Origin of the sequence: Hoylesella timonensis 4401737 = DSM 22865 = JCM 15640, assembly GCF_000455445.1 — a bacterium.
In the GTDB taxonomy this organism is placed as follows: domain Bacteria; phylum Bacteroidota; class Bacteroidia; order Bacteroidales; family Bacteroidaceae; genus Prevotella; species Prevotella timonensis.
Map to the genome: position 1 here is coordinate 146502 of NZ_HG417093.1, position 57671 is coordinate 204172.

Below are 57671 nucleotides of genomic sequence, written 5' to 3' on the forward strand. Positions count from 1 at the left end.
CTGATTTTAGGCATCATTCCTGTCTGTTTTGCTGATTCTTTGACGGGTGTAGTGAAAGATAAGTCGACAGGTGAGACGCTCATTGGTACCGTAGTTCAAGTGAAAGGTGAGAAACATCATGCCACCTCAACAGGCTTGGACGGTTCTTTTGTGTTGAAAGATCTGCCCAATCAAGGCACCATTACGCTGATAGCCAGCTATATAGGTTATCAATCCAAGGAGGTTCAGGTGGATATGTCCGCAGGAAAGTTTGTCCATCTGGAGCTGGAACCCGAACTACAAGAACTAAAAGAGGTGGTTGTCAAGGGATTTCGTACAAAAGACACTGATGTAAGCGCCTATGCGATGGTGAAAAATTCGTCGCAAGTACTCAACGTGATGAGTGCACAAGCCATTCAGGTGTCACCCGATGTCAATGTGGCAACAGTGCTGCAGCGTGTCTCTGGCGTAACAATGCAGCACGATGCGTCGGGTGAAGCCTCGTATGCCATTCTAAGAGGAATGGACAAAAGGTACAATTATACCTTGGTTAACGGCGTGAAAATACCCAGTCCTGATGACAAAAATCGCTATATTCCCTTGAATATCTTCCCTTCAGATTTGATGGATAGGATTATTGTATCTAAGTCACTCACTGCCGATATGGAAGGCGATGCAGCGGGTGGTGTGGTAGATATGAATATGAAAGATGCTCCAGGCAGTTTCAGACTCCAAGCGAATGTAGCAACAGGGGCAAGCGATTTCTTTTGGCAAGGCGATAAAACACAATCTCCATTCGGACAAATCAATTACGATTTTTTAAGTGCTAAGCGCGGAAGTACCACCTCTACAGCGCCATACGAGCGTTATGGAAGTACCTACGATGCGACCAATGCCGACTTTAAGAATGGTGGAACTCAGCTTTCACGCCATAAAGTACCAATGCCAAATGTCCATGCAGGCATCTCTATCGGCAATCGTTTTTGGGATAAAAAGCTTGGAGTGATATTCGCTACCAACCTGCAGAATACGTATCGTGGTACGGAACGCGAGCTCAATAAGGAGGTGATGGCTAACGGTGAGGAAGCTGCTTATATCAGTTCCATCAAGAAAAGGCTCTATTCCATCCACGATCTCAACCTGGGCGTGCATGGAAAGATTGACTTCACGCTTGACAATCACAAGATAGAGTGGTATAACATGTACGTGCGTCGTCAAGCGGACAATACACGCTACAGCATGGATATCACGACCGACTACGACTTTGACCTTGCAAATGGCAACTGGACACGTGCGGATGAGATGCGTACCTTGACACAAACGCAGAATATCTTTGCATCCAATATCAAGGGAACTCATCATTTCACGCGTAACCTCACGGTAGATTGGGCAGGACTTTTCGCCGATGCCAGAGAGAAAGATCCTGACCGTATCTATACCACTATCAAGAACACGGTGACAGGTGGCAAGGTCACTAAGATATTCCCGGCATCACAGGAGCGTCGTTTCCAGCATAACGACGATAAGGATTGGACGGGCTATGTCAATCTTTCGTGGGCGACTCCTTTCAGAGAAGGACTGAAAGCAGTATGGAAAACAGGTGCTATGTATCGCAACAAGAAGCGTAACAATCGATATTACTCTTACATATCTGTACCCTCAGATAATGGTATCCTACTGTCTTCTAATGATATTGATACGTTTCACAGAATTGACTGGACACTCAAAACACCTCGTTCGCAGGCCTCACAACTCAATTACGACTCTAAAGAGCGAATAGGTGCTATCTACGGTATGGTAACACTTACTTCGCCAATCTATGAACTAGTAGCTGGATTTCGTGCCGAGCATACCAACCAACTATACACAATGTTGCAACGTTTTGAGACAACGGGTTCTCTTGGTGAACAGTCGTATTGGGATTATCTGCCGTCTGTTTCATTTCGCTGGACATTTAAGGACAAGATGAATCTTCGTTTCAGTTATTACAAGAGCATCAATCGTCCAGGATTCTATGAGCTTGTGCCTTATCAGGTGGATGGTGAGGACTACACCGAGAAGGGTAATCCGTTATTAAAATGTGCACGTATTGACAACCTCGACCTGCGTTGGGAGTGGTTACCATCGCAAGATGAACAGGTGCTTTTGGGTGTTTTTTATAAATATCTCAAAGACCCGATTGAGACAACTTTCGATGTAGACCAGCGTCAGGGTAATGCCAGCTACTATATGCCCCAAAACCTTGGCAATGCTAGAAATTATGGTATTGAGCTTGATGTGGTGAAGTATATCCGTCACTTTGGATTGAAAGCCAACTATACTTATACGCATTCAGCTATCACCACGACCAAGAAACGCTATATTGCAAAGAATCAAGTGGAGAATGTTGACCAAACGAGACCACTTATCAATCAGGCACCACATACCGCTAATTTATCTTTGCTTTATAAAGATACGCAACATGGATGGAATGGACAATTGGCAGCAGCTTATACTGGGACACAACTCGTATTGGTATCCCCATATTTTGATTCTGATGAGTGGGAGAAGCACCTCTTTTCGCTTGACCTGAGTGCCGAGAAGCGTTTCAATAATGGCATATCCCTATTTGTTAAAGCCAATAACCTGCTCAACTCTAAGCGCGAACGGTACCTAAAAACCGTTAATGAGTTTAATACCAAGATACCAGGACAACCAAACGACCGTACCATTGTAGGAACCTACAAGTATGGACGCACATTTCTGGTTGGAGTGAGAGTAAATTTGTAATCATCAACTTTAGTAAAATTTAACATGAAGAGATTTTATTTTTTTGTAAGCATATTAGCTGTAACACTTATGGGAGGCATGAGTTCGTGTGAAGACGAAAACATTAATCCATACGATTACGCTGCCAAAACCGATACCATAACCATCAATACAGGTGACGCAAATACAGTGAAGACGACTATAGCCTCTTATCCCACAGGCTCTATCGTTTGGTCACATGACACTACACTCACCTCTTCGTTCAAGATTCCTGCTGGTGCTTCCCTCTATATCGAGCCTGGCGTGAAGGTCACAGTCAGCTCTAAGCCCTTGGAAGATCATCCTATAGAGATTGTGGCATTAGGAAACCTTTACGCTATGGGTACGAAAGAAAAGCCCGTAGTTATCAGCTCGGATACGGGCAAGCCCAACGACTGGGGTGGTATCATCTGTGGATACGATTGTGAAGAGGTGGTGTTAAGTCATACAGAGATAGCCCATGCTGGTGCTACTCCAACGGAAAGTTCCCTTTCTTTTCAAAACAAATTGTTCAAGACCACCATTGATGGTGGGGTACCTGCCTTCCATTTCTGCAATACCAAAGGTCGCTTTGCTGTCGTTAACTGTTTCTTCCATGACAATTACAATGACCAAACTTATTTCACAGGTGGTAATGGAATTATTTATGGGTCCGTGTTTGCCGATAGTGGTAACGAAAGTGATGGCGGTGAAGCTATCAATGTGAAATCGGGATGCATACTCGACATAGCCTACAACCTGATATATAATGCCTGTACCAATGCGTTTAAGCTTTCAGGGTCGGGTGTGGAGAAGAACTTTGCATCGAAGCTTGTCATCTACAATAATACAGCTATTGACTGTGGATGGCGCCGAACGAAGAATAAGAAAGGTGGAAATGTATGGATTGAGAAAGCTATTGCGCCCGTTTTTGTGAATAATTTACTGGTTGACAACCGCTATGGAATCCGTCAACCCAGTAAAAATGGAGCTGATATCGAAAACAGTGTGCTTTCTCCCAATTATTTCTTTGCATCCACAAATACAGGAGTGAAGCAACAAGGTAAAGACTTCAAGATGATTGTTTGGGATGACAACAATCTCACCAGTCATGCTCCAGAGGATTTATCTAAATTATTTATTAAGTTTACTCAAAACGATAAGATGAATATCAACTGTGAGAGCGATGACCCTGCCAATGGGGCTCCCTTGAAATGGAACCCAGCATGGGACTTTCATCTTCAGCTTGGCGTACCCCAACTCACTGGTGCATTTTCGGAAGTGAAGCCTAACTTTCCCAGCGGATTGGCTTTCTTTGGCATGAAGAGGGTTAAATGGGTGAGCAATACTGATGACCAAAATTATTATTTCTCTTCATCCGTGGCCAGTAACTTCTTTGGAGCATTTGGAACAAAATAAACATCAATCAACATGAAAATGAAAAAGTTTTTCAAACAGATACTATTTGTTGTCACCTTACTTTTTTCTTTCATTTCCTCTCAGGCACAAACCCCTGCTGATTGGAAACAAATGAAAGCTGATGTCAACCTGTATTGGGTGAACGATATGGGACGTAATGGTTATTACGACCAGAAAACTATCGCCCAGCTGATGGGTACCATGGCGGAGACTGTTGGACCCGAGGCAGTGATTGCTGTAGGTGATGTTCATCATTTCAACGGCGTGCAAAGCGTTACCGATCCTTTGTGGATGACTAATTATGAACTAATCTATTCTCATCCAGAGCTGATGTGTTTTTGGTATCCAGTTTTGGGTAATCACGAATATCGTGGCAATACCCAAGCTGTACTCGATTATGCTCATGTGAGCCGGCGATGGGCAATGCCAGCTCGATACTACTCCAAAGTATTCGAAGGTGATGGCTGTACGGTGCGAATTGTATTTCTTGACACTACTCCCCTTATCAGTAAATATAGAAAGAATACCGAAACTTATCCTGATGCTCATTTGCAAAACCTTGAACAAGAGCTGGCATGGCTGGACAGTACGTTGACTGCTGCACACGAAGATTGGGTGATTTGTGTGGGTCATCATCCCATCTATGCACAGACTTCGAAGTCGGAAAAAGAACGTGCCGACATGCAGAAATGCCTGTTGCCCGTGCTTCAGCGACATTCCAATGTGGCTGTATATGGCTGTGGTCACATACACAACTTTCAATATATCAAGAAAAAAGGTGACAAAATTAATTATTGGGTCAACTCTGCAGCAGCTCTCTCACGTCCTGTACAGCCAACAGATGGCACACGTTGGTGCGATGGGTCCGCAGGATTTACTGTGATTAGTGCCAACAAAGAGCAACTCACCCTCTATGCCATCAACAAAGAAGGTAAGATACTCTACACCCTGCCAGTGAAAAAGTAGCCACAAGACTCTAAAGCAAACTACGAAGCAGTAATGTTTTCGAATCCACAGCGCTCGCCTTTTGTATCAAGTCATGGTGTAATTACATGGACTCTTTTATAATCCAGTTGGTGGAGGATAAGACGTGCAATGCGTATAATCGTTCGAGATATGTCAACCATATTTGCCCAGTAGCTCTCATGATTGAGCGAAGCTCTTCGCACGAGCTCTTATAGTGAATATTTTTTACAAAATATTAATTTAGATGAATAATGACAATTATTTATCAATAATTTGTTTCTGTATTCGTAATTGTAACAAATTTTTCGTACCTTGCGGATTGTAACAAAAACATTATTAATATGAAATCGAAATTAAAGCTATTCACACTTTTCTTTTTTTCGCTGTTTCTAACAACAGGGTTTGTCGCATGTAGCGACGATACAGACCCTACAGACCAAACCATTTTTGTAGACTCCTATAAGGGTAAGATTACTTATCTCAATATTGAGTCAGGTAAGAAAGTTAGTGCAGACGACGGTAAGGTTATCGTTAGCAAGTTGGGTGACACCTATTCGTTCAGATTTGACAATAGTATCCCTGATTTGACAGGTATCAAGTTTGAGAAAAAAGATGACAATACATTTGTTAGTCTTGGCTCAGATGGTCTAAAAGGTATAAAGATAACTGCTTCCGAGCTTCACATCTTAATGGTGAAAGGTGGTGAAACTTGGACAGCTGATTGCAGGAGATAGACCTTTGAAACGTAGTCTCATGACTACATATTTTATAAGGTTGAGCTTATAGAACTGACCTCAGTGATATAAGAAATACTGACAAACAATATGAAGAGGGGGTGTACAATTCTTAAGTGAATGTGCACCTCTTTTTTGATGCTTATATGAACAAGTGTTGAAAAATGGACTCGCTGTGGCTTAAACGATTGCATTTTGCTCCTATTTGCGACGAAGTTGGGCATTTGATTCCAAAGATGCGAGAATTGGAGGATGGTGTAAAGAGAAGTTCAACTACCAGACATTAGTTTTGTTTCACAATGAGTACGGTTGCATAAGCTGCCATTCCTTCTTGCCTCCCAACAAATCCCATGCGTTCGCTGGTTGTTGCTTTGATAGAGATATTGTCTTCATCGGTATTCATGACTTCTGCCAAACAGGTTTTCATTGCAGGGATGTGCGGGTTTATCTTAGGTTGTTCGGCGCATACAGTGGCGTCTATATTACCCAGTTGATATCCTTTGAACGCAAGGAGCTGCATTGTTTTTTGCAAAATTACTTTGCTATCCATATTTAAGGTTTCGTGGGCTGTGTCGGGAAAGTGATATCCTATATCACGTAGATTTGCTGCACCCAAGAGTGCATCACAAATAGCATGAATCAAAACATCGGCATCGCTGTGCCCCAGCAATCCCTTGTCGTGGCTAATCTTGATGCCACCCAACCAAAGGGCGCGACCTTCTACCAATTGGTGAACGTCATACCCAAAGCCAATGCGAAATGAAGGATAGGACATGGAGTTGAAGTTTATGAGTTTGTGAGTTTTTGAGTTGATGAGTTTTTAAGTTTACGAGTTTACAAGTTTACGAGGTGACGAGTAGACAAGTTTACAAGTTAAGAGGGCGTATCTACTAATAATGAAAGGCTTCCTCCCTTTTTGGTGAGGGGTAGGGGGTGTGATGCTTACCTCTTCAGCAAGTCTTTGATACCGTCCATGTCGAAGCTTAAAGAGAAGCGAAGGGTTTGATCCAACGGATTACTCTTTGCCATGGCAATGACATAACCTGCATCCAATGAGAACACGCTCATCTTGAAACCTGCTCCCACAGTAAAATATTTTAAGTTACCCTTATTCTCCGATTGGTGATGATAGCCTACTCGAAGGGAGAACTGGTCATGATAGACATACTCTGCTCCAACACTCCATTGGATTTCCTGTAACTCCTCTTTTGCACCATTTGGTGCGTCACCGAAGCTCTTAAAGATGCCTCCAATGCTTGAAACATCATAATAGTCTTTCTGCACCCGCTCTTGATAAGCCTCAGTGGATTCGCCTTCATCCTGTTTAGGATAGGTAGGAACCAACAGCTTATTTGCATCTGCCGCTATTGTAAAACGGTTATACTCATCAACTGGCACCATGAGAGAAGCACCCAAACGTAGGTTGGTGGGGATAAACTCACTGTTGTCACTGCCTCCAAAAGTAATTTTACTTCCGATATTAGAGATATTCAACCCAATGCCTAACTGACTTTCACGTGCTCCGAGATTGATATAGTTCTGATAATAGGCAGCAATATCGGCAGCAAAAGCCGAACCGGGAGTGGTTTCTTCCTTAAAATCGTACGTTAAATCTGAATAAATCCAACGAACGGCAGCTCCCAACGAGAAGTGTTCACTCAACATCAAAGAATACGCAATGTCTGCGGACATTTCATATGGATTAATTGTCATTCCACCGTCTTTGGTTTGCCCAACGTACGTGTTTACTTCACCAAGAGAGAAATAACGAAAAGAACCAGAGATTGCACTGTAGTCGCCAATGCGATAATAACCAGCCAAATAAGCCAAGTCGATATCATTCACTAACTGTCTGAGCCACGGAGTGTAGTTCAATGCTACTCCTGCACGACTAATGGTAAATGGATATTTGGCAGGATTCCAGAACTGCGAAACCACATCGGGATCGGTGGCAACACCTACATCACCTAAACCTGCCGCACGTGCATCGGGTGCAATCATCTGTGAGGTGACCGAGTAGTTCACTGGATTAAACATGTTTCGTTTGTCTTGGGCGGATAAGGAGAGCGCCGACAAGATAAATACGAAGAGGACACTTATTTTTGAAAATCTATTCATTCTATTGCGATTCTATGCGATTGGTATTTTCCTAACGAAAATAATAGCTAATTATTGCTTATTACAATGAGTTTCTTTGCCTTGGAAACCTTGGCACTTCCTTCGGAAGAGATGCGGGCACGATATAGATAAACGCCAGTTTGTAGGCGATTTCCATTCTCAACCGTAAGATTCCAGTTGACAGTTTGCGTGTTGGTTGTACTCACACTGCTTTCTTGATGATGCCACAACAGTCTGCCACTCAAGTCAAAAACTTCAATCTCCACATCAACCACTGCTCCTGCACGATCGTGCTCAAGGATAAAGGTGGTGGCTTCGCGAGCAGGATTGTTGGTACAATCGATAGAGAACAACTGCGGTTCCATGCCTCGTACGACATTGAAGGAGAGTTTGGTCGTTGAAGGATTGTTAAGCACATCCCAAGATCGGAAGAGTAATTGATGAGGACCAGGTGCTAATTCGGGCAACTGATAGAAGGTTGAGCCAGCCGTGTAACTGCCAAAATTGTACGTAAAGTTAGCGTTCAAGTTATAACTCTTCGACATATCTCCATCAATGATTAACTGCAAGTCGTGACCGATACCGCTTCCCGATACGTTAATTCCATCGTCATCTTTAATCTCTGCTACGAAATAAGGGGTACTATTGACATTGCCGCCATTGACAAAGGAGGGACTATTGAGATAACAATAAATCGATGGACCAAGCGAGTCAGTCTTCAATTCTGCACCACCTCCCAACGTAAAGGCTTCGCTCACACCGCTTGCTCGCATTTGGTGGTTCTCACTGATGGCATAAAGATTGAGCTTACCAGAGCCTTCGGAGTAATTGATATCACTCGGCACAGCAAACACAAAGCTAAATTTACCATTCTCCACCTTATTTGCTCCATTATACAAGGTCCTTGGACGATCCATAAAGGTGAGTGCCTCCTTGGTTTCTTGTTGATCGTTGCGACGGCACACGATTTTTTCTTCATTATCACGAACGGTAGCAAAAACAAGACCTTGGAAATCGGATACTCCCTCGATGTGTCCCTTCACCGTGACCGTACTTCCTGCCTGTAATGCCACAGTTGGCGTTGAAGCCAATGCTTTATCATTGATAGAATCAACGACAATGTTGTAAGAGGGTTGATGAAGTGCAACAGCAGGGTCGCCTAAAAGTGCATATTGCAACTTGTTGCACGTAAGGTCTTTCTTGCCGGTAATCATTTCGTTCTTCGCCAAACGCTGCGCTTCTCCTATCGTTACAGGCTTGCCATGGGCATCTTTACTCAACACATGTTGCAAAAACGATGTGTTGATACGCGCGTTGTAATGGGCTATCACCGTGCGTGTGGTACCAAAAAACGAGATTGCTCCACCTCGGGGATTCCGAACAGCCACTTCACCAATGGTTGGAGTTTCACCATCAAAAGGCATAATGTCGCAAGACGCTGTGATCCAAAGTGGGAGATGAGGATGTTGGAATGTTTGAAAGTCGTGCAAGTTTAACACTTTTTCGTGCGAAATTTGGGTCGCCATGCCATGTCCACCGTAATCCATGATGAGCGCACCTGCCGCTTGTTGCTGTTTTATGATTCTCGAGACTTCGGGGTAAGTGTTCCCTGAAGATGATGTTTCGCGCTGATACGCATCCCACATAATTTTCTTCACAAGATAACCCGGATATTGACTTGAAATAGCGTTTGCCGTGTCGTCAATATCTTGCATGTGCAAATTGTTATCTCCGTCATCGCCCATAAAGACCAAATTGTTTTGCCATGCACCTGCATCTTTATTCGTAACATAGGCGATTACTTTGTCTACCATTACCTTGGCATCATCTTCGGTCGTTACGGGGAAACGCCCCACGGCAATATCTTGTTGGTCGCTAAAGTCCTTGTTCAGTCCTTCACCATCGTCAAGAGCGCAAAAGAAACCATCGTCTACAAAGCAATCAACCTCGTTAAAAGAGTTCTCACTCTCAAAACAGAGTAAATAATCGTCTGAATGTAACGACTGGCACTGTGCAGTAAGCATACGATTGTCCCACACACAATCACCAAAAAGCAGAAGATACTTAGGCATGTCTGCCGCTGTCGTGGCACGGTCGTACAACATCTTGAGGTACCTACGGTAGGCATTTGCGTCGGGCGTGCCACTCGAAAATTCGTTATACAGCTGGTTTGCAGAAACAATTTGTACACGCAAACCGTCATGCTTCTCGTGAAAAGCCTTGAGACGCTCTGCCTGTGCTTTCAACTTCTGACTGGAAGGAATGATGATGACCATATCTGCAAAGCCGTGAGCGTGCAAGTCTTGATTGGTAATTGCTTGTACAAATTCGGGTACAGGGAAGTTGACTCCTTTGAGATGAGGGGCAGGGAGGGGCTCCTGCCATATAAAAGAAATATAATCCAATCGTGAAGGAGAACCCGACCGAGTGATTAGTTTCACGGTATCGGTCATGGAAGTTCGCTCTATCTGATAAACGCCCGATGTCTCATTACCTTTGTCATACTTGCTTAGAGCAATGGCGAGTTCACCCAACTGCTTTCCGTTGTGCATGACAGATATTCGCGAAGCACTGCCAGCCGACACGTTGACTGCCATTTTCGCCTTTCCTTTGGATGCCAAAGAGGGGATGGTGTAAGTAGCACTTTCCGCTACATCTATCGCTTTTGGATGAAAGAGATTGCGCCCACCATGGTACCATGAATAGCCGTCAACTTCATATAAGGTGTGATAATAGTCGGGAGAGGGATAAAAAGAGTGGATAAAAGCGGTGGAATCAAGGACAACAGGCGCATCTTCTGACTGGGTTAAGAAATAATAGCCAGTGTCCGAATAAGGATTGCGAGTGCGTCGAGTGGCAGTGTTTGAATCCCATGACACGGTGCCATAGGCATGGAAGAGCCTACGCCCGTCGACCCAACAAGTAGGAACTTCTTTCAAATCATCTGTTGCGATGAGTTCCTCAGATACCAATTGCTCATTCTGAAGTCGTCCTCCATAGCCATAAACTTTTACCTTCTGAAGGTCTGTAAAGCCTGCTTGTCTTATCAACTCGTCCGTAAGTTGGTACACACCCGTTGAAGGTACTCGTATTTTTGCCCACTTCCCTGATGCCAAAACAGAATGGTCGGCATACCGATTGGTGCTGCTTGCTCGGGTCTTCGCTGTGACTCTTTTCATCGAAGACATGAGCGGTTTGGCTTCGATGCGCAGCATGAAGCTCACCAAAATTTGGTAACGGTGATTTCGATAAACCAAAGGAGAGAAGCCAACCTGAAGCAAACCTCTCTTTCTGTTTACTGCTATCTTGTGCTGAGGAAAGGGAAGAGCAGGTAGCGGTGCGCCTGAAAGCTGTTGATAGCGTGCCACATCCGCTGTTGTCATGTCGATAAATTCAGGATAAAGAATGGAGACCGTGTAGGAAGAATCGGCATAGCACTCATTCAACTCAAACGAATGAGAGAAATAGGGTAAGATGCTATCTATCTTGACATCGTTAGCTGTCAAGTTAAAAAAATGCGCTTGAGCCATTAAAAACGGACTTGTCAAGAGCATCCAAACAATACAGATATATTTAATCCTTCGTAACACGTTTTATTACTCCACTATTATTTGCAATTGAAATCAAGAACCTTATAATCCTCGAGATACCCTTCAAGATGGTCGTCTATATGTACGGGTCCCACTCCCACAGGTGTACCAGTAAAGAGCAAATCACCAGTTTTTAGCGTAAAGTAACGACTGATATAAGCTATCAACTCGTCTATTTTATAGAGCATATCACCCGTAAACCCCTTTTGCACTGTACTTCCATTCACATCTAAGTGAAATTGAAGCCGCTGAATGTCCTGAAACTTATCAATATCCATCCAATCTCCTATCGTTGCGGCACCATCAAAGCTTTTACAAAGCTCCCAAGGAAGCCCTTTGGCACGCAACTGCTGTTGCAACTCTCGAGCCGTAAAGTCAATTCCTACCGTCACCGCATCATAGTAACGATGCGCAAATCGGGAGGAAATTGTTTTGCCTAAGCGGCAGATTCTTACCACAACTTCTGTTTCATATTCTATCACACCCAAGCCATCGGGAATGAAAAATGGCTTGTGATCTTTGGATAAAGCCGAATCTGGCATTATAAAAATGACAGGGCTTGCTGTTCTAGATAACGGTTCGTGGAGCTCTTTATTGTGCTCCTTATAATTCATTCCAACGGCAAATATTTTCATGAGAAGAATAATTAAAATGGATGTTGTTGAACAAGTTAAATGCAATAACTGTCACAAATGTACATAAAAACGGTGATTTATATGCCAGTAAGACAAAGAAAGTGCCTTTTTCTTTCGAGGACAAGCGCAGTTCGTGCGTCCACTAACGCGAGATGTACCCTCCGTCTCATATTTTCTTGAACAGAAGCACGAGCCGCTTGTCCTTACTGTTACACAAATACGATTCCCTTAGTTTAGTAAATGATGATGTTAAGTCTTTTCATTCTTATTAAAGGTGTTCCGTGTTTTTGTCCTATAAATTTACCAAAAATCGACCATTAAAAATCTTCAAAATAGAAAAAAACAATAGGCAAACGCCCTTCAAAAATGGGCTGATTTTGGCAAAATAAACGTCTTTTCAAGCCGAAACATTAACTTAACGGTCTTGGAAACACTCTTTAGAGGTCTTATTTACATGCTTCAGCAGTATTAAAGCATGCAAATAGTAGGCTTATCTCAATGCTTTAGCCGCCCGAAGATGGCAATAATACGTGCGAAAAGAAAATATTTAAGCATAACACGCTCAACATCAAAGAATTATGAGCATCGCTCAAAACTCGCATATTTGCGACCAACTTTGCTGTTGGTGATTTACATGCAAGTTATGAGAGGCACTTTGTAAAGAAAATTCAGCATTTATTATCTTCGAAAACTGCGTTTCACCAATGATATAAATGCTGTTTGGTGGATCATGTTCGTTGTACAAAAAGCGTTGTTCAATCAAAGAATAGGGAGGAGGAATGTTAGTCTCTTTTTTAAGGATTTGCAAGAGCTACGCTCATTTTCCTTAGATGAAAATTTCAATCTATCAAGTGGCTACACTTTGTGCGGGAACCTAACAGCCCAGCAGGCATGTAGCAAAAAGGCAAGAAAAAAGCCAGTAAAGAAAATCTCCTTACTGGCTCTATACGGTTTATTGATAGTTCAATAAGATACGATGTTTAGTCTGCACGCAAACTAAAACGCTTAAAGTTCACAACTGTGAGCTCTTTGTCGGTCTGCTTCAAATAGTCTGCAACGGTCAGTTTGCTATCTTGAATATATTCTTGATTCAAGAGGCAGCTCTCCTTAAAGAACTTGTTCATACGACCTTTAGCAATATTTTGAATCATTTGCTCGTTCAAATTTGCTAATTTCTCTTCAGCAACTTCCTTCTTCAGCTTTCTGATTTCGTCAGCTTGTGCTTCTGTGATTTCACCCTTGCGAATGCCTTCTTCCATGTGATCTTCGCTTTCAGAGATGTAAACATTGAAGCCCGCCTTCTTCAGCGCATTGGTCACAGCTTTTTCTACCTGTTCCTCTTTTGTCTTTTCAAGAGCCACTTTGTACTCGGCATCTTTCACCTCTTGTGTAACACTTTCCTCGTTCAGTGCTACGGGGTTCATTGCAGCTACCTGCATAGCGATGTTGTGTCCCTGCTCTTCTGCTGGTTTGTTGGTCTGAACCATGGTGCAAAGGATGTTTTTGTTCATGTGGTTATAGGTCTCCACGTTTTCACCTTCAATGAAGAGGTAACCGTCGAGTTCCATTTTCTCACCAGTGATACCAGAGCGAAGTTTGACAGTCGTTGCTACGTCTTTACCGTCAGCAAGGGTCAAGCCCAATATCTCTTCGATGTTCTTTGCTTTGGCAGCAATCGCAGCATCAAGAATTTGCTCGGTGCACTCAATGAATTCCTTACCGTTAGCAACGAAATCAGTTTCGCACTTCAGTGCAATCATTGCAGCAAAGTCATTCGACTTCTTAACGAGAACACAACCGTTGGAAGTCTCGCGATCAGAACGTTTTGCAGCAATGGCTAATCCACGCTCACGAACAAGCTCAACAGCTCTGTCCATATTTCCTTCTGCTTCGGTCAAAGCCTTTTTACAATCAGCCAGACCAGCACCTGTCATCTTACGTAGTTTCTGTATATCAGCAATGTTAACAGCCATAATCTTATTTCTTATTTATAGGGGTTAATATGTATTGTTATATAAAAAAGAGCAGAGAAGAATAAAGAAAATTTTTGGCATATTTTTGTTACATACCATCATTCTCTATTCTCCTCTGTTCATACAATTATTCAGCAGCTGGAGTTTCCTCTTCTGCTTTCACTTCAACTTCTTCTTTTTCTTCTGTTTCTGCTTTTTCATCAGCAACTTCGGTAGAAGTCTCTACGGTTTCTTCTGCTTCTTTACGAGCTCTACGTGCTCGTTTTGGCTTCGCCTCAGCTACTTCTTCGCTTTGCTCTGCAGCAGCCTTCTCGTCTGCTTTTTCTGCCTTACGCTCTTCCAATCCTTCAGCAATTGCTTGGCAGCAAGCTGTTAGAATGACGTCAATGGAATCTTTCGCATCGTCATTAGCAGGAATGACAAAGTCAATATTCTTAGGATCTGAATTGGTATCTACGATAGCAAAAACAGGAATACCCAAGCGGTTTGCTTCCTTTACAGCGATATGCTCTTTCATTACGTCAACAACGAAAAGTGCTGATGGCAAACGTGTCAGGTCGGCAATAGAACCTAAGTTCTTTTCTAACTTAGCACGCTGGCGTGTTACTTGCAGCAATTCGCGCTTTGAGATGTTTGCGAAAGTACCGTCGTTCATCAACTTATCAATGTTTGCCATTTTCTTCACAGCCTTACGAATGGTAGGGAAGTTGGTGAGCATACCACCAGCCCAACGCTCAATAACGTATGGCATGTTAACAGATGCAGCCTTCTCAGCTACAATGTCCTTAGCTTGTTTTTTAGTAGCGACAAACAAAATCTTCTTTCCAGACTTAGCAATTTGCTTCAAAGCCTCAGCAGCTTCATCAATTTTTGCTACGGTTTTGTTTAAGTCGATGATATGAATACCATTACGCTCCATGAAGATATAAGGAGCCATTGCAGGATTCCACTTGCGGCGAAGGTGTCCAAAATGACTACCAGCCTGTAATAATTGGTCAAAGTTTGTTCTTGACATTTTTTCTTTTTTTAATTGTTTACTTTCTTTTTAGTTGATTAGAACCAATCTTCGAGTAGTTCGCCACGCATGGGAAATCTCGAGGATTTAGATACTAAACATGAGTTTTTGAGTTTCTTAGTTTTAAGTTCTTGAGTTTTTTGTTAGTCCCGTGGTATAGTGTTTAGCTCATGCACATATTAGAAATGTGTCAAATACGAAAAATGCAGTGATGAGACCAACACCTGTCAGCGACTTAGTAATTTTACAACTAAAAAACTAAAGCAACTAAAAAACTTACAAACTCACTTTTAACGCTTACTGAACTGGAAGCGACGACGAGCTTTTGGCTGACCTGGTTTCTTACGTTCTACAGAACGACTGTCACGAGTCAAGAAGCCTTGTGCTTTCAAAGCACTCTTATCATCGGCATTAATCTTTACCAAGGCGCGTGCAATTGCCAAACGGAGAGCTTGGCTCTGACCTGTAAAGCCGCCACCATCAAGATTTACCTTAATATCATATTTTCCTTCAACTTCGAGTGTCGTCAATGGCTGCTTAACCACATAACGCAAAATAGCTGATGGGAAATATGTCTCAATGTCTTTTTTGTTAATCGTAATTTTGCCGGTACCTTCAGTGAGGTAAACACGAGCAACTGCGCTCTTGCGGCGACCTATTGCGTTGATTATTTCCATTTTACTTATTATTTATACTGGTTAATATCAATTGCCTTTGGCTGCTGAGCTGCTTTATCATGCTCAGCTCCTTCAAAAACATACAGGTTCTTTAACAAAGAGCGACCCAAGGGACCCTTTGGTAACATACCTTTCACAGCATGACGAACAATCTTCTCTACACCATTCTTGCGAGTACGAAGATCTGCAGGGGTATTGAAACGCTGTCCGCCTGGGTAACCAGTATAACGTGTGTATAGCTTGTCTGTTTCTTTTTTACCAGAGAACTTAATCTTCTCTGCGTTGATGATGATGACATTGTCACCACAATCTACATGAGGGGTGAAAGATGGCTTGTACTTTCCACGTAGCAATTTTGCTACTTTAGAGCAAAAACGACCAACGATTTGATCGCTTGCATCTACTACGACCCACTCTTTCTGTGCTGTTTCCTTATTAACGGAAATAGTCTTATAACTTAAAGTGTCCATTAAACTTTTAAATTTTACTACTAAAAAACATTTTTTTTCTCATTTGCACGGGCGATTCACTAACCGTAACACTCGGCCAAAAGCATTACTATTAACACGACCGCACAGGGGACTCTAAGTTCATCCCCGAAATAATCGGTCTGCAAAAGTACATATTTAATAGTAAAGTGCAAAGAAAAGATACAACCCCGCACGCTTAATTATATCTATTTAACAAAATTACATATTATTAATGCGGCGTGTCTTTTTATCAATACAAAATAAACAACGGGCATATGGTTGTTTTTTTCTCGTAACAATACAAAAAAATGGGAGGCAGTGACCGATGTTGGTCAACTGCCTCCCATATTCAAGAGTTATCTATCAATTTTCAATTATTACTTTTCAGCCTCTCCATTGGCTGTTGTCGGCCAATAAATATTCTGATAGAGATATGTATTTGCCACAGAACCATCGGGTGAGCAGAGTTTCATTTCCTGAACTGAGAACGGTGACAAGTAGTGAGCCTGATAGAATGTGTATCAATTGTACAGGTTGTATTTCTTGTTCATCTGGTAAGGACGATAGTATTTCGTAAGGTCCTTAGAGGACATGGTAGCCTTGTCGCCACCATCAGCAACGATATAGTTCTTCAACACTTCATTGCCCTTGTCGTCTTTATCTGTATACTCAAATACCTTATTCTTATACATCTCGTCCCAGAAGTTCACACCTTCTATTTGGTAGTTCTTTACCTGGTCAAGTGCACACCAACGAATGAGGTCGTCCATGCGATAACCTTCACCAGCCAACTCGCTTCTACGTTCACGTCTGATAGAATACAGTGTGGCGTTGATAGGCTTACCTGTAGAGAATGCACCCCAGTCATACGAAGCCGTCTTTACGTTTGCTTCGCGGCTCATGTCAGTAGCATCGATGGTTGTCTCGATAGAGGCTGTAATGCCAGCACGTTCGCGCAATTGTGTCCAATACTTGCGTGCTGTTGCATCAATACCACCAGTCTTCTCGTAAGAAGCCTCGATATAGTTAAGCATTGCTTCTTCTACGCGTACCAATATCTGTCCTGAAACATCCGAGAAGGTCTGTCCCAACTGCATGGCAGGGTCGTAGTTGTAGAACTTGCGCTGTCTGTAGCCAGTGTTATCCTTGCTCTCGGCATTATTTGTAACGATATTGGCAATGCCCAACTTAACAAGGTCTACTTCTGGAAGTTTTTTCTTCTTCGCTTCTGCATTATACACTGCGATGCTGTTTGGGTCTGTAGCCAGTACGTCCGATTCGCCAAATACAAAGAGTTGCAAGCGCTCGTCCCTATTGGTCTTAGCCAAGTCAATCGACTTGTCACCCTGATATCCAGAGCCTGTGGCATAGATAGGCAGACCGTTCTTCATCAAGAACGACTCTACCAAACCTCTCGTCCATCCCGTCTGTGAGCCTGTTCGCAATTTGTTGGATGTAAGGTGTGCCACACCAATGTCCGAATTGAACTGTCTCCACATCAGTACTTCTGGATATTTGTTCAGGTCAGAAGAAGCAAACATGTCGTAATAAGGATTCCATCCTCCATATTCACTCTTCTTGGTAGGATTCATCTGATGACTGTTCGCAGTAGGAAGTCCAACAGCATCGGATACCTGTTTAGCAGCATCCATGGCTTGAGTCAAGAAGAAATCTACCTCTTCTTGTTGATTAATCTTGAAGTCTTTGTTCCAAGGCATGTTCTTCCCAGGCCAGTTGGCATCACCAGGCACACGTCCAGTACCTCTGTGATACTTCTCAAATGTTCCCTCGTATAGAGCCATTCTCGATTTCACTGCCAATGCAGCATACTTGTTGATGCGCAGTTTTCCACCATTGACAGGCTTTTCCTGCAATTGTGAGATGGCTTTGTCCATGTCAGACAAAATCTGGCGTGCCACCAAGTTACGAGGCATGCGCTTGCTTGCTTCTGCCAAGTCGGCATCAATGTTCAGTTCTTTCAGAACGATGGGGAAGTCGCCAAAGCTTTTTAGTTTACTGAAATAAAGCATGGCTCTGATGAAGTAAGCTTCGCCCATATATTGGTTAATCTGCTTTTTGTCACCTTCAATAGCTCCTGCCTTTATCTTTGCTTCCTGTTCGTTGATGAACTTGTTAACATCGCGAATGGCGTTAAAGCCGATACCACCTGCCGTAGGCACCTTCCACTGGTCTTGCAGGAACATACCCGCATTACCGCTGGTCGTAGCCTGATTATCGGTTCCATTGTCGTAAGTGGCTACACCTGCCCACCAACCAATGTTGTTGGGGAAGATGTTTTTATAATAGTTCCACGTAAACGTACCCAATTGGTCAGCGTTTTTGTAATAGTCGCCGGGAGACACTTGGTCCAGAGGTGCCCTGTCTAAGAAGTCGTTGCACGCTGTCAGCATCAAGCTGGTACATGCCAGGACCATTCCTCCTCTTAAAATATTTTTTATATCGTATTTCATAATTTCCAATTATTAAAAGTTAAGATTCAAACCAAAAGACAAAACCCTTTGCAGTGGGTAAATCTTTCCTGGTCCCCAGTCACCACCTGTTGCCTCTGGATCGAAGATTTTATTCATTTTAGTGAATGTGTACAGGTTCTCTGCAGAGATATAGAAACGAACTCTGTTAAGTCCCCATGCGCTGGTCAATCCAACAGGTAAGGTATAACCCAGCTGAATGTTCTTGATGCGCATGTAGGCTGCATTCTGCAGGTAGCGGTCGCTAGTATAGAAGTTCTTCCATCCTTTGCCGAAGAGTGGACGTGGATAGAAGGCACCAGGATTAGGACCGAAGTTCTTATCATCTGCTGGACGCCAGTAGTCCAAATGCTCTTTGAAGGCTGCTGCCTGCCACATGCCGTGGTTAGCACCAGTGCTGTAAGGAGAAGCGTCCCAGAAGTCGCGCTTGCCTACACCTTGTAAGAAGAGCAGGAAGTCAAATCCTTTCCACGCTGCGTCCACGGTAATACCAAAGCGATAGCGTGGCATTGAATTACCGATAACGGTCAAGTCGCCAGTGTTATCGTAAGTGTTCTCACCGTTGTTTACTTTCTTATCGCCATTCAAGTCTTTGTACATCACATCACCGGCAGCCCAGTTTGAGCCCCATGATGGTTTGTTGTTAGCAAGCCAGTCGCTCATCTCTTTGTCCGACTGTGCGATGCCTTCTACTTGATATCCCCAAATGTCACCCATCTTCTGACCTTCACACCAATCTGACAGCAGGCGGTTAGGATTGTAGAAGCGTGTAATAGTTTGTATGTCGTCTGACATTACTAACTTCACTCCATAGTTGAAATCGCCGATATGGTCGCGCCATCTTACTTCCAGTTCCCAGCCGTTGGTGCGCAAGTTACTGTTGTTTTCTTTAGGTGGGTCTGCACCCAAGATAGAAGGCTTGGCTGGAGCAGGTCCTACCATGTCGCTTGTGTTGCGGACAAAGTAGTCGAAGTTACCTTGCAATCTGTTGTTGAACATGCCGAAGTCTAATCCCACGTTCCAAGAGCGTACGGTTTCCCATGTCAGATTTGGTGATACCAATCCTGGCACGCTTGCAATAGTCTGCTTTTGTCCATTGATAAGCCAATTTGAAGATGTTGCCCATACTGGTTGACTAAGGAACCATGGATATATTTCTTTGATGTTGGTGTTACCCAATGTTCCCCAAGAACCACGCACCTTCAAGGTCTGCACCGTATTGGTAAGTGGCTTGAAGAATGCCTCGTGTGCCATGTTCCAACCCAAAGAGAATGAGGGGAAAGTAGCCCATGTCTTATCACCGATGAAACGTGAAGAACCGTCGCGGCGGATAGAGAACTCAGCCAAGTAGCGAGAATCATAAGCATAGTTCACACGAGCAAACATACCCATGGTTGCCCATTGGGTGTTGCCGAAGCCTGGACGTGTGTTCTCGTGAGTGGCGTTGTTGAGCGTAGGCACCAACGGTGTGATGAGATCAGCACGCGATGCAGACAGCACGGTGTACAAGTTTGACTCCATATCCAAACCACCTAACAACTTCAGGTCATGCTTTTCGTTGAGCGTAAACGCATACTCGGTGTAGAAGCGACCGTTGAAGTAATTGGTACGGCTCATGCCATCACTAACGTCCGACTTTCCCGCCTTGTAGCCATCACTCCATGCAGCAGGGGTGAGCAGTTCCTGTGGGTCGTGATAGTAGATAGGTAGCACGTCCCAGTGGTTGTGATAGTTGGTGGTGTTGTAGTTACCCTCCAAACGTATCTTCCAGCCAGCGAGAGGCTTGAACTCAAACACCAGCTGTTGGAACAGCTTGTCTGTGGTGGATTTGTCCAATCCGCCATCTTCCATCTGGATAATCTCATTACCATGCACATAGTGTCCGTGTGGGTCATAGACAGGATTGGTAGGCCAACGGCGTGCGATGTTATGGAAGAAAAGTCCCGTCATGTAAGATGGACGACTGAATGCCTCACGGTTCCACTTGTTGCTGTACGAGATGGAGAGCCATTTGGTGACATCAGCGTTCACCTTCGTTGTAAAGTTGTACTTGTTGAGTACGTCCTTACCGTGACGTATCAATCCGTGCTGGTTAAGCCATGTACCACTTACATAGTAGTTGATGTTCTTCACACCACCGCTAATAGAAACGTTATGCTCTTGCGAGGGAACATTGCTTTTGTACATTTCCTTGAACCAGTCGGTGTTTGCCCAAGAACCAGTGTACATCGCCCATGGTTCGTTAGCGGCATAACCTTGCCACTTGGTAAGACCCTTGTCTTCTTCTTTGAGTGTGCCGTTGATGTTGTCCTGAATCTTCTTCATGATTTCCTCGTTGAACGGTGCACCCTCACCATTGTTGGCAGCTGCATCGTTCCAATAGCGTGCGAAGTCGTACGAGTTGGGCATCTCTGGTACTTGCGTAGCCGTTGAGAAACGCATATTGCCGTTGTACGAAATACTTGCTCGTCCGTCCTTACCGCTCTTGGTTGTCACCAAGATGACACCAAAGGCTGCGCGTGAACCGTAAATAGCACTTGCTGAGGCATCCTTCAATACAGAGATGCTCTCAATGTCGTTGGGTGCCAGCGAGTACAAGTCGCCTTCGGTACCATCGATCAGTACCAGTGGCGAAGCGTTAGAGCCTTTACCGATGGTACCCGTACCACGGATGTTCATAGACATACGGCGGTCTAATGAGCCACCACCGTTGCCCACGGTGAAGTTCAGTCCCGGTACAGCACCTTGCAATGCCTGTGCTACACTGGTAACGGCGCGCGATTCTAATGTCTTCTTGCTCACTACAGAGACGGCACCCGTAAGGTTTACCTTCTTCTGAGTACCGTAGCCCACAACCACTACGTCCTCCAGACTTTCGGCATCCTCATGCAGTGTGATAGAAAGGTCTTTCCCATTCCATACCACCGTTTGGGTTTTGTAGCCCACATACGAAATGGTGAGCGTGGCTCCCGTTGCCACATCTGGCAGCGTAAAGTTACCCTCCATATCGCTAATTGTGGCTTTCTTTTGTCCACTCACTACGATAGACGCCCCAATAATAGGGTCGCCATTCGTATCCATAATATTACCCTTACATGCAGTCTGCTGCTGAGCCACTGTCACCATGGGGTTAACAGTCGTATCAGCATACGAAAGACTGGCAGAGGATAATGCCAATGCCATTAGCATTGTTGTCCTAAATGTTGCCATAAATACGAATAAATTTTAAAGGTTTAATAGTTTTGATTTTTTTATACTCTTTATGTTTGCAAATATACGATTAATTAAATGAATTTCACACAAAAGAAATAAAAATTAACTCATGTGTCTTGATTTTATAGCTTTCCAGCCCTCCAACTGTTCATGAAACCTCATTTATTCATGTTTTTTGGGCGATTTAGACGGTGGGAAGAAAGAAAATGAATAGGATTTGCCGAATCAATAAAATTTAGTATCTTTGTAAGTGTCAAGACACTGGAGTCCAAATCTATGAAGCGAGGGTTCCAACCCCTTAGACCATAGAGAGGAAACGATAAAACAGACATTATCCATCACAAACAACAATGATACACTTATTAGAAAAATTTCAGTTCTGTCCCGTCTGCGGAAGTCAGCATTTTGTGATTAAGAACGAGAAAAGCAAGCAGTGCGAGAATTGTCACTTTGAATATTATCTGAATCCAAGTGCGGCAAACGTGGCTTTCATCATGAATCAAAAAGGTGAAATCCTGATAGAGCGCCGCCTCAAAGAGCCTGCAAAAGGAACTTACGACTTGCCTGGTGGTTTCACCGATGCAAATGAAACGGGCGAGGAAGGAGTAATAAGAGAGGTGAAAGAAGAGACCAACCTTGACGTTACAAAAGCCACATACCTCTTCAGCTTACCCAATAAATACCGATACAGCGGTTTAGACATCCCTACCTTGGACATGTTTTTCCTTTGCGAGGTAGCCGACACCTCAACTCTGACCGCAGGTGATGATGCAGGCGAAACACTTTGGATGGCACCAGAGGATATCCATACCGAAGAGTTTGGATTACGTTCCATACGTGAAGGTCTCCGTCGATTTTTAGACCATCACTTACCCCGATAATTGTAAACATTTTTACATGCCGTTGTTATCTACATGAGTTAATGCCCTTAACCCATGTAGATAACCGCCTTATCTCCATGAGTTAAGGCCCTTATCTCCATGCTTCAATAATCTTAGGAAATAGAGACAGCTTACATCGTGTATTGAACGAAGCTTTAATTGGAGTTCATCTTGTTGATAATCTGCATGTTATAGATTTGTTGCGCATGCGAGTTAAAACAATTATTTCTGTCCTCTTCGGCTGAAATTTCCCCAAAAATATCGTCACAACTGTAAAGTTTTTTGACAGTTATTTTAGTGAAATTCCATCCCAATAAAAAGGCATTCTGATTTATAATTTAAGCAAACACATCTTAAAAACCTTAAAAACCCGCCAAAATATTCTATATATAAAAGGTATAAAGAAAGTTTTGTTTACTTTTGCCGCCAAATAACAAGACGATTCAACAGCAATGCAAGAGAATTTAGTAATTGTAGAGAGCCCTGCAAAAGCAAAAACAATTGAGAAGTTTTTGGGCAAAGACTATAAGGTAATGTCCTCCTATGGTCATATTCGTGACTTGAAGAAGAAAGAGTTGAGCATTGATCCAAAGACTTTAGAGCCAAAATATGAAATTCCAGAGGAGAAGAAAAAATTAGTTAGCGAACTGAAGAAAAACGCCAAGGACACCAAACATATATGGCTCGCATCCGATGAAGACCGTGAGGGAGAAGCCATATCTTGGCATCTGTGCGAGGTGCTTGGTTTGGATGAAGAAAAAACAAATCGCATTGTTTTTCATGAAATCACTAAGCCCGCCATTTTAGATGCTATTCAAAATCCACGCCATCTCAACATGGATTTGGTCAATGCGCAACAAGCAAGGCGTGTACTCGACCGCTTGGTAGGCTTCCGTCTGTCGCCCGTTCTTTGGCGAAAAGTCAAGCCAGCCCTCTCGGCAGGACGTGTGCAGAGCGTGGCTGTACGACTCATTGTAGAGCGTGAACGAGAGATACAAGCCTTCAAAAGCGAGCCTTACTACCGCATCAATGCAACTTTCAATATTGCAAATGCAGAGGGAACAGCGGAGGTGAAAGCCGAATTAGACAAGCGTTTCCCTACTCACGAAGAAGCACTTGCTTTCTTAGAAAAATGCAAAGACGCACAGTTCACAGTGGGCAGCATTGCACGCAAGCCCCTCAAACGCACACCAGCGCCTCCCTTTACCACCTCCACACTGCAACAAGAGGCAGCACGAAAGTTGGGATTTACGGTGGGACAAACCATGATGATAGCGCAACATCTGTACGAAAGCGGATTGATTACTTACATGCGTACCGACAGCGTCAACCTGTCATCGCTCGCTATCAATACCAGCAAAGACGAAATCATAAAGGCTTATGGCAAGGAATACAGTAAGCCTCGTAAATATCAGACACACTCGAAAGGCGCACAAGAAGCGCACGAAGCCATTCGCCCCACTTACATGAGCCAGCACGAGATAGAAGGAACCTCGCAAGAACGTAGGCTCTACGACCTCATTTGGAAGCGCACGGCAGCCAGCCAAATGGCAGATGCCCAGATAGAAAAGACGACTGTGAGCATTGAGGTCAGTGGTGTGACAGAGCAGTTTGTTGCAAACGTGGAGAATATTAAGTTTGATGGTTTCATCAAAGCTTATCGCGAATCAAGCGATGAGGATGAGACAAATCAAGAAGACACCTCCCACACCCTGCCTGTCCTCACCGAAGGCGACCGCTTACTGCGACACGAAATCACCTCAACCGAGCGTTACTCTCAAAGTCCTATTCGCTACACGGAAGCCAGTTTGGTGAAGAAATTAGAGGAATTGGGCATTGGACGTCCTTCTACTTATGCACCCACCATTAGCACCATACAGCAACGAGAATATGTGCAAAAAGGAGATAAGAAAGGCGATGAGCGAACCTACACCATAGATACCTTGAAGAATGACCACATCACGTCAAAGGAGAAAACCGAAGTGGTGGGTAATGAGAAGGGAAAACTCCTACCTACTGACATAGGAACTGTAGTGAACGACTTCTTGATAAACAATTTCCCGGCTATCATGGACTATAACTTCACCGCAAATGTAGAAGAGAAGTTCGACGAAATTGCCGAAGGAAAGGCTTCGTGGCTAAAGATGATGAAAGTGTTCTACAAAGATTTTGAACCCATTGTAGAAAAAGTAATGAATGCCCGGAGCGAGCACAAAGCCGGAGAACGGGAAATAGGTATTGACCCTGAGAGTGGGAAACCAGTATTTGTAAAGATAGGAAGATTCGGTCCAGTGGTACAAATCGGGACGGCTGAAGATGATGAGAAACCGAAGTTTTCTCAGCTTCCTGCGGATAAAAGTATGGCTACCATCAGCTTGGAAGAGGCTCTGAAACTCTTTCAACTGCCTCGTACTGTAGGACAGTTTGAAGGCTCTGATGTAGTGATAGGGGCGGGTAGATTTGGTCCATACGTGCTTCACAACAAAAAATATGTATCCCTTCCTAAGACTGAAAACCCCTTGCAAGTAAGCTTAGAGACAGCGATTGAGCTGATAGAGCAAAAGCGACAGCAGGAGAAGGAACGTCACATCAAATCCTTTGAACAAGACGAAAAGATGGAAGTACTCAACGGTAGATACGGTCCATACATCGCCTATGACGGAAAGAACTACCGACTGCCAAAAACATGGCACGACAAAGCTGCGGATATTTCCTACGAACAGTGTATGGAGATTATCCAAAATACACCCGTAAAGAAGTCAACTCGGAGTAGAAGATAAAGTGCCTCAAGACATGATGAATCGTATTATCATCCTTGGCTACATGGGGGCAGGAAAGACAACGATAGGAAAAGCCCTGTCTAAAGCAACGGGAATGCCCTTTTACGACCTTGATTGGTACATAGAAAACAGGATGCGAAAGACGATACCACAAATCTTTGAAGAACGAGGGGAAGAGGGATTTCGGAAAATAGAGCATGAAATGCTGCACGAAGTTGCCGAGTTCGAGAATGTTATTTTCAGCTGTGGTGGTGGCACTCCCTGCTTCTTTGACAACATGGACTACTTGAACAGGCAGGGCAAAACAGTATATCTGAAAGCCTGCACCGATGTACTCTATAAACATTTGAACATGGGCAGGAACGTCAGACCCTTACTACTCAACAAGACAGCGGATGAGGTGAAAGCCTATATCCAAAGCCAACTCCGTGAACGAGAAATTTATTATCAAAAGGCACAGTACACCTTTGACGTGACATTACTGGATCAATACGAAAAAATTAAATTAGCAGTAACACAATTGAGAGCACTTCTCAACCTCTAAAAACAGAACATTTCAGAAACAATGAAAAAGTGGACAATAGAAGATTCAAAAGAACTATATAACATCAATGGATGGGGCGTTTCTTATTTTGGCATCAACGAAAAGGGAAATGCCTATGTAACACCTTGCAAAGACAACACGGAGATAGACCTTAGAGACGTGATGGACGAGCTGGCACTACGTGACGTGAGCGCACCCGTACTATTGCGTTTCCCCGACATCTTGGACAACCGAATAGAAAAGACTGCCAGTTGTTTTGAACAAGCATCCAAGGAATACAATTATACAGGACAGAATTTCATTATCTACCCCATCAAGGTAAACCAAATGCAGCCTGTTGTTGAGGAGATTATCTCTCACGGACAGAAATTCAATTTGGGACTGGAAGCGGGCAGTAAGCCAGAACTTCATGCCGTCATAGCGGTTCAATGTCAAAGCGACTCTCTGATTATCTGCAATGGTTATAAAGACCAGAACTACATTGAACTGGCACTCTTGGCACAGAAAATGGGCAAACGCATCTTCATTGTCATTGAAAAACTCAACGAATTAGACATCATTGCCAAAGCTGCTAAGAAGATAGGAGTACGCCCTAATATTGGTATTCGCATCAAATTGGCTTCATCGGGTTCGGGAAAATGGGCTGAAAGCGGTGGCGATGCCTCCAAGTTTGGTTTGAATTCTTCTGAACTTTTACTGGCATTAAAAATGCTTGAAGAGAAAGGTCTCAAAGACTGTCTTCACTTGATTCATTTCCACATCGGGTCGCAAATCACCAAAATACGCCGCATTCAGACGGCTCTGCGTGAGGCAGCGCAATATTACATCAATCTGCATAAAATGGGTTATCCCGTCGATTTTGTAGACTGTGGTGGAGGATTAGGGGTGGACTATGACGGTACACGTTCCTCCAACAGTGAGAGTTCGGTCAACTATTCTATTCAAGAATATGTCAACGACTGTATTTATACCTTTGTAGAGGCAGCCGATAAAAATGAGATTCCGCATCCGAACCTTATCACAGAAAGTGGCAGATCGCTTTCTGCGCACCACTCGGTGCTTATTATTGATGTGTTGGAAACAGCCAGTTTGCCTCAAATGCCTGAAGAGTTTGAACCCGAAGAGAATGATCATCAGTTGGTAAAAGACCTCTATGATATATGGGATAATTTGAATTCGCGCAACATTATGGAAGACTGGCATGATGCAGAACAAATCCGCGAAGAATCTCTTGACCTGTTCACGCATGGCATTGTCGACCTTCGTACACGGGCGGAGATAGAGAGTATCTATTGGAGTATCTGTCATGAAATAAACATGATGGCTAAGTCGCTCAAGCATGTCCCTGATGAATTGAGAAATTTAGACAAGACTTTGGCAGATAAATACTTCTGTAACTTTTCCTTATTCCAATCACTCCCAGACAGTTGGGCGATTGATCAGCTCTTCCCTATATTGCCTATTCAGCGACTGAATGAACGACCTACACGCAACGCAACCTTACAAGATATTACCTGTGATAGCGATGGAAAGATTGCAAACTTTGTGACCAATCGCAACATCTCACACGTCTTGCCTGTCCATACGTTGAAAAATCACGAACCCTATTATTTAGGTGTGTTCCTCGTAGGAGCCTATCAAGAGATTTTAGGCGATTTACACAATCTCTTTGGGGATACCAACGCGGTGCATATCTCCGTGAAGGATGGCAAATACAAAATAGACCAAATCATTGATGGTGAGACTGTTGAGGAAGTGCTTGACTATGTGCAATACAACCCAAAGAAATTGGTAAGGCAATTAGAAACTTGGGTAACAAAGAGTGTCAAGCAAGGAAAGATTTCGTTAGACGAAGGAAAAGAGTTCTTAAATAATTATCGCTCTGGGCTTTACGGCTATACCTATCTTGAATAAGGAAGGCAAAGGGAACAGAAATGAGGCAAGAGTTGAAGAACATCCTCAACACCTCATGCCACCAACGACAAATGCTTGAAACAGGAAGCTTAATCTTTTAATAAAAGTTAAAAGAAGATTACGTTGTAACTTACATACACCTCAATCGTCATATAAATAGAGGCAAGGATGAAAAATATCAGTTTTCGGAACGACGTCTTACCACTCAAAAATGTGCTTTATCGGCTTGCACTACGCATTACGCTTAGTCACGAAGAGGCAGAAGACATTGTTCAAGAGACGCTGATTAAGGTTTGGAACAAGCGAGAAAGCTGGGAAGAGATAGAATCTATCGAAGCTTTTAGTCTCACGATATGCAGAAACTTGGCACTTGACTGTGTGAAAAGGCATGGACATCTCGCTGAATCGTTGGAAGAAAGACCCGTAGAAACTTCAGACCACTCATCCAATCCTTTCGAAAAGACGCTGCAACGTGACCGCGTAGAATTAGTAAGAAATATCGTGAATGCGCTGCCCGAGAAGCAAAGAAGCTGTATGCAGCTCCGAGATTTTGAAGGAAAAGCCTACAAAGAAATTGCCGAGATACTGGACATCAGTGAAGAACAAGTGAAAATAAACATCTTCAGAGCCAGACAAACGGTAAAAGAACGATTCAAAAGATACGACAATTATGGATTATAAATATATCAAACAACTTTTAGAACGCTATTGGGTTTGCGAGACTTCTCTTGAAGAGGAAGAGATTCTTCGCACATTCTTTAGCCAGAAGGAGGTTCCAGCCGAACTCGAAAAGTATAGGGCCTTGTTTGTGTATGCACATCAAGAAGCCACTCAAGACGTTTTGGGAAGCGACTTTGATGCAAAGATTATTTCCATGATAGACGAGCCAGTGACTGTGAAGGCACGCACCGTAAGACTGAGCGAACGGCTCATGCCTCTCTTTAAGGCAGCGGCTGTAGTAGCCATTATCCTGACGCTAAGCAATGCGTTACAAGTGCCTTTCATGACAAGCAATGGCTCTACGGGTACAAATACAGCTGGAGTAGAACAAGTGCAGCAAGGAGCTTCTGTCGCTATTGGTGATTCTTCGAAAACCGATACCATGCAACAGAGTAGCATACTGCCTTCGGAGATTCAGCCAACGCCCATGATAAAATAAGATAATTTCTATGCTTTCTCAAGAATAAATAATGTTTAGTAAAACAAAAACGAAACTGTGAAGTTTCAACATTCTCTCAAATTTTTCATAACATACTAATGTAAGAAAAGAAACGCCACCAGTGGGTGGCGTTTCGCTATTTTAGCTTTTCTTCAGCAGGATGCAGTCTTCTTTGTAACTGAAACAATGACGGCAGGAAGATACATAGCGAGAAAAGCAAACTCAACCATACTGCCCGTTGGCTTCCGCCAAAGATTTCTACCAGCCGAAGATTTGCTGTTTGTGGCATCACGTTATACAAAATAAATACTGAAGAATTATTGATGCAATGGAAAACGACTCCAGGGATGATGCTATTGGTACGAACATACATCCATCCTAACAACAATCCCATGAGGAAAGCATGAGGAAATTGGGCGAAATTGCCATGTGCCAATCCAAATATCAATGCCGAAAGGGCAATTGCAATCCATGGAGTGGTTTGCTGAAACGATTTTCTCAAAGTCCTTAAAATGGCTCCTCGAAACACCATTTCCTCTGCAATGGGGATAAGTACTTCACCGACAAGATAGCCCCAAGGACTACCTAACAAAGCCATTAACATGCGTTCAACACCCGAAGGGACATCTATTTCCAATTGTTCTATCATCCATGTGGAGGGAATTAACGTGCCAAGAGACAGCAAAACCACCCAAAATAACGTTCCCCATGGTCGACTCTGAACGTATGAACGAGACAGAGGAACCCACTTAAATCCACCAAAGATAAGCATTGTCAATGCACTTGAAAGTCCCGAAGACAAGATAACAGTTGTTGTACTCAACATCGCATGTTTAGCTGCATATCGCAAGGCTTCTTGAAAGTCCATGCCATGAACGAGCAGTGTCCCTAAATTCACTACTTTCATCGCCATGAGTTGTATCAAGACAAACAGCACTAAGTACCAAACAACATCGAGGACTGTTCTAAAAATTGTTTTCATTTATTCGTTCAACTGATTAAAAAACATATTCACATTTTCGGCATCTTGCACCAGTTGCTGCCGTAAATCGTCCACCTGACTGAAACACTTTTCTTCACGTAAACGCTTATAAAAAGCAATTGAAAGCTGATGTTGATAAATGTTGGCATGGTAGTTGTCCAACAAATTTGTTTCGATGGATAAAGAGGTTCCGTGAAAGGTAGGACGCGTCCCAATGCTTGTCATTCCACGATACCATGCACCTGTCTTATCAATTTGTGCTTGAACCGCATACACCCCTTGTGCAGGAAGGAGTTGGGTGATTTGCTCTATGTCCAAATTTGCGGTGGGAAAGCCCAACTTTCGTCCTTCTTGAAAGCCCCCTATCACGTTAGACGTCAGGGTGTAGGGATAACCCAAGCATCGATTTGCCAATGGGAGTTCACCTTCGCGTATCAACTTTCGGATAATTGATGAGCTCACCTGTTTTCCTTCTTCGTCGTCTACATAGGCGTCATTCCTTATCACTTCCATGCCTAATTGTTGTCCATAGCGCACATAATCTGCAAATCCCTCTCTGCGATGATATCCAAATTGATGATCGTAACCGATGAATAAAGCACGGACTTTCAATTGATGATGCAAAATATGCGTCATAAACTCCTGTGCTGTCAATGCAGCCATAGTAGGTGTGAAATGAAGAACAACAACACAGTCTACCGCTGTACGAGCTAAAAGGTCAAACTTTTGTTCATTGGTTGTCAACAATTCTGGGACGTAATCTTTTTGCAATACCGCACGTGGATGCTGATCAAAGGTCACCACCACCGATGGCATGCCAGCTTGTTTTGCCTTCTCCACCACCTTGTGTATCAAATATTGATGTCCTTGATGCACCCCATCAAAGAAGCCCATAGTAGCTACACATGGTTCATCTAAGTGTGTATGTTCATCCAAAAAGATTGTCTTCATCCCATTCTTGTTTATTTAGCCAGTCATTGCCTGTAGTCTCATGAAACACTTGAATACCTAATTGGGCAGCCGACTGGCAGTTTGTCAAAGAGTCGTCTATAAATAATGTCTCATCCGCCTGAATGCCAGCAGCGTTCAATACACGTTCAAAAATCTGCCTGTTCGGTTTGGCTATGGTCATTTTGTACGACAAGAAGATTTGCTCAAAATAACTGTTTTCGGTCATATGTGCGTCTGTAAAATCGTCTATCACGCATTTCTTCCAATGCATTTCGTTCGTATTGCTGAGCAAAAATAAACGATAGGACGGTTTCAGTGCCAAGAGACGTTTCTTCTTCATCTGTGGAATGCCCGTTAATAATTGGTTCCATGCCCACACAATCTCTTCATCACTGGCGTTGCAGCCAGCCATGGTACGCACCTCTTTACAAAAGTCTGCGGTGGTCATTTGTCCTACTTCTATATCATAGAACAAGTCTGCTGTACGATGATCTCGCACATATTCAGCGACAGTCTCCGCACCTATTTGTTCAAAGGCACTGATACAGCGATGTTTGTCCAAGCCCACAAGCACACCTCCCAAATCAAAGATAATATTCTTTACTTGTTGTTTCATGCCTTTTTTGTCTTTATTCGTCGCATCCATCGCCACAACTCTCCAGCCCACAGAACCATGGAAGTAGCCCCAATAACGAGAATCCACTCATGAAAGGACAGCGGAACGGTGCGGAACATCTTTCCGCCAAACGTGACGATAAGCCATTGTCCAAAGATAACCATGAACAAAACCAAGAGCAAACCTCTGTCTTTCCAAAGATAACGAAAAGCGGTATGATTCGTTCCTAATGTCTTTGCATTAAATAAGTTCCATAGTTGAATCATCACGAAGGTAGTAAAGAAGATGGTTAACTCGCGAATATCTACCCCTTCAGAACCTCTACGCTCACAATAAATCAACATTGCAAACATAATGGCGAAGAAGACTACACCGCAAAATAATATTCCTTTCCTCATCTCTTTGTTAATGATGAAGTCAGAGTTCTTGCGAGGTTTGTCCTTCATCACATCTCTCGAAGGCGGCAAAGAGGCGAGAGCCATGGCAGCAAAGGTATCCATAAGAAGGTTGACCCATAAAATTTGAGTGACCGTAAGCGGCATTTCTACCCCCACAAAGGAGCCACCAAGCACCAATAACAAAGCGGTGACATTGACCACCAATTGGAAAAATAAGAAACGCTGAATGTTCTTATACAGCGAGCGTCCCCACATCACCGCATGCGCAATAGAACCAAACGAATCATCTAACAACGTCATGTCACTGGCTTCTTTTGCAACACTGGTTCCAGAGCCTAACGAAAGACCAACATGGGCATAATGCAGCGCTGGCGCATCGTTGGTGCCATCTCCAGTAACAGCAACTACTTCACCTCTTTTCTGCAACATTTCTACCAGTCGTTGCTTGTCACTGGGACGGGCTCTCGACATTACTTTTAATCTTGGGGCATATTCATAAGCCTCTTCATCGGACATGGCGCTCCATTGTGGACCAGAGATTGAATCCTTTTGTGAGGTCTCATCCTTCCAAATTCCAATCTGACGGGCTACTTCTACAGTAGTGGCTTCGGTATCACCTGTTACAATTTTAACCTCTATTCCTGCATTCTGGCATTGCTTCACTGCCAAGGGAACATCCTTACGTATTGGATCACTAATCGCTGCCACCGTCTGAAACAGAAGATCATGTAATTCCTCTTTTAGCTCATCTTTCGAGAATAGAGGTGCTTTCAAGGGCTTGTAGGCAAACGCCAAAGTTCGCATTGCTTTCTGTTGATAGCCCAACAGCATGCTTTGAAGCTGCGCTTGTTCTTCGGTACTCAATGCACAAAAGCTCATCACGATTTCGGGTGCTCCCTTCACAAACAGATAAGGCTGCCCGTTAAGCTTGGCAACCGTTGCCATATACTTATTTTCTGTCGAGAAAGGCAACTGAGCTATGACCTCTATTTGTTCGCGTATTGTCTGATAAGAAACGCCCTGTTTGCTCAACCACATCAACAGTGCGACTTCCGTTGGATTTCCAATTCCACTGTCGTCAGTAAGCTCTGCCGTGGTATTGAGTGCTATTGCTTGGGATAATAATTCATCATGGAGAGATACAGTCTGTGGCATTAATCCTTTCATCTCCATAACCGTCATTTTGTTTTCGGTCAGCGTTCCTGTCTTATCCGTACATATCACGGTTACAGCCCCCATCGTTTCACAAGCATGGAGCTTTCTTACAAGATTGTTACTCTTGAGCATTCTACGCATATTGAGCGCTAAACTCAAAGTTACTGCCATTGGTAAACCTTCGGGAACAGCCATCACAATGAGCGTGACTGCCATCATGAAGTATTTCAATACCACTTCTGCCATTCTGAAATAATCGTGTCCTTGCCAAACGACATCATTCACCATGATATCGTGAACAAGGAAAATGATGAATGCCATTATCGCTACAGTCGAACCCACTTTTGATATCAGTTTAGCCAACTTATCCAATTGCTTGTTGAGTGGCGTCTTGGTATCAGTGGTTTCTGTCGAGTTGCGAGCCACTTTTCCTATCTCTGTCTCATCTCCTACAGCTGTTACAACGGCTGTTCCGCGCCCATTCATGACCATGGAACTACGCAGAATCATGTTTCGTGGATAGGTATTGTTGCCCTCATCGTGCGTTCCCTCTGGCAAAACTACCTTTGAGCAAATAGGCTCACCTGTGAGTGAAGACTCATCGATGTGAAGATCGACAGCTTTCAGAAGCAGTCCGTCGGCAGGAATCTCATCACCTACTTCGATAATCATAATATCTCCCACCACAACTTCTCGTCGTGGAATCTCTATCACATGCCCATGGCGGCGCACCTTCACTGGTGACTCTTCATTTAATGCATTAAGGATATTGAACTTTTTAGCTGCATCTCGCTCAAAATAAAAGCCTACGGTCGTGGCAAAAAAGATAGCAACGAAAATACCGATGGTCTCAATAAAATCTTTTTCAATAAGAGATAACACTAAGGAAATGGCTGCTGCTACCAAAAGAATTTGAATGATAGGGTCGCGGTACTTATCCAAGTACAATTTCCAAAGAGATGTACTTGGAGGTGGCGTTAATACGTTCTCGCCATGTCGTTGTCTGCTCTCTGCAATTTGTACATCAGTTAATCCAGCTGGATTGTACTCTAAATTTCTTATTTCTTTAGTACTCATAATTTTTGCAAAGTTACAGTAAATCAGGTGTATGGCAAAACGAAAACCCTTAATTTGACATCTTATCATGTGCTAATAAATGCAAAAACGGAGTCTCCTGTTAGTGGTATCGTTGTGCATCTTGTTTATTTTACTTATCTTTGATTTTCCACTATCAACACCTCAAATGAACAATTCAAAACGGAAAGACATGAAGAAATGGTTGAAAATTAGTCTCATCATTGTCGCTATCATAGTGCCTTTGGCGCTTGTTGGTGGCAGTTTTTACATGCTGGAGTATTCGTTGGGACGCCCGACTCACTTTCAAATGGATGAAAAAACACGGTATGCGCATGTGATGAACACCCATCCAGAAATCAAGCCATGGTTGGATAGTCTGTTAACACATCATCTGCTTCATGACACAGTGGTGACTATGCAAAACGGAGAACAGCATTTTGGCGTGTTTGCCTATGCCCCTCAACTCAGTCGCAAGACGGCAATTTTGTTGCATGGTTATACAGATACGCATGCCAACATGATGATGATAGCCCACATCTATGCAAAGATGGGCTACAACGTGTTACTTCCTGATCATCATGCCCACGGACAAAGCGAAGGAGAACGCATCAAAATGGGTTGGAAGGAACGGAAGGACGTGCTGCGATGGATGGCGATTGCCGACTCTTTGTTCAGCGATTCGCTCGGGCATAGCGAGCAAGTAGTGCATGGTATCTCCATGGGTGCGGCTCTTACCATGTGCGTCTCGGGGGAGCGTACACCCGACTATGTTAAGTGTTTTGTAGAAGATTGTGGTTATACCAGTGTGTGGGATGAGTTCGAGAACGAACTGAAAGTACAATTTGGGCTACCTGCTTTCCCCTTATTGTACACTGCCAGTGCCCTGAACAAACTAAGAGACGGGTGGTCGTTCCAAGAGGCTTCACCACTTCGGCAAGTTGCAAAGTGTCACAAACCGATGCTTTTTATCCACGGTGACAAGGATTCTTATGTTCAAACGAAGATGGTCTATCCGCTTTACGAGGCAAAACCAGCCCCCAAACAGCTATGGATAGGGAAAGGGTCAAAGCATGCAGAGAGTTATCAAGATCATCGCAAAGAATATTCCGAATTAGTTCGCAATTTCGTGAGTCGATACATCCACTAACTCCAATTGATTCAGATAGTGGCACAATGCATAAGCAAGTAACAGAGTGAGTTGCCAACGAGTGCAATTCTCCGACGTGAGTCATGCGACTATGTCGTGTAGATAAGGTATTACAGCCTTATCATTTTTGGGTGCGGCATACGTTGCTTTTGTCCTGTTATTTTACCAAAAAACGGTCATCTAAAATCTTCAAAATAGAAAAAATCAATAGGCAAACGCCCTGCAAAAATGCGCTGATTTTCACAAAACAATCGTCTTTTTAAGCTGAAACATTGACTTTACGGTCTTGGAAACACTCTTTAGAGGTGTTATTCACATGCTTCAGGAGCATTAAAGCATGCAAATAGCAGGCTTATCTCAATGTTTCAATCGCCAAAAGGTGGTAAAAATGCGAAAGAAAAGAGACCTCTTTGATATAACGTTATTAATATCAATGAATTATGAAAGTTGCTCATAATTCGCGTATTTGCGACCAACTTTGCCGTTGGTTGTTTTCACGCAAGTTTTGAGAGGCTCTTTGTAAAGAAAATTCAGCATTTATTTTCCTTTAATGCTAATTTATAGAACCCGCCTGTAAAAGTTTCTTAGTAGTTTTATGAAAAAAGGGAAATACTCGAAATGAGTACTTCCCTTGTCATAAAAAGCGGTATTTATAACAGATTAAAAATCTATATCTAAACCGACACCCAGAACTTTATTGGTACGTGTAAAATTATCGGTGTTATTTGCTACAATCTTTTTGTTTGTTGATTGTAATAAGGGTAAAGGTTCTGATGAAGATTTGTCAAATTGATCATAGTTCGTCCAAAAATAAGCTACATTGAGGCGTGCACGTTTCATGATACGTACAGAACCACCAAAACCAAAAGAGTAGCTACTGGTGACAAAACTCATATCAGTAAGGTAGCTTCCGTCGCCCAAGCCATATTTGGTACGTTGCATGCCCGCACTAATCATAACATCTTTTGTTATATCCCATTCTGCACCTGCCAAATATTCTTGTGTGTTGCCACTGAGCTGTTCTTGTTTGTTGTTTGCCATGCGTGCGCTCTTGTCAAAAAAGTGATGATAAGATACCATCGTACGCAGATTCGGAAGAACAGCATATTGTACGCCAATTGTCCAAAGGGCAGGAATGTCGTTGGGTGTGTTCACTCCATGTTTGAACATGCCAGTATCATCTCGTTTTGTATTATTTTGGATGTTGAGATATGTATTGAACTCCATACGAGTACCTACATTCCATTTCTTGTAATTAAAGTTTAGTCCAATGATGGGAGTAATACCCCAGCCAGTTTGTGTGCAATCCAAGTATTTATCTTGCACTTTTTCTTTATAACTATCCATTGCTGATGCACCAGCATTCAGTTTTGCAGCAGTAGCTTCCAATTTTGTTCTCTCGGCTCCAGCAGGCAGATTGGTTGCTTTCGAACTCAACATTGTTGCTTGCATTCTTAATTTGTTTGCTTGTTCTGCAAAATAGTTGTTAAGATTGACATTAGCTCCTCCTATGTTGGCTGTTATGTTAGTAATGTTTCCCTCGTACTTATTTAGGACATAATTGATACGCATACCTGCGTATGCGGATAGGTGTTTGTTCATCTTATAAGTACTTCCTAACTGAACGCCAAAGATGTATTGCTGACCACTTATATAACTATCCATTGAGTAGTGAGGTGTTTTACTAGTCAGCCCTGCCGAAGCTAATAATGCAGGGATAACAGATACTTGACGTTCAAAAGAGCCAAGTCCATCATTAAAGGTGGCTTTGCCTCCACCACCAAAGAGCCCAAATGCCATCTGTATGCCCCATTTGTCGTAATTTAGCGCAGCTTGCAAAGAAGGGAGTATTGGTACGGCAGCATTTCCTGTATATTCTTTAATTCCATTCTCGTTACCTCCATTGAGCTTGAAAGGTTGATAAAAAGGGGTCTTTTCCATTGAAGGTATTGTTATGCCACTTTTTATAGTTCTCGACTGATATACATTTTGTGTGTTGAATGATAAGTGCCACCCCTTACTTAAAAAGGCTACGCCAGCTGGGTTAGCGTAAACACCGTCTATACCAATGGCACCATCTCTTGCAAAATTTCTATTAAACGCAATATTTTGGTTGGTGTTGGTAAGAAGACCACCAGCATTAACTGCTGTACAAATGGATAATAATCCTGAAATAATGTAAATTACTTTTTTCATTTTTTTAATTATAAATTTGATTGCAAAAGTATTTAACTTGTTCAGGATTTCCTTAAAAGCCCTCTATACCTTAAAATATATTAACATAAATAAAGAGTTTTGTTGCACAAAATATTTGGTTTGTGCACAAAAGTTGATTGTTAGGTGATGTTTCATCAATGTCGATGGAGTGAGATAGCTACATCAATTAACATCTCGTTTGCATATGCGTCTACCCATTTGTACAAAGGAAACTTTTCTTTCTCACTTTTTTTCTTGAGGATAGGAAATACGAGTATGATATATAGCTTTTAATCTTTCTATGAGCACTTGTTTGGCTTGTAAAACATCTCTAAAGGTAATAGGACAATCGACAAATGCCCCACGTGACAACTGTCCGTCGATAATTCGATCGGTAAGTTCGGTAATACTCTCTTCAGTGTATTCTGACAACGACCGCGAAGCAGCCTCTACTGAGTCTGCCATCATAAGGATAGCCTGTTCACGCGTAAAGGGGTCAGGACCCGGATATCTGAAAGGAGCTGGGTCTACCTCCTCATCAGGGTGATCATTCTTATATTGTATATAGAAATAACTTGCCGTACTGGTGCCATGGTGTGTCAAGATAAAATCTTTGATAAACGAAGGTAGGTTATTTTGTTCAGCGAGTTTTACTCCTTCTGTAACATGACTGATAATAATTCGTGCACTCTCTTTAGGCGACAACCCTATATGTGGGTTGGCTCCTACTTGGTTTTCAGTGAAATATGCAGGATTGGTCATCTTGCCAATGTCATGATAGAGTGCTCCTGTACGAACCAACAAACTGTTGGCTTCGATTTTATTAGCAATCTCTACAGCCAAGTTTGCTACCGTGATGGAGTGCTGGAAAGTACCTGGGGCTATTTCACTAAGGTTGCGTAAAATACCTCTATTGGTGTTGGACAACTCGAACAAGGTAACATTAGATGTGAAACCGAACGTTTTTTCAATGATGTACATCAAAGGATAAGCCAATAGTAGCAGTACGGCATTCACGACAAAGTGGTAATACATGTCTGCATCGAGCTTGTTGAGCGAACTGTTTTGCATGAGTTGTAGCGAAAAATAAACAGCGATATAGGAGAGCCCAACCAAGATAGCTGTTTTGAATACCTGTGAGCGTTGTGTGAGTTCGCGCAGCGAATAGATGGCTACCATACCCGCAACAATTTGCATAATGATAAATTCATATTGATATTTCACAGCCGCAGCACAGATAAGCACGATAGTACAATGTGTAACAAATGCTGTTCTGGAATCCATGAACATGCGCACAAAGATGGCTGCTGTGGTTAATGGTAGGATGTATATGCTAAAAAGATTGTGCCTAATCATTAACGATACGATGATAGGAAATATTGTCACAAGTACATAGAGCATGGTGATGCTGCTTGGCTTGTTAAAATAGTCTTTGCGGAAAAGAGAAAGATAAATCGTAAATAGCAGCACAAGTATGGTGACATAGAGCAATTGTCCGTAAAAAGTAGTTTTCATTTCATCAGCCGAAACGTTTCTACGTTGCATCTCCCGCTCAAAAGAATTGAGTACTCGGTAGGTGTATTCGTTGACAATATCACCACGGTCGATAATCTTTTGTCCGCTAATTACCATTCCACTGGCAATCGCAATTCCACTGAGAAGGTCGTTAAGCTCGGTCTCACTGCGCTCTTTGTCATAATCCATGTTGGGTTGGATATATTCGTTGAGGTTACAGCGTTGTAGTAGTTGTCGGTAGGGCATCAACTTTGCGTCGTTAAAGAGTTGTTCATAAGCCGAGAGTGTAGAGTTGATACAGTTAATTTGGAGACTTTGTACCTGTTTTCCTATCACCATTCTCACCATGCTTGTGGAGTCTTTTCCAAAGCGATTGTACTCAGGTGTGTTGATGATACCCTGCTGGTATAGGCGGTGGAGACGATCCAATAAAATGTTCATGTACACTGTGGGTAGCCCTGGAATGCCTACCTTAAAATCGTTCTTGAAACGGTCAATCTGTTGTTTCTCAACTTGTGTGCGATAATTAAAGTAGGGTTGGAAATATTGTAGCAAAGAATCTTTCTCCTCTTGAATGGCTTCATCTGTCTTGTAAACAGGAAAATCAAAACTTGCTATAAATGAATTGTACATCCATGGTTTGTCGATGTCATAATGAAATTGCTGACTTGCATTTCTTGGTAACAACCAAACGATGAGTGCCACGGTGATGAGAATTAAAGCGCTACGTGTAAATAGGTTACGCCACTGTATGGATTCCTTAAAATTAAAGTTGCTCATGCTGATGCAAATTCTTTGGTTGGGTTGATAAAGTCACTTCTTCATGATAAGAATAGGCTTGTTATTTCCTTTAAGTTTCTATCTTTCATTGAAGTAAGAAAAAATGTGATTACTATAATCATTATGCGAAAATACAAAAAAAATACGCTATAATGCAAAAAAAAGATTACTTTTGCAAAAAATAACGTGAATCAAAAAATAAGCAGGTAGACTTTACTTGTTAAAGCGTGGCTTGTTTTTACACATATTTATATATCTTATCTTCATTTATTAAGAATGGCAGAAAGAAAAGTACGTGTGCGCTTTGCACCAAGTCCTACGGGCCCTCTGCATATTGGCGGAGTGCGAACGGCTTTGTATAATTATCTCTTCGCGCGTCAACATGGCGGCGATTTTGTGTTTAGAATCGAAGACACCGACACCAATCGGTTTGTGCCAGGAGCCGAAGCATATATCTTGGAATCCTTCAAATGGCTGGGTATTCAGTTTGATGAGGGCGTTAGTTTTGGAGGTGAGCATGGTCCTTACCGACAGAGTGAGCGCAGAGACATCTATAAAAAGTATGTCAAGCAGTTGTTAGAGGAAGGCAAGGCTTACATTGCCTTTGACACACCAGAAGAATTGGATGCAAAGAGAAAGGAAATAGACAATTTCCAATATGATGCTCATACGAGAGCGCAGATGCGCAACTCTTTGACGATGAGTAAGGAAGAGTGCGATCAACGCATTGCTGATGGTGAACAATTTGTGGTTCGCTTTAAGATAGAACCCGGAGTAGAAGTGCACGTGCAAGATATGATACGTGGCGAAGTGATTGTTAAAAGCGATATCCTTGATGATAAGGTGCTTTACAAGAGTGCCGATGAATTGCCAACTTACCATTTGGCAAACATTGTAGACGACCACCTGATGGAGATTACTCATGTCATTAGAGGCGAAGAATGGTTGCCCAGCGCACCGTTACATGTTTTGTTGTACCAAGCGTTTGGTTGGGCGGATACCATGCCCCTGTTTGCTCATCTGCCGTTACTCTTAAAGCCAGAAGGCAAAGGAAAGTTGTCGAAACGTGACGGCGATCGACTTGGTTTCCCTGTCTTCCCTTTGGAATGGCATGATCCAAAGTCGGGAGAGGTATCGTCTGGCTATCGTGAAAGTGGTTATTTCCCCGAAGCAGTCATTAACTTCTTGGCGTTATTGGGCTGGAATCCAGGTACAGATCAAGAACTTTTCAGTCTTGATGAGTTGGTGGACGCCTTTGACATCACGCGATGTTCAAAGGCAGGTGCTAAGTTTGATTATCAAAAAGGTATCTGGTTCAATCACGAGTACATCTTATCGAAGAGTGATGATGAGATTGCCGAACTCTTTGCACCTATCGTTGCCAACAATGGGGTTGATGAATCATTGGAACGCATCACACAGGTAGTACATATGATGAAAGATCGGGTCGACTTTGTGAAAGAATTGTGGCCCTTATGTTCGTTCTTCTTTGTGGCTCCGTTAGAATACGACCCTAAGACAGTTCGCAAGCGTTGGAAAGACTATTCAGTTCAGCAAATGACCGAATTGGCTGCATTGCTGGAAAGTTTAGATGACTTCTCGCTGGAGAATCAGGAAGAGAAAGTCATGAAATGGGTTGAAGACAAAGGGTATAAATTGGGCGATGTCATGAACGCCTTTCGTTTAACATTGGTAGGAATAGGTAAAGGTCCTGGCATGTTTGACATCTCTGCATTCCTCGGAAAGGAAGAGACGTTAAAACGGTTACATAAAGCCATTGAAGTCATTCCTACACTTCAATCAACTTCTGAATAAGGAAGGTGGATAGTAGAAAACCAATTTCCGTTGTTTACCAAGTAGCTATCTATATCTATTTACTTGGTGTTGCTGTAGCCAGTGCTTTCAGCAAGAAAGTGCGTACCATGTGGAAAGGTGAACACGAAGCGATTGGCATTCTAAAAAAGAATGTCAATCCCAATCATCAGTACATTTGGTTTCATGCCGCATCGTTGGGAGAATTTGAACAAGGTCGCCCTTTGATAGAACGTATCCGGAGCGAATATCCCGAATACAAAATACTACTTACCTTTTTCTCGCCTTCGGGTTACGAGGTAAGAAAGAACTACGAGTATGCCGATATCGTGTGCTATCTACCCATAGACACCATTCGCAACGCCCGTAGGTTCTTGCGAGCGGTGCATCCTTGCATGGCTTTCTTCATCAAATATGAATTTTGGTACAACTATCTTCACATCCTCAAGCACCGCAATGTGCCTGTGTATAGTGTGAGTAGTATCTTCCGAGAGCATCAAATTTTCTTCCGTTGGTATGGCAAAAGTTATGCAGGAGTGTTGAGATGTTTTACGCATTTCTTTGTTCAAAACGAAAAGAGCAAACACTTGCTTCACACGATAGGGATAGATACGGTCGATGTCGTAGGCGATACTCGCTTTGATAGAGTGTTGCAAATCAAAGAGAAAGCTCAGCAACTTCCGATAGTTGAGGCTTTTAAAGCAGATAAAAAAGTGTTTGTTGCAGGCTCAAGCTGGGCTCCAGACGAGGATATTTTTATTCCTTTCATGAATGAATGTAAGGACTGGAAAATGATCATCGCCCCCCATGTTATCAACGAAGAGCATTTGAAACGTATCGAAGAAAAATGCAAGGGAAAAACGGTTCGTTACACAGCAACAACACCCGAAGAAGCTGCACAAGCTCAATGCTTGTTAATCGACTGCTACGGACTGCTATCAAGTGTTTATCATTATGGTGAAGTGGCGTACGTTGGTGGAGGCTTTGGGGTAGGAATACACAACGTGTTAGAAGCCGCCGTATGGAAAATGCCCGTTCTTTTTGGACCTAATCATCAGCGTTTTCAAGAAGCGCAGGAACTGATTAAGGCGAAGGGAGGGTTTGAAATCACGGACAGTTCTTCGTTTGCACGTATGATGCAACAGTTCATGGCTCAGCAAGAGTACTTGCGATTGAGTGGCGAAGCGGCTGGTAGTTATGTGGAATCTAAGACGGGTGCTACCCAAAAGATTTTGAAGCAAATAGATTTGTAAATCAATTTACCTTTGCAAAAAGGATACCGTTTGACTTTCAATAAAACGATATAGAGTAAAAGGTTAACTTATTTTCTTGAGTTAACCTTTTGTGTTCTTGTACATTATGCTTATTTTTGTCAAATAATCAACAATCAATTTTCAACGACATACAATATGATACGGCATTCAAGGTATTTTTATGGCTTTTTGGTAACGATGACTTTTTGGGTACAATTTGCTTTTGCACAAACCTATACTCGTGGCATTGGCATTTATCCGGGGCGTGTGCAAGAGGCTTATGTGCCTACGTTAGTGCAGGATAACACCTACCGCAACATAGCTTTGCATCGCAAGGCGTACCATTCTTCGAGCTATGATTACAATCTCACGGCACAACTTATTACCGATGGCATTATTACTCATGCGTTGCCTTCTCGGCTCACAGTTACAACCAATCAAGGCATTTTGCCCCTTAGAGAACGCGAATGGGCTATCGACCGAGGCGAATATACGCGAAACATCCTGCTGGGAAGTAAGGCTTTCATTCAATACCAGTGGGACAATATGCATGTTACTGCCAACGAAATAAGCATCGTTGCTCGAGTGGCTTATCACGAACAACAAGCAACGAAAGGTTATAAGATTAGATTGTTGGCTTGTGATGAGAGGGGAAAATGGCAGGTCGTGGCGCAGCAAGCAGCCGACTCGTTGCCAGGGGTGGCGTCCAGATACAAGGCGCATAGCGACCCTAACAAAGTAACTGACACAGAACTGCTGCCTACACGTAATTTGAAAATGGCATTCAGACTAAATGGCAAAGTTCCACATCTATACGGTTTGCGCTTGGAACTCCAGATGGCAGGTGCTGCACATTGGACGCTTACCCAACTTAATTTCGCCCAAAACGGCACTCCCGTCACCGATGTGTTGCCTTCTGCAGCTTTTCGTAGTGCTTGGATGAGTGCTACTTCGAGCGATGAATGGGTAAAGGTGGATTTAGGAGCGCAAGCCTCTTTCGACAAAATAAAGTTGCACTGGCTTAACAAAGCCATACGAGGCGAGGTGCTGGTATCAAAGGATGATGAGCATTGGGAGCGCATTTCCACTCTTCAGCAACGGACACAAAGACAAGAAACCATTGCTTGTAAAGCCACGGCACGCTATGTAAAAGTGAAAATGACTGCATCGAAGAATGGCAAGCCGTTTGTGTTGAGCGAAATAGAGGTGATGGGTAGAGGCGGACTTACTGCCAAACCTTATCCCGAAGGCACTTACCAAGACAATAGATGGAGTCTCAATGGCGGAAACTGGCGGTTGCAACGAGCTTCAGAAGTACATGCTATGGGCGAACAAATAGCAAGTCTAAACTTCGATGATAGTGGCTGGATAACCGCTACAGTACCTGCTACGGTGCTGTCAAGCTATGTCAATATAGGAGCTGTACCTCATCCCAATAAGGACAACCAGTTGTTTATGGCATCTGAATCGTTCTTCAATTCCAACTTTTGGTATCGCCGAACATTCTTCTTGCCGAAAGAGATGGTAGGGCAAACTGTATTTCTTAATTTTGATGGCATTAACTGGAAAGCTAACATCTATCTGAATGGAAAGCGCATCAATCGCATAGAAGGGGCATTCATACGCAGTAAAACAGAGATTACGCACTTGCTCAGAGAGGGCAAAAACGTGTTGGCTGTAGAGATTATCAAGACCCAGCATCCTGGTGCAGTGAAGGAGAAAAACCAACTCAACACCGACTTTAATGGAGGAATCTTGGGGGCGGACAATCCTACTTTTCATGCCACAATTGGGTGGGATTGGATTTCCACTGTCCGTGGTCGTAACATTGGGATATGGAATCATGTGTATTTAACTTCAGAGGGGTGTGTTACATTAAGTGATGCCGTGGTCACCACTCGTCTTCATTTGCCCGATACATTGGCAACGGTGACGCCCTCTGTCCGCCTTACCAACAACCAGCAACACCCCATTCATGGCGTATTAAAAGGGTGGATAGGGACGGTCAAGTTTGAAAAGCCTGTCACCATTCCTGCCTCAACCACCATAGAAGCCACTTTCTTACCAACGGATTATGCGCAACTGCAGCGACAACGCTTGCGCTTGTGGTGGCCTAATGGTTACGGAGAGCCATATCTTTACGATGCGGGCTACACCTTCGAAGCCCACGACGGTGACTCTCAACCATTACATTATAAAGCAGGCATTCGCCAGATGAGTTATAAAGATGTGGACACACGCCTTACCTTATATATTAATGGAAAACGATTTGTTCCTCTTGGGGGCAATTGGGGCTTTAGCGAGAGCAACCTTAACTATAGGGCACGCGAATACGATGCGGCTGTAAAATACCATCGCAACATGAATTGCAATATGATACGCAATTGGGTAGGACAAACAGGCAATGATGAGTTTTACGAGGCTTGCGACCGTTATGGCATCATGGTATGGAAAGATTTCTGGTTGGCTAACCCCTCTGACGGTCCCGATCCACAGGATGAGCGGATGTTCTTAAACAATGCGGAGGATGACGTTTATCGCATTCGCAATCATCCCTGCATTGCCTTGTACTGTGGACGAAACGAGGGATTTCCACCCAAGACGCTCGATACAGCTCTTCGACAATTCGTGAATAACATGCACCCTGACATGTTATACATCTCCAGTTCGGCGGATGAGGGTGTCAGTGGGCACGGTCCTTATTGGGCTTTGCCTGAAAAAGAGTATTTTGAAAAGCAAACAGGCAAGTTGCACACGGAGCGCGGAATGCCCAACGTGATGAACTACGAGAGTCTTTGCCGCACGCTTTCCCCTCATCATCTGTGGCCTCAAAACGATGCCTGGGGCAAGCACGATTATACATTGGAGGGTGCGCAGCGTGGCGCATCGTTTAATGGAATCATTGAAAAGGCTTTTGGCGTGATTGGAGACGCACATCAGTTTACCAAACTTGCGCAATGGGTGAACTATAATGGTTATCGTGCCATGTTCGAATCGGGTAGCAAGCACCGCTTAGGACTGCTCATTTGGATGAGTCATCCTTGCTGGCCCAGTATGACATGGCAGACCTACGATTATTACCTCGAACCAACAGCCGCCTACTTTGGCGTGAAAAAAGCTTGCGAACCATTGCACATACAGTGGAATGCAAGTACTCGAAAAATGGAGGTTGTCAATCTTCATAAAATGGTGAAAGACAGCTTGACAGCGCAATGTGAGGTGCTGGACATGTGGGGAAAATCCATTATGAAGTATCAACAGCGGATAGAAATCAAGCCCGATACAACCGTAGAGTGCATGGCTATCGATGCGCCTGCTATCCATGGTACGGTCTATTACTTGAAGATGTCGCTATTAGATGCACAAAACAAGGTGTTATCTGACAATTTTTATGTTTGTTCTACCGATGAGGGCAACTTCCAAGCCTTGCACTCTTTGCCCACCGTTAAGCCTACTGTGACATTTGTCAAGGATAAGAATAAGGTGAAGGTAGAACTGTACAATCCCACTGATACCCCTGCCATGCTCATTCGTTTGCAATTAAAAGGTAGCGATGGCGAACAGATTTTGCCAGTCGACTATACCGACAACTATTTCCATTTGATGCCACATGAACGCAAAACAGTTGTCATTGCATGGGAAGAGGAAGATGCGCGAGGGGTTGATGTGCAGTTGCAACTGGAGGGAATGAACGTGCCAACAGCGCATATCCCATTCGTGAGGTGAGGATATTTGCAGGTTCTGCGAATTCTGTGAAACAACGTCCACTGTGTAAAACGTGTGTTCTTTGTATCAAAATTGTTCAACATAAAGGGTAGGGAGCATTCAAACCATGCCACTGAAATCATGGATGCTCACCTTCCCTTTATGAAGAAATAGCTAAAGTTCCGCCTTAACAAAAAGAAAGGATTTTGTTTTTATGTGCACGATTGAGCGTAAAAATCCTATTTTTTGTATACCTTTGTATCATTCTTTACAAATACTACAACCTATATGACAAAGATTTTTACAACACTAACAGCATTGCTTGTTAGCATGCTTGCTTTTGCACAACCCTCCATGCCAACCATTAGTACCGCTGGCAACGAAGTGTACTATTACATTCAGATGCAACGAGGTCAAGCCGTCATCACCTCTATGGGTAATGGGAGTAAGGTGCAAACCGCCACTCCTGTGGCAAACATGAAGAAACAGCAAACGTGGAAAATAGAAAAGCAAGGCGACAGTTATCGTTTTGTGAATGCAGCAGGACAAACGCTGTATTATAACACTTCGCTCAATTTCTTTTGTGCTGGCACGCAACCCAATGGCGTCAAGGATCTGAAAATACTGAAAACTACCAACACAGAATATCAAGGCTTCGAGATTTCCACCACAGGAAGCGGACAAACGTTCCTGAATCAATGGAGAGGAGCTGGTGTTGGTCGCGAGTTGGGCTTATGGTTTCAAGGCGATCCGAACAACCCACTGCAATTTGTCGCTACCAACGACATGGTTATCAATGATGCCAAACCCACTCCCATCAACGAAGTGTCCCTAACGGGGTCTACGACATGGAAGCCTACCAACAAACACACGCTGTGGTACACAAAGCCTGCCACCATATGGATGACATCCACTCTGCCGATTGGTAATGGACAGTTTGGCGGCTGTGTCATGGGAGGTGTGAAGAGAGATGAAGTGCAATTCAACGACAAGACATTGTGGAAAGGTCATGTAGGAACAGTTGTGGACAATCCTAATTATGGATCATACCTGAACTTTGGCAATCTATATATCACGTCAACAGACAGCCGTCTCAACGCAGCGACCAATTATCGTCGTTGGCTGGATATCGACCAATCTAAGGCAGGGGTAGCATACACTGCCAATGGTGTTGATTATCAAAGAGAGTACATTTGTTCGTACCCCGACAAGGTGATAGCCATACATTACAAAGCCAGCGAGAAGGGAAAGATTAGTAACAACATCATTCTGTTCAACCAAAACGGAAAAACGCCTACCTATAACATGAATGGCACCACTGGCGTCATCACCTTCCAAGGCGAAGTGCCACGCACAGGCACGCCCAAAGGGGAATCCTACTATTGTAAGGCATACGTTACGGCAACGGGTGGCACGATTGCCGTTGACAAAGATGGTGGTATCGACGTGAAAAATGCTGACGAGATGTTTATCTATCTCTATGGCACTACCAATTTTGACGCTTCCAATGACGAATATATCTCTGATGCAGCTTTGCTACCTTCGCATGTCACAGGCGTTGTAGATGCCACCTTGAGCAAGGGCTATGCGGCGATATGTGACGCGCATGTGGAAGACTATAAAGCTTTGTACGACCGCTGTCAACTCAACATCACGAACGCGATGCCAAGCGTAACGACACGACAGCTCATTGACGACTTTGCCATAAGTCCGGCAGACAATTTACTGTTAGAGGAAATTTATTTCTGCTACGGTCGGTATCTTATGATTAGCAGCAGCCGAGGCGTTGACTTGCCAAGCAATTTGCAAGGTATCTGGAACAACGTTAACAATCCTGCGTGGAACAGTGACATTCACTCAAATATCAATGTACAGATGAATTACTGGCCCGCTGAAATCACCAATCTCAGTGAGTTGCATCTTCCTTTCTTGAAGTACATACACCGCGAGGCTTGCGAGCGTCCACAATGGCGGGCTAACGCTCAACAGATAGCAGGACAAACAGTAGGTTGGACGCTGACAACCGAAAACAACATCTATGGGTCGGGCTCCAATTGGATGCAAAATTATACCATTGCTAACGCTTGGTACTGCATGCACTTGTGGCAGCACTACCGTTTCACATTGGACAAAGAGTATCTGAAAAACATTGCTTATCCAGCCATGCGCTCATGCGCTGAATATTGGTTGCAACGATTGGTGAAAGCTGCCGACGGCACTTACGAGTGTCCCAACGAGTATTCACCTGAGCATGGACCTAGAAGCCAGAATGCTACTACACACTCACAACAATTGGTTTGGGACTTGTTCAACAATACCTTACAGGCGATAGCAGAGTTGGGTATTAACGAGGATGTCACCTTCCTTAACGACCTGAACAATAAATTCAAGAAACTGGATACTGGTTTGGCGATAGAAAATATGAATGGGCAGTCGCTCTTACGCGAATGGAAGTACACATCGCAGGCTACTGTTCCTTCCTATAATTCGCATCGACACATGTCGCATCTTATGGGACTATACCCGGGCAACCAAATTGGACGAGATATTGACGCCAACATCTATGAAGCTGCTCTCAACTCGCTCAACACGAGGGGGTATGCAGGTACGGGTTGGTCTATGGGGTGGAAAGTGAACCTACATGCCAGAGCACGCAACGGCAACGTGTGCCAAAGACTCCTGAGAACAGCATTGCATTTCCAAGACAACACTGGCAACAGTGAAGGAGGAGGCGTGTACGAAAACCTATGGGATGCACACACACCTTATCAGATTGACGGAAACTTTGGCGCATGTGCAGGGATGGCGGAGATGCTCTTGCAGAGTCATCTCGGAAAATTTGATATCCTACCCGCATTACCAACGATGTGGAAAAACGGAAGTGTAAAGGGACTTTGCGCCGTAGACAATTTTGAAGTGTCCATTGAGTGGAAGAACAACAAGGCAGTGTCCATCGACATCGTATCCAAAGCTGGCAAGAAAGCTACCGTGAAATATCCTAAGATTGCCACTGGCTTCACTCTGACTGATGGACAGGGCAACAAAGTAACTGCGACCAAGGTAAGCGATGACGAAATTACATTCAATACCTCCAAGGGTGCGACCTATCGCCTGACGACGACAGACCCCATAGGTATTGATAAAACTGTAGTAAAACGAGGAGGAAAGGGGTAACGCATCGTAGCAACGCATTATTATCTTCCAAACGAAACGCAGATTACGTCCCCCTCCAAAAACGGACTCTACATCGCCAGTCAGCAGTACGAAAATGGCAAGAAAGAAACATTTAAGTTCGTAATCGATCGCAGCGAGTAATCGTCTTCCAAAGATATGAGTAAAATGAACGTAAAACCAAGGAGAGAATTGGCAGCCATGTTGCCACTGATGAAACAGTGGATGGAAGCCATGCACCAAGAGCCTGAGCTATCTACCCAAGAGGTAAATACAGGCAAGTATGTTGCCGACCTGCTAAAGAATATGGGCTACGAGGTTCATGAGCATGTAGGAAATCATGGCATTGAGGGTGTGGTAGGTGTACTAAGTCATGGCGATGGAAAGAAGAAAATAGGTATTAGAGCCGACATGGATGCGCTCCCTATTCAAGAGGTCAACAACCTACCTTATAAAAGTAGGCATGACGGTATTTCTCATCTCTGCGGACACGACGGTCATAGTGCTATGGCACTTGGGGCAGCTAAGTATCTGGCAGACACAAAGCACTTCAATGGTACCGTTTACTTCTATTTTCAGCCTGCCGAAGAGACCATGCAGGGCGGTCCTTCAATGATTGATGATGGACTTTTCAAGAAGTTTAATGCCGATAGAATATATGCCATACACAACATACCTGGGCTACCAAAGGGTGTACTGCATTTCCATGATGGAGAAACGATGTCGGCGGTAGATAATTGGGAGATACGCTTAATGGGGCGTGGTGGGCATGGCTCTATGCCCGAATTAAGTATTGACCCCGTCGTTGCAGGTGCTTCTTTGGTGATGGCACTACAGACGATTGTAGCTCGCAACCTCTCTCCTTGGAATAATGGCGTGGTCACCATCGGCTCATTCCAAGCAGGGAATGCAGGAAACGTTATTCCAGACGAAGCTGTACTCAAGTTGTCTATGCGCAACATGCAGCCCGATGGACGAAAGTTAGTGTTGCAACGTATTCGTGAGATCACTGCTGCCCAAGCAGAATGCTTTGGGTGTGAGTATGAAATAAAAGAGGGACAACCCGGAGCAGTACTTATCAATTCGCACGAAGAAACGGCTTTTGCTGCCGAAGTGGCACGCAAATACTTTGGAGAGGAAAATGTAGTGTACCCTTGCAAGCCATTGATGAGCAGTGAAGACTTTGCCTTTATGTTGCAAGAGCGACCAGGAAGTTACATCATGTTAGGTAATGGTGAAACGCCTATGGTACACAATCCTAAGTACATCTTCGATCAGGAAATCCTCCCCATAGGTGCTTCGCTGTGGGTCGCCTTGTGTGAAGAATATCTCAAGTAGGAGATTGTAGGGTTTCAGAAGAACAGTTTTCTTTCGGGAAGCCAAACTTTTTTGTCTCTTGAACAACTGCTGCAGTGCGTATTTTTGTAGCGAGTAAAAGAGCGGAAATGTCCTGTTTTTTCAAAATTTGGCATCTGTGAAATAGAAAAAATAATGATGTTTGAAAGCGGTAAATAACCCTTCAAATGCGTTGTTTCTTCACCTTTTTCCAATAACTCATTGGGTTAATGTGCTTTGAAACATGGGATAACAGCGCAATATCATGCATCTAAGGAGACTAAGTACATGCTTTAGCGAGGTTAAAGTAATGAGTTAATAATAGAGACATAGTGCGTCAATCGCATAACGCACTGACAATAAGAGTTTTATATTTTTAGCGTATTTGCGACCAAGTAATGAGTTGGTTGCAAATACGCTCGTATTTTGAGCCGATGTTAATATTTTTCATAAAAAATAAAGCATCTCAGTCCCTCTATTTATGCACACTTCTAACATGGTGAGCAGACAGATTTACAACGCCTACTTGTTGCGCAAAGTTATCAAATATACTCGTTGCCTTTCTTGATTTGCACCTCATTAATGTACTTTCGCAGCAATGCCGAGGAATCTTCTTTCTTGCATATGAGCAGTACGTTGTCGTGTTCGGCAATGATGTAGCCGTCTAAACCGTTAATGATGCCTAACTTACCCTTCGACAGTTTGATGACATTGTTCTGACAGGCTTCAAGCATCACATTGCTATCAATAATGACATTGTCCGATTCGCTTTTCTGCATGGATTCGTAGATACTGTGCCACGTTCCAATATCTGCCCAACCAAATGAGCATTTCATCACGTACACATCTTCCGATTTCTCCAAAACACCATAATCTACGGATAAGTTGGAGTAGAGTGGATAGTTTTTATGAATAAACTTGTTTTCTTCTTCAATGGTCCATTGTGGATTCATCTGATCAAGATTTCCCAACACAAAGGGGAGCAAACGGTCTAAGCATCTCGACAAAAATTTAATGTTCGACATAAACATACCCGTGTTCCAATAAAACTCGCCACTTTCTACAAACATTTTGGCAAACTCTCTTTCTGGCTTTTCTGTGAACGACTGCACTTTATACACATTGTTTCCAGCAGATTCACCTAATTGTATATAGCCATATCCTGGTTCGGGGCGAGTGGGCTTGATGCCCAAGGTGAGAAGTCCTGCCTGTTGTTCTACAAAGTCAAACCCCTTTAGAACATCATCCACAAACGCCTTTTCGTTTTGTATCACTTGGTCAGACGGCACTACTAATAAGTTGGCATTTTCATTATATCGCATGATGCGATGTGCAGCCCATGCTACACTGGGCGCCGTATTTCGATGAATAGGCTCCGCCAAGATTTGCTCTTCCGTCAAGTCGGGTAGCTGTTCTCGTATCCATGGCAAATAAGCTTGATTGGTACAAACAAAGATATGATCTGTGGGAACTATTTTCAATTGGCGGTCGTAGGCTTGTTGAAGCAACGTGCGACCCGTACCGAAAAAGTCGATAAATTGTTTAGGCTTTTTCTCTCTGCTGCAGGGCCAAAGGCGTTTTCCCTTTCCTCCAGCAAGAATGACGCAATAGTTGTTATCTGACATTTTCATGCGCAATATTTTGTGTTTTGTTTTCGAAGTTACTTAAATATCTTTTACGAACCAAGTATTTTAGTATTATTTAGTCCAATTTTTGAATATTCAAAAATTCATACTCCACAGTTTCTTCTCAAGCGCATCACAAGTTTGAAGATGAAAGGAGTGAGGCTTGAAGAAGAACGAGCAAACAACTTGGGATAGCAGTACTGTCATACAATCGAAATAAGTGTGATAACAGTCGTTACAGAGTTGTCACACCATTCTCATAGTGACGAAATACGAATGCAATATCTGTGTGATACTTTTGCAGCGTTAATGATAAGTTCGAAAATAAATGAAATTGGAAAAAAGGGGAATCGTAGTCATTTTGCTACTACTGATGCTGAGTCTACACTTAACGGCTCAAGAAATTACGGGCACTGTTGTTGATGCCAAGTCAAAGGAACCACTCATTGGAGCCACCATAGAGATTGAAGGGAAGAAACCAATGGGTGTGACCGACTTTGATGGGCATTTCAAGTTATCAGGTTTACAGGAACTGTCTTATACATTAGTGATACGCTATGTGGCTTATCAACCAAAAACAGTTCGAGGTATAAAGGTTGGAACAACCGATTTAATGGTAGAGATGAACGCTGACGAGCAGACGCTGAAAGAAGTGCAGATAACGGCAGCGGTCAAACAAACCACAGAGACAGCCATGGTGCAGTTGGCGAAAGAGAGTCCGTATGTGATGAGCAACATCTCTTCACAAGAGATTCGTCGCACGCAAGACTCAAATGCCGGTGAGGTGATTAGGCGTGTGCCAGGCGTGAGTTTGATAGAAGATAAATTCGTCATGGTGCGCGGACTGTCTCAGCGTTATAATAATGTATGGGTGAATGGTGGTGCCGTTCCCAGCAGTGAAGCCGACTCAAGGGCTTTCTCGTTTGATATTGTACCCAGCTCACAAATAGACAATTTGTTGATTGTAAAAACCCAATCGCCCGAATATCCATCTGATTATAGTGGCGGATTTATCGTATTGAATACAAAGGAGATACCGTCAGAAAACTCGTTCTCGCTATCCTTAGGAGGCAATTGGAATACTCAATCGGCATTTCAAGACTTTACTTACACCAAAGGTTCGAATACCGATTTTCTTGGATTTGATGGCGGTTTGCGCTCGTTAAACGGTGGTATTCACAGTCAACTGAAAACTTTATCAGATCAAGCGATTAGTTTATTGGATAACGGATTGAACAATGACTGGCACGAGAAGACGAAGAAACCTTTGGGAGATTTGAAACTTTCGGCCAATTGGAATCACCAATGGGATGTAAATCGGTATCGACTGGGGATGATCGTTGTGCTGAATTACAGTAACGAATACAGAACCTATCGGGACATGGAGAACAACCTGTTTGGTATTTATGACGCCCAAAACGACCGTGAGAACTATCTGCGCCAATCGGTTGACAACCAGTTTAACAACAATGTGCGCTTGGGTAGCATGTTCAATCTTACGCTCATGTCGAAAAACGGCAAGAACAAATACCAATTGAAGAATATCTTTAACCAATTGGGCAACAATCGCTATACCGAGCGTAACGGCATCAGCGCACAGTCGAACAATGAGCAATCGGCAGAATATTATTATCGTAGTCGTACCACCTATAATGCACAGCTTACCGGAAAACATACGCTCAAGGCGCACGAGTTGGACTGGAATGTGGGCTATGCATACGCCAATCGGCACATTCCAGACCGCCGACGCTATTTGGTTAACGATGCCATTGAGACCAATCGGTTAGGGTTGTTGACAGGAAACGATGTGTCACGTGAGTGGACACAGTTGGATGAGCACATTGTATCGGGGAGTGTGAACGACAAGATAACCTTTAATTGGGGGCAATGGGAGCCATTTTTGAAGTATGGTGCGTATGGCGAATATCGTACCCGCGATTATACCACTCGCGAATTGATATACAATTGGAACACGTCTAACAACAACATGCCAGACGGATTCAGGTACATGGAGATGCCAACCTTGCTGAGCGATGTCTCTTACTTTGGTGTGGACAAGTTGCACTTGCTGGAGCAGATGCACATGCGCAACGACTATATCGGACACAACACATTAGGCGCAGGATACTTGGCAATGTCTCTCCCCTTTGGCAAGTTAGGTATCTACGCCGGTGTCCGATTTGAACATAACAACATGGAGTTGGTATCAAATACACGTGACACAGAAGTTAGTCATATCAGTACATTTTATAAGACTAACGACTTGTTTCCCTCGCTCAACACCACTTATAAGTTCAACGACCAACATCAACTGCGTTTGTCGTATGGAAGAAGCATCAACCGACCAGAGTTTCGTGAAGTGTCTTCGTCGGTATATTATGATTTCGACTTAGCTTCCGATGTAAAAGGCAATCCTAACTTAAAAAATGCGTATGTGGATAACATCGATTTGCGATACGAATACTATCCAAGCCGAGGCGAACAGATATCAGTAGCCGCGTTTTACAAACACTTTAAGCATCCTATTGAGTGGACCTATACGGTGACAGGAGGTACAGATTTGAATTATTCTTACATCAATGCCTTGGCTGCTAACAATTATGGACTGGAGTTGGACATCAAGAAAATGCTCGATTTCATCGGACTTCCTCATTTCAGTTGGTCACTCAATGGTGCTTTGATTAAAAGTAGTGTGCAGTTTGAAAAGGGGTCTAAGGAAAAAGACAGACCCATGCAAGGGCAGTCACCTTATCTGATTAACACAGGAATATTTTATAAGAACGAGGCGCACCAAATGCACATTGCCTTGTTGTACAATCGTATAGGTAAACGTATCATAGGTGTGGGACGTAGTGAAGGCACCACTTCGGGCGACAACATCAATGCCCGCGTGCCCGATAGCTATGAGATGCCACGGGATGTCATTGATTTGACGGCTTCTAAAAAGTTTGGAACGCACTGGGAACTTAAGTTAGGAGTGCGCGACTTGTTAGCACAGAAAGTGTATTATAAGCAATTTGCTGACGTAACCTACGCTGATGGAGCTAAGAAAGAGGTAACCGAAATCAGTCGTTGTTATCAGCCCGGACGCAATTTATCGTTATCGGTTATCTATCAATTTTGAAAACTAAGTTGAATATAAATATCATATTTCGTTTATTGATTAAAACAAAACAAAGATGAAAAAAAGTTTGAATTTATGGGGAGTGATTACAATCCTAACGCTCTCTCTCGGTTTTACTGCTTGTGGAGATGATGATGAGCCAGTTGATAAAAAGGAGTCAACGACCCAATACGTTTGGGGAACAGATGGTGGGTTAAAGAGTTGTGACCACTTACTGTTCACGAATGGTAAGGAAGACCCTAATGGTAAGGAGATTGGTAATGGCAATCAGGAGTTTGTCTTCAAGGGGAAACAAACGTTAAAGAAAGGTACTTATCTGCTGAAAGGCTGGGTGTATATTGCCGAGGGTTCGGAACTGACCATTGAACCAGGTACTATCATCAAGGGTGATAAGGTGACAAAGGCTGCCTTAATTGCCGAAAGAGGTGGAAAACTCATTGCTAAAGGCACGCCTACAGCACCCATTGTGTTTACATCTGCACAAGCCAAAGGCAATCGTAAGCCTGGAGATTGGGGTGGTGTCATCCTCTGTGGAAAGGCTGTAAACAATCAGCAGGAAATGGAAATAGAAGGAGGACCACGCACGAAGCATGGAGGCAATGACAATGCAGACAACTCGGGTGTGTTGAGTTATGTGCGCATTGAGTTTGCTGGTTATCCATTCAGACAGGATAAGGAAATCAATGGTTTGACCTTAGGCTCGGTAGGAAGTGGCACACAGCTCGACCATATCCAGGTTTCTTATTCCAATGACGACTCTTACGAGTGGTTTGGAGGTGCGGTAAACGCTAAGTATCTCATTGCTTACAAAGGTTGGGATGATGATTTTGACACGGACAATGGCTATTGCGGTACGGTACAATTTGGTCTTGTCGTACGTGACTCGAAGCTTGCTGATGCCTCTCAAAGCAATGGATTTGAAAGTGATAACAACGGTTCGGGGTCGGCTGTTGAGCCTTATACCACTGCACAATTCTCGAATATCACGTTTATAGGACCTAAATTGGATAAGAATTTCCAAAACAAGCCCGATTATATTACAGGTGGAAACATGAATCCCAATAATGGTTCGGCACTCGGTAAGTTCCAATCTGCCATGCAAATTCGTCGTAACTCTCGTTTGAGTTGTTACAATACGTTGGCCATTGGTTATCCTATCGGTCTGATGCTAGATAACGAAAAGGGCGACACACAGGGTGCTGCGACAGCTGGAAAACTTCGTTTGAAGAACATTTGGTTTGCAGGTATGGATGTCATCGGTTCGGATATGAACAAGAAATATGAGGACGAGTTGGTCACTGACTATAAGGCAAAGAAGGCAGATAGCAGCAAGAAATCATTCTCTACCACCTTCTTCTTATCACAGGGTAACACCGTGAAGAATTCTTGGGAAGACCTGATAGATACCAAGACCTTCAAACCTTTGGCATCAAGCCCATTGCTGAACGCTGCTTCTTTCACAGGATTGAAAGGCTTTAAGACCGTTTCTTACATTGGAGCCTTTGCT

Annotated in this window: 35 protein-coding genes (1 of these 35 only partly in view); 18 read left to right on the forward strand and 17 right to left on the reverse strand. The window is 43.4% G+C overall.

Annotated features, from left to right (window positions below):
• The 4 genes from BN35_RS05270 to BN35_RS05285 all read left to right on the forward strand — a co-directional run.
• On the forward strand, positions 1–2748 hold a 2748-nt coding region (locus tag BN35_RS05270; RefSeq protein WP_025072013.1), incomplete at its 5' end, for a TonB-dependent receptor.
• 24 nt (positions 2749–2772) lie between these two features.
• Positions 2773–4164 carry a hypothetical protein gene (locus tag BN35_RS05275; RefSeq protein WP_028900953.1) on the forward strand — a complete coding sequence of 464 codons (1392 nt, stop codon included), beginning with the start codon at positions 2773–2775 and terminating at the stop codon, positions 4162–4164.
• A gap of 18 nt (positions 4165–4182) precedes the next feature.
• A complete protein-coding gene (locus tag BN35_RS05280; RefSeq protein WP_025072014.1) occupies positions 4183–5130 on the forward strand; it encodes a metallophosphoesterase in 948 nt (315 codons plus the stop codon).
• A 341-nt stretch (positions 5131–5471) separates the two neighbouring features.
• Positions 5472–5864, forward strand: coding sequence for a hypothetical protein (locus BN35_RS05285; RefSeq protein WP_025072015.1), 393 nt, complete (start codon positions 5472–5474; stop codon positions 5862–5864).
• 283 nt (positions 5865–6147) lie between these two features.
• Here BN35_RS05285 and ispF read toward each other — a convergent pair whose 3' ends face one another.
• From ispF to BN35_RS05340, 10 genes are all read right to left on the reverse strand, one after another.
• On the reverse strand, positions 6148–6639 hold the full coding sequence (gene ispF, locus BN35_RS05290; RefSeq protein ID WP_025072016.1) for a 2-C-methyl-D-erythritol 2,4-cyclodiphosphate synthase: 492 nt from the start codon (positions 6637–6639) through the stop codon (positions 6148–6150).
• A gap of 167 nt (positions 6640–6806) precedes the next feature.
• Positions 6807–7982: a type IX secretion system outer membrane channel protein PorV gene (gene porV, locus BN35_RS05295; protein WP_025072017.1), complete on the reverse strand. Its 1176-nt coding sequence runs from the start codon at positions 7980–7982 to the stop codon at positions 6807–6809.
• A 47-nt stretch (positions 7983–8029) separates the two neighbouring features.
• Positions 8030–11572: a type IX secretion system sortase PorU gene (porU, locus tag BN35_RS05300; protein WP_025072018.1), complete on the reverse strand. Its 3543-nt coding sequence runs from the start codon at positions 11570–11572 to the stop codon at positions 8030–8032.
• 17 nt (positions 11573–11589) lie between these two features.
• Positions 11590–12207: a fumarylacetoacetate hydrolase family protein gene (locus BN35_RS05305; RefSeq protein WP_025072019.1), complete on the reverse strand. Its 618-nt coding sequence runs from the start codon at positions 12205–12207 to the stop codon at positions 11590–11592.
• A gap of 980 nt (positions 12208–13187) precedes the next feature.
• Complete coding sequence (tsf, locus tag BN35_RS05315) at positions 13188–14180, reverse strand: translation elongation factor Ts (RefSeq protein ID WP_028900954.1); 993 nt, start codon at positions 14178–14180, stop codon at positions 13188–13190.
• Positions 14181–14307: 127 nt separating this feature from the next.
• Complete coding sequence (gene rpsB, locus BN35_RS05320) at positions 14308–15195, reverse strand: 30S ribosomal protein S2 (RefSeq protein WP_008125044.1); 888 nt, start codon at positions 15193–15195, stop codon at positions 14308–14310.
• Between the two features lie 290 nt (positions 15196–15485).
• A complete protein-coding gene (rpsI, locus tag BN35_RS05325; protein ID WP_028900955.1) occupies positions 15486–15872 on the reverse strand; it encodes a 30S ribosomal protein S9 in 387 nt (128 codons plus the stop codon).
• 8 nt (positions 15873–15880) lie between these two features.
• On the reverse strand, positions 15881–16342 hold the full coding sequence (gene rplM, locus BN35_RS05330) for a 50S ribosomal protein L13 (RefSeq protein ID WP_025072022.1): 462 nt from the start codon (positions 16340–16342) through the stop codon (positions 15881–15883).
• A gap of 521 nt (positions 16343–16863) precedes the next feature.
• On the reverse strand, positions 16864–18813 hold the full coding sequence (locus BN35_RS05335) for a RagB/SusD family nutrient uptake outer membrane protein (protein WP_257009459.1): 1950 nt from the start codon (positions 18811–18813) through the stop codon (positions 16864–16866).
• Positions 18814–18825: 12 nt separating this feature from the next.
• Positions 18826–22041 (reverse strand): SusC/RagA family TonB-linked outer membrane protein, encoded by a 3216-nt coding sequence (locus BN35_RS05340; protein WP_028900956.1) that lies wholly within the window; start codon positions 22039–22041, stop codon positions 18826–18828.
• Positions 22042–22397: 356 nt separating this feature from the next.
• On the opposite strand from BN35_RS05340, the gene BN35_RS05345 reads away from it, so the two are divergent.
• The 6 genes from BN35_RS05345 (at position 22398) to BN35_RS05370 (ending at position 29322) form a co-directional block, all read left to right on the forward strand.
• Complete coding sequence (locus BN35_RS05345) at positions 22398–22925, forward strand: NUDIX domain-containing protein (protein ID WP_025072025.1); 528 nt, start codon at positions 22398–22400, stop codon at positions 22923–22925.
• Positions 22926–23377: 452 nt separating this feature from the next.
• Positions 23378–25705 (forward strand): type I DNA topoisomerase, encoded by a 2328-nt coding sequence (topA, locus tag BN35_RS05350; protein ID WP_028900957.1) that lies wholly within the window; start codon positions 23378–23380, stop codon positions 25703–25705.
• A gap of 16 nt (positions 25706–25721) precedes the next feature.
• Positions 25722–26249 (forward strand): shikimate kinase, encoded by a 528-nt coding sequence (locus BN35_RS05355; RefSeq protein ID WP_025072026.1) that lies wholly within the window; start codon positions 25722–25724, stop codon positions 26247–26249.
• A 21-nt stretch (positions 26250–26270) separates the two neighbouring features.
• Positions 26271–28163 carry a biosynthetic arginine decarboxylase gene (speA, locus tag BN35_RS05360; protein WP_025072027.1) on the forward strand — a complete coding sequence of 631 codons (1893 nt, stop codon included), beginning with the start codon at positions 26271–26273 and terminating at the stop codon, positions 28161–28163.
• 168 nt (positions 28164–28331) lie between these two features.
• Positions 28332–28844, forward strand: a complete 513-nt coding sequence (locus BN35_RS05365) for an RNA polymerase sigma factor (RefSeq protein WP_025072028.1) — start codon at positions 28332–28334, stop codon at positions 28842–28844.
• Complete coding sequence (locus tag BN35_RS05370) at positions 28834–29322, forward strand: hypothetical protein (protein WP_025072029.1); 489 nt, start codon at positions 28834–28836, stop codon at positions 29320–29322. The genes BN35_RS05365 and BN35_RS05370 overlap by 11 nt, the downstream gene beginning before the upstream one ends.
• A 136-nt stretch (positions 29323–29458) precedes the next feature.
• Here BN35_RS05370 and BN35_RS05375 read toward each other — a convergent pair whose 3' ends face one another.
• From BN35_RS05375 to BN35_RS05390, 4 genes are read right to left on the reverse strand one after another with little or no spacing between them, the layout of a single operon-like run.
• The gene (locus tag BN35_RS05375) at positions 29459–30304 is read right to left on the reverse strand and encodes a CPBP family intramembrane glutamic endopeptidase (RefSeq protein WP_025072030.1); all 846 of its coding nucleotides are present in this window, start codon (positions 30302–30304) and stop codon (positions 29459–29461) included.
• Positions 30305–31255, reverse strand: coding sequence for a bifunctional riboflavin kinase/FAD synthetase (locus BN35_RS05380; RefSeq protein WP_025072031.1), 951 nt, complete (start codon positions 31253–31255; stop codon positions 30305–30307).
• Entirely contained in the window at positions 31233–31871 is a 639-nt protein-coding gene (locus BN35_RS05385) for an HAD family hydrolase (protein WP_025072032.1), read from the reverse strand. The genes BN35_RS05380 and BN35_RS05385 overlap by 23 nt, the downstream gene beginning before the upstream one ends.
• Positions 31868–34501, reverse strand: coding sequence for a calcium-translocating P-type ATPase, PMCA-type (locus BN35_RS05390; protein WP_028900958.1), 2634 nt, complete (start codon positions 34499–34501; stop codon positions 31868–31870). Before BN35_RS05390 ends, BN35_RS05385 begins: the two co-directional genes overlap by 4 nt.
• Positions 34502–34691: 190 nt before the next feature.
• Here BN35_RS05390 and BN35_RS05395 point away from each other — a divergent pair, with 190 nt between their 5' ends.
• The gene (locus tag BN35_RS05395) at positions 34692–35648 is read left to right on the forward strand and encodes an alpha/beta hydrolase (RefSeq protein ID WP_025072033.1); all 957 of its coding nucleotides are present in this window, start codon (positions 34692–34694) and stop codon (positions 35646–35648) included.
• A gap of 660 nt (positions 35649–36308) precedes the next feature.
• On the opposite strand, the gene BN35_RS05400 is transcribed toward BN35_RS05395, so the two are convergent.
• Positions 36309–37844: a hypothetical protein gene (locus BN35_RS05400; protein WP_102938011.1), complete on the reverse strand. Its 1536-nt coding sequence runs from the start codon at positions 37842–37844 to the stop codon at positions 36309–36311.
• 243 nt (positions 37845–38087) lie between these two features.
• Complete coding sequence (locus tag BN35_RS05405) at positions 38088–40139, reverse strand: HD family phosphohydrolase (RefSeq protein WP_025072035.1); 2052 nt, start codon at positions 40137–40139, stop codon at positions 38088–38090.
• A gap of 276 nt (positions 40140–40415) precedes the next feature.
• Between BN35_RS05405 and gltX the strand changes: the two genes are divergently transcribed.
• From gltX to BN35_RS05430, 5 genes are all read left to right on the forward strand, one after another.
• Positions 40416–41954, forward strand: coding sequence for a glutamate--tRNA ligase (gene gltX, locus BN35_RS05410; RefSeq protein ID WP_025072036.1), 1539 nt, complete (start codon positions 40416–40418; stop codon positions 41952–41954).
• A 5-nt stretch (positions 41955–41959) separates the two neighbouring features.
• Positions 41960–43204: a 3-deoxy-D-manno-octulosonic acid transferase gene (locus BN35_RS05415; protein WP_025072037.1), complete on the forward strand. Its 1245-nt coding sequence runs from the start codon at positions 41960–41962 to the stop codon at positions 43202–43204.
• A gap of 156 nt (positions 43205–43360) precedes the next feature.
• The gene (locus BN35_RS05420) at positions 43361–46930 is read left to right on the forward strand and encodes a glycosyl hydrolase 2 galactose-binding domain-containing protein (RefSeq protein ID WP_025072038.1); all 3570 of its coding nucleotides are present in this window, start codon (positions 43361–43363) and stop codon (positions 46928–46930) included.
• A gap of 267 nt (positions 46931–47197) precedes the next feature.
• Entirely contained in the window at positions 47198–50083 is a 2886-nt protein-coding gene (locus BN35_RS05425) for a glycoside hydrolase family 95 protein (RefSeq protein ID WP_102938012.1), read from the forward strand.
• A 165-nt stretch (positions 50084–50248) separates the two neighbouring features.
• Positions 50249–51418, forward strand: a complete 1170-nt coding sequence (locus BN35_RS05430; protein WP_025072040.1) for a M20 aminoacylase family protein — start codon at positions 50249–50251, stop codon at positions 51416–51418.
• Between the two features lie 539 nt (positions 51419–51957).
• On the opposite strand, the gene BN35_RS05435 is transcribed toward BN35_RS05430, so the two are convergent.
• Positions 51958–53046, reverse strand: a complete 1089-nt coding sequence (locus BN35_RS05435; RefSeq protein ID WP_025072041.1) for a mannose-1-phosphate guanylyltransferase — start codon at positions 53044–53046, stop codon at positions 51958–51960.
• A gap of 322 nt (positions 53047–53368) precedes the next feature.
• Between BN35_RS05435 and BN35_RS05440 the strand changes: the two genes are divergently transcribed.
• Both BN35_RS05440 and BN35_RS05445 read left to right on the forward strand, forming a co-directional pair.
• Positions 53369–56164, forward strand: coding sequence for a TonB-dependent receptor (locus BN35_RS05440; protein WP_025072042.1), 2796 nt, complete (start codon positions 53369–53371; stop codon positions 56162–56164).
• Between the two features lie 55 nt (positions 56165–56219).
• Positions 56220–57671, forward strand: the 5' portion of a protein-coding gene (locus BN35_RS05445; RefSeq protein ID WP_028900959.1) for a hypothetical protein. The gene runs 60 nt beyond the window's last position; the window shows 1452 of its 1512 coding nt (coding positions 1–1452); the start codon lies at positions 56220–56222; its stop codon lies off the right edge, out of view.

Bases quoted from the DNA above. Each gene is read 5' to 3' on its own strand.
- BN35_RS05275 (WP_028900953.1), top strand. From the start codon at position 2,773: ATGAAGAGATTTTATTTTTTTGTAAGCATATTAGCTGTAACACTTATG.
- BN35_RS05280 (WP_025072014.1), top strand. From the start codon at position 4,183: ATGAAAAAGTTTTTCAAACAGATACTATTTGTTGTCACCTTACTTTTT.
- BN35_RS05285 (WP_025072015.1), top strand. From the start codon at position 5,472: ATGAAATCGAAATTAAAGCTATTCACACTTTTCTTTTTTTCGCTGTTT.
- ispF (WP_025072016.1), bottom strand. From the start codon at position 6,639: ATGTCCTATCCTTCATTTCGCATTGGCTTTGGGTATGACGTTCACCAA.
- porV (WP_025072017.1), bottom strand. From the start codon at position 7,982: ATGAATAGATTTTCAAAAATAAGTGTCCTCTTCGTATTTATCTTGTCG.
- BN35_RS05305 (WP_025072019.1), bottom strand. From the start codon at position 12,207: ATGAAAATATTTGCCGTTGGAATGAATTATAAGGAGCACAATAAAGAG.
- tsf (WP_028900954.1), bottom strand. From the start codon at position 14,180: ATGGCTGTTAACATTGCTGATATACAGAAACTACGTAAGATGACAGGT.
- rpsB (WP_008125044.1), bottom strand. From the start codon at position 15,195: ATGTCAAGAACAAACTTTGACCAATTATTACAGGCTGGTAGTCATTTT.
- rpsI (WP_028900955.1), bottom strand. From the start codon at position 15,872: ATGGAAATAATCAACGCAATAGGTCGCCGCAAGAGCGCAGTTGCTCGT.
- rplM (WP_025072022.1), bottom strand. From the start codon at position 16,342: ATGGACACTTTAAGTTATAAGACTATTTCCGTTAATAAGGAAACAGCA.
- BN35_RS05335 (WP_257009459.1), bottom strand. From the start codon at position 18,813: ATGAAATACGATATAAAAAATATTTTAAGAGGAGGAATGGTCCTGGCA.
- BN35_RS05340 (WP_028900956.1), bottom strand. From the start codon at position 22,041: ATGGCAACATTTAGGACAACAATGCTAATGGCATTGGCATTATCCTCT.
- topA (WP_028900957.1), top strand. From the start codon at position 23,378: ATGCAAGAGAATTTAGTAATTGTAGAGAGCCCTGCAAAAGCAAAAACA.
- BN35_RS05355 (WP_025072026.1), top strand. From the start codon at position 25,722: ATGAATCGTATTATCATCCTTGGCTACATGGGGGCAGGAAAGACAACG.
- speA (WP_025072027.1), top strand. From the start codon at position 26,271: ATGAAAAAGTGGACAATAGAAGATTCAAAAGAACTATATAACATCAAT.
- BN35_RS05365 (WP_025072028.1), top strand. From the start codon at position 28,332: ATGAAAAATATCAGTTTTCGGAACGACGTCTTACCACTCAAAAATGTG.
- BN35_RS05370 (WP_025072029.1), top strand. From the start codon at position 28,834: ATGGATTATAAATATATCAAACAACTTTTAGAACGCTATTGGGTTTGC.
- BN35_RS05375 (WP_025072030.1), bottom strand. From the start codon at position 30,304: ATGAAAACAATTTTTAGAACAGTCCTCGATGTTGTTTGGTACTTAGTG.
- BN35_RS05380 (WP_025072031.1), bottom strand. From the start codon at position 31,255: ATGAAGACAATCTTTTTGGATGAACATACACACTTAGATGAACCATGT.
- BN35_RS05385 (WP_025072032.1), bottom strand. From the start codon at position 31,871: ATGAAACAACAAGTAAAGAATATTATCTTTGATTTGGGAGGTGTGCTT.
- BN35_RS05390 (WP_028900958.1), bottom strand. From the start codon at position 34,501: ATGAGTACTAAAGAAATAAGAAATTTAGAGTACAATCCAGCTGGATTA.
- BN35_RS05395 (WP_025072033.1), top strand. From the start codon at position 34,692: ATGAAGAAATGGTTGAAAATTAGTCTCATCATTGTCGCTATCATAGTG.
- BN35_RS05400 (WP_102938011.1), bottom strand. From the start codon at position 37,844: ATGAAAAAAGTAATTTACATTATTTCAGGATTATTATCCATTTGTACA.
- BN35_RS05405 (WP_025072035.1), bottom strand. From the start codon at position 40,139: ATGAGCAACTTTAATTTTAAGGAATCCATACAGTGGCGTAACCTATTT.
- gltX (WP_025072036.1), top strand. From the start codon at position 40,416: ATGGCAGAAAGAAAAGTACGTGTGCGCTTTGCACCAAGTCCTACGGGC.
- BN35_RS05420 (WP_025072038.1), top strand. From the start codon at position 43,361: ATGATACGGCATTCAAGGTATTTTTATGGCTTTTTGGTAACGATGACT.
- BN35_RS05425 (WP_102938012.1), top strand. From the start codon at position 47,198: ATGACAAAGATTTTTACAACACTAACAGCATTGCTTGTTAGCATGCTT.
- BN35_RS05430 (WP_025072040.1), top strand. From the start codon at position 50,249: ATGAACGTAAAACCAAGGAGAGAATTGGCAGCCATGTTGCCACTGATG.
- BN35_RS05435 (WP_025072041.1), bottom strand. From the start codon at position 53,046: ATGAAAATGTCAGATAACAACTATTGCGTCATTCTTGCTGGAGGAAAG.
- BN35_RS05440 (WP_025072042.1), top strand. From the start codon at position 53,369: ATGAAATTGGAAAAAAGGGGAATCGTAGTCATTTTGCTACTACTGATG.